The organism is Enterobacter sp. 6722112 (assembly GCF_058661685.1).
This window is the reverse complement of sequence record NZ_JBZWGR010000007.1, coordinates 1,086,370-1,144,040: the sequence shown is the minus strand read 5'-3', so window position 1 is coordinate 1,144,040 and position 57,671 is coordinate 1,086,370. Positions and strand designations below refer to the sequence as shown.

At 55.4% G+C, this 57,671-nt stretch carries 48 protein-coding genes and 7 tRNA genes (2 of these 55 only partly in view); 32 read left to right on the top strand and 23 right to left on the bottom strand.

Annotated features, from left to right (window positions below):
• Positions 1–1,102, bottom strand: the 5' portion of a protein-coding gene (gene mngA / locus AC4OVU_RS06965) for a PTS 2-O-a-mannosyl-D-glycerate transporter subunit IIABC (RefSeq protein ID WP_110292964.1). 815 nt of this gene lie to the left of the window's left edge; 1,102 of the gene's 1,917 nt are visible here — the first part of the coding sequence; the start codon lies at positions 1,100–1,102; the stop codon falls past the left edge of the window.
• A gap of 170 nt (positions 1,103–1,272) precedes the next feature.
• Between mngA and AC4OVU_RS06960 the strand changes: the two genes are divergently transcribed.
• Positions 1,273–1,989, top strand: coding sequence for a GntR family transcriptional regulator (locus tag AC4OVU_RS06960; RefSeq protein WP_017384967.1), 717 nt, complete (start codon positions 1,273–1,275; stop codon positions 1,987–1,989).
• Positions 1,990–2,075: 86 nt separating this feature from the next.
• Here AC4OVU_RS06960 and sucD read toward each other — a convergent pair whose 3' ends face one another.
• The 8 genes from sucD to sdhC form a co-directional block, all read right to left on the bottom strand.
• Positions 2,076–2,945 (bottom strand): succinate--CoA ligase subunit alpha, encoded by an 870-nt coding sequence (sucD, locus tag AC4OVU_RS06955; protein ID WP_003858609.1) that lies wholly within the window; start codon positions 2,943–2,945, stop codon positions 2,076–2,078.
• Positions 2,945–4,111: an ADP-forming succinate--CoA ligase subunit beta gene (gene sucC / locus AC4OVU_RS06950; protein WP_017384968.1), complete on the bottom strand. Its 1,167-nt coding sequence runs from the start codon at positions 4,109–4,111 to the stop codon at positions 2,945–2,947. Before sucC ends, sucD begins: the two co-directional genes overlap by 1 nt.
• 85 nt (positions 4,112–4,196) lie before the next feature.
• On the bottom strand, positions 4,197–5,423 hold the full coding sequence (gene odhB, locus AC4OVU_RS06945) for a 2-oxoglutarate dehydrogenase complex dihydrolipoyllysine-residue succinyltransferase (protein ID WP_003858613.1): 1,227 nt from the start codon (positions 5,421–5,423) through the stop codon (positions 4,197–4,199).
• A 14-nt stretch (positions 5,424–5,437) separates the two neighbouring features.
• Positions 5,438–8,245 carry a 2-oxoglutarate dehydrogenase E1 component gene (sucA, locus tag AC4OVU_RS06940; protein ID WP_006809581.1) on the bottom strand — a complete coding sequence of 936 codons (2,808 nt, stop codon included), beginning with the start codon at positions 8,243–8,245 and terminating at the stop codon, positions 5,438–5,440.
• Between the two features lie 359 nt (positions 8,246–8,604).
• A complete protein-coding gene (locus AC4OVU_RS06935) occupies positions 8,605–9,321 on the bottom strand; it encodes a succinate dehydrogenase iron-sulfur subunit (RefSeq protein WP_023303307.1) in 717 nt (238 codons plus the stop codon).
• A gap of 15 nt (positions 9,322–9,336) precedes the next feature.
• Positions 9,337–11,103 (bottom strand): succinate dehydrogenase flavoprotein subunit, encoded by a 1,767-nt coding sequence (gene sdhA / locus AC4OVU_RS06930; protein WP_003858619.1) that lies wholly within the window; start codon positions 11,101–11,103, stop codon positions 9,337–9,339.
• Entirely contained in the window at positions 11,103–11,450 is a 348-nt protein-coding gene (gene sdhD / locus AC4OVU_RS06925) for a succinate dehydrogenase membrane anchor subunit (RefSeq protein ID WP_003858621.1), read from the bottom strand. Before sdhD ends, sdhA begins: the two co-directional genes overlap by 1 nt.
• On the bottom strand, positions 11,444–11,848 hold the full coding sequence (sdhC, locus tag AC4OVU_RS06920) for a succinate dehydrogenase cytochrome b556 subunit (protein WP_026080740.1): 405 nt from the start codon (positions 11,846–11,848) through the stop codon (positions 11,444–11,446). Before sdhC ends, sdhD begins: the two co-directional genes overlap by 7 nt.
• 639 nt (positions 11,849–12,487) lie before the next feature.
• On the opposite strand from sdhC, the gene AC4OVU_RS06915 reads away from it, so the two are divergent.
• Positions 12,488–13,771, top strand: coding sequence for a citrate synthase (locus AC4OVU_RS06915; RefSeq protein ID WP_006809584.1), 1,284 nt, complete (start codon positions 12,488–12,490; stop codon positions 13,769–13,771).
• Positions 13,772–13,855: 84 nt separating this feature from the next.
• Here the strand turns inward: AC4OVU_RS06915 and nei are convergent, their stop codons facing one another.
• The 7 genes from nei to AC4OVU_RS06880 all read right to left on the bottom strand — a co-directional run bounded on the left by nei (position 13,856) and on the right by AC4OVU_RS06880 (position 19,964).
• Positions 13,856–14,647 (bottom strand): endonuclease VIII, encoded by a 792-nt coding sequence (gene nei, locus AC4OVU_RS06910; RefSeq protein ID WP_023303305.1) that lies wholly within the window; start codon positions 14,645–14,647, stop codon positions 13,856–13,858.
• A gap of 18 nt (positions 14,648–14,665) precedes the next feature.
• Complete coding sequence (pxpA, locus tag AC4OVU_RS06905; RefSeq protein ID WP_023303304.1) at positions 14,666–15,406, bottom strand: 5-oxoprolinase subunit PxpA; 741 nt, start codon at positions 15,404–15,406, stop codon at positions 14,666–14,668.
• On the bottom strand, positions 15,393–16,325 hold the full coding sequence (gene pxpC / locus AC4OVU_RS06900) for a 5-oxoprolinase subunit PxpC (protein WP_017384973.1): 933 nt from the start codon (positions 16,323–16,325) through the stop codon (positions 15,393–15,395). The genes pxpA and pxpC overlap by 14 nt, the downstream gene beginning before the upstream one ends.
• A complete protein-coding gene (pxpB, locus tag AC4OVU_RS06895) occupies positions 16,319–16,975 on the bottom strand; it encodes a 5-oxoprolinase subunit PxpB (RefSeq protein WP_003858633.1) in 657 nt (218 codons plus the stop codon). The genes pxpC and pxpB overlap by 7 nt, the downstream gene beginning before the upstream one ends.
• 14 nt (positions 16,976–16,989) lie before the next feature.
• Positions 16,990–17,733: a type 2 GTP cyclohydrolase I gene (locus AC4OVU_RS06890; protein ID WP_026094364.1), complete on the bottom strand. Its 744-nt coding sequence runs from the start codon at positions 17,731–17,733 to the stop codon at positions 16,990–16,992.
• Between the two features lie 10 nt (positions 17,734–17,743).
• On the bottom strand, positions 17,744–19,156 hold the full coding sequence (phrB, locus tag AC4OVU_RS06885; protein WP_110292665.1) for a deoxyribodipyrimidine photo-lyase: 1,413 nt from the start codon (positions 19,154–19,156) through the stop codon (positions 17,744–17,746).
• A 601-nt stretch (positions 19,157–19,757) separates the two neighbouring features.
• Complete coding sequence (locus AC4OVU_RS06880; protein ID WP_003858637.1) at positions 19,758–19,964, bottom strand: YbfA family protein; 207 nt, start codon at positions 19,962–19,964, stop codon at positions 19,758–19,760.
• A 309-nt stretch (positions 19,965–20,273) separates the two neighbouring features.
• Between AC4OVU_RS06880 and kdpF the strand changes: the two genes are divergently transcribed.
• The 9 genes from kdpF to potE all read left to right on the top strand — a co-directional run bounded on the left by kdpF (position 20,274) and on the right by potE (position 32,206).
• A complete protein-coding gene (kdpF, locus tag AC4OVU_RS06875; RefSeq protein ID WP_003858638.1) occupies positions 20,274–20,363 on the top strand; it encodes a K(+)-transporting ATPase subunit F in 90 nt (29 codons plus the stop codon).
• Positions 20,363–22,042, top strand: coding sequence for a potassium-transporting ATPase subunit KdpA (gene kdpA / locus AC4OVU_RS06870; RefSeq protein WP_110292666.1), 1,680 nt, complete (start codon positions 20,363–20,365; stop codon positions 22,040–22,042). Before kdpF ends, kdpA begins: the two co-directional genes overlap by 1 nt.
• An 18-nt stretch (positions 22,043–22,060) precedes the next feature.
• Positions 22,061–24,109, top strand: coding sequence for a potassium-transporting ATPase subunit KdpB (kdpB, locus tag AC4OVU_RS06865; protein ID WP_023303301.1), 2,049 nt, complete (start codon positions 22,061–22,063; stop codon positions 24,107–24,109).
• 12 nt (positions 24,110–24,121) lie between these two features.
• Positions 24,122–24,697 carry a potassium-transporting ATPase subunit KdpC gene (gene kdpC, locus AC4OVU_RS06860; protein WP_015571119.1) on the top strand — a complete coding sequence of 192 codons (576 nt, stop codon included), beginning with the start codon at positions 24,122–24,124 and terminating at the stop codon, positions 24,695–24,697.
• Positions 24,698–27,385, top strand: coding sequence for a two-component system sensor histidine kinase KdpD (gene kdpD / locus AC4OVU_RS06855; protein ID WP_023303300.1), 2,688 nt, complete (start codon positions 24,698–24,700; stop codon positions 27,383–27,385).
• The gene (kdpE, locus tag AC4OVU_RS06850) at positions 27,382–28,059 is read left to right on the top strand and encodes a two-component system response regulator KdpE (protein ID WP_003858643.1); all 678 of its coding nucleotides are present in this window, start codon (positions 27,382–27,384) and stop codon (positions 28,057–28,059) included. Before kdpD ends, kdpE begins: the two co-directional genes overlap by 4 nt.
• A 278-nt stretch (positions 28,060–28,337) precedes the next feature.
• On the top strand, positions 28,338–28,442 hold the full coding sequence (gene speFL, locus AC4OVU_RS06845; RefSeq protein WP_003858645.1) for a leader peptide SpeFL: 105 nt from the start codon (positions 28,338–28,340) through the stop codon (positions 28,440–28,442).
• Between the two features lie 255 nt (positions 28,443–28,697).
• Positions 28,698–30,896 (top strand): ornithine decarboxylase SpeF, encoded by a 2,199-nt coding sequence (gene speF / locus AC4OVU_RS06840; RefSeq protein WP_015571121.1) that lies wholly within the window; start codon positions 28,698–28,700, stop codon positions 30,894–30,896.
• Positions 30,893–32,206 carry a putrescine-ornithine antiporter gene (gene potE / locus AC4OVU_RS06835; protein WP_003858648.1) on the top strand — a complete coding sequence of 438 codons (1,314 nt, stop codon included), beginning with the start codon at positions 30,893–30,895 and terminating at the stop codon, positions 32,204–32,206. Before speF ends, potE begins: the two co-directional genes overlap by 4 nt.
• Before the next feature lie 145 nt (positions 32,207–32,351).
• On the opposite strand, the gene pgm is transcribed toward potE, so the two are convergent.
• Both pgm and seqA read right to left on the bottom strand, forming a co-directional pair.
• A complete protein-coding gene (gene pgm / locus AC4OVU_RS06830; protein ID WP_017384980.1) occupies positions 32,352–33,992 on the bottom strand; it encodes a phosphoglucomutase (alpha-D-glucose-1,6-bisphosphate-dependent) in 1,641 nt (546 codons plus the stop codon).
• A gap of 24 nt (positions 33,993–34,016) precedes the next feature.
• The gene (seqA, locus tag AC4OVU_RS06825) at positions 34,017–34,562 is read right to left on the bottom strand and encodes a replication initiation negative regulator SeqA (protein ID WP_003858650.1); all 546 of its coding nucleotides are present in this window, start codon (positions 34,560–34,562) and stop codon (positions 34,017–34,019) included.
• A 183-nt stretch (positions 34,563–34,745) separates the two neighbouring features.
• Here seqA and ybfF point away from each other — a divergent pair, with 183 nt between their 5' ends.
• From ybfF to fur, 4 genes are all read left to right on the top strand, one after another.
• Entirely contained in the window at positions 34,746–35,519 is a 774-nt protein-coding gene (ybfF, locus tag AC4OVU_RS06820; RefSeq protein ID WP_015571124.1) for an esterase, read from the top strand.
• 128 nt (positions 35,520–35,647) lie between these two features.
• Positions 35,648–35,935: a LexA regulated protein gene (ybfE, locus tag AC4OVU_RS06815; RefSeq protein ID WP_003858652.1), complete on the top strand. Its 288-nt coding sequence runs from the start codon at positions 35,648–35,650 to the stop codon at positions 35,933–35,935.
• Between the two features lie 155 nt (positions 35,936–36,090).
• The gene (gene fldA / locus AC4OVU_RS06810) at positions 36,091–36,621 is read left to right on the top strand and encodes a flavodoxin FldA (RefSeq protein ID WP_003858653.1); all 531 of its coding nucleotides are present in this window, start codon (positions 36,091–36,093) and stop codon (positions 36,619–36,621) included.
• Positions 36,622–36,912: 291 nt separating this feature from the next.
• Complete coding sequence (gene fur / locus AC4OVU_RS06805) at positions 36,913–37,359, top strand: ferric iron uptake transcriptional regulator (protein ID WP_010428651.1); 447 nt, start codon at positions 36,913–36,915, stop codon at positions 37,357–37,359.
• A gap of 142 nt (positions 37,360–37,501) precedes the next feature.
• Here the strand turns inward: fur and chiQ are convergent, their stop codons facing one another.
• The 4 genes from chiQ to nagE all read right to left on the bottom strand — a co-directional run bounded on the left by chiQ (position 37,502) and on the right by nagE (position 43,506).
• The gene (gene chiQ / locus AC4OVU_RS06800) at positions 37,502–37,828 is read right to left on the bottom strand and encodes a ChiQ/YbfN family lipoprotein (RefSeq protein ID WP_032102682.1); all 327 of its coding nucleotides are present in this window, start codon (positions 37,826–37,828) and stop codon (positions 37,502–37,504) included.
• Positions 37,829–37,875: 47 nt separating this feature from the next.
• A complete protein-coding gene (gene chiP / locus AC4OVU_RS06795) occupies positions 37,876–39,273 on the bottom strand; it encodes a chitoporin ChiP (protein ID WP_017694280.1) in 1,398 nt (465 codons plus the stop codon).
• A gap of 446 nt (positions 39,274–39,719) precedes the next feature.
• Positions 39,720–41,387 carry a glutamine--tRNA ligase gene (gene glnS, locus AC4OVU_RS06790; RefSeq protein ID WP_023303298.1) on the bottom strand — a complete coding sequence of 556 codons (1,668 nt, stop codon included), beginning with the start codon at positions 41,385–41,387 and terminating at the stop codon, positions 39,720–39,722.
• Positions 41,388–41,556: 169 nt separating this feature from the next.
• Positions 41,557–43,506: a PTS N-acetyl glucosamine transporter subunit IIABC gene (nagE, locus tag AC4OVU_RS06785; protein WP_023296120.1), complete on the bottom strand. Its 1,950-nt coding sequence runs from the start codon at positions 43,504–43,506 to the stop codon at positions 41,557–41,559.
• Between the two features lie 325 nt (positions 43,507–43,831).
• Between nagE and nagB the strand changes: the two genes are divergently transcribed.
• The 12 genes from nagB to AC4OVU_RS06725 all read left to right on the top strand — a co-directional run bounded on the left by nagB (position 43,832) and on the right by AC4OVU_RS06725 (position 50,697).
• Positions 43,832–44,632 (top strand): glucosamine-6-phosphate deaminase, encoded by an 801-nt coding sequence (gene nagB / locus AC4OVU_RS06780; protein ID WP_491928648.1) that lies wholly within the window; start codon positions 43,832–43,834, stop codon positions 44,630–44,632.
• 55 nt (positions 44,633–44,687) lie between these two features.
• Positions 44,688–45,836, top strand: a complete 1,149-nt coding sequence (gene nagA, locus AC4OVU_RS06775; protein ID WP_023296119.1) for an N-acetylglucosamine-6-phosphate deacetylase — start codon at positions 44,688–44,690, stop codon at positions 45,834–45,836.
• A gap of 8 nt (positions 45,837–45,844) precedes the next feature.
• Complete coding sequence (gene nagC, locus AC4OVU_RS06770; RefSeq protein ID WP_006809613.1) at positions 45,845–47,065, top strand: DNA-binding transcriptional regulator NagC; 1,221 nt, start codon at positions 45,845–45,847, stop codon at positions 47,063–47,065.
• Between the two features lie 45 nt (positions 47,066–47,110).
• Entirely contained in the window at positions 47,111–47,863 is a 753-nt protein-coding gene (gene nagD, locus AC4OVU_RS06765) for a ribonucleotide monophosphatase NagD (protein ID WP_003858667.1), read from the top strand.
• Positions 47,864–48,113: 250 nt separating this feature from the next.
• Positions 48,114–49,778 (top strand): asparagine synthase B, encoded by a 1,665-nt coding sequence (gene asnB, locus AC4OVU_RS06760; RefSeq protein ID WP_015571128.1) that lies wholly within the window; start codon positions 48,114–48,116, stop codon positions 49,776–49,778.
• 225 nt (positions 49,779–50,003) lie between these two features.
• Positions 50,004–50,080 (top strand) — tRNA-Met (locus AC4OVU_RS06755).
• A gap of 8 nt (positions 50,081–50,088) precedes the next feature.
• Positions 50,089–50,173 (top strand) — tRNA-Leu (locus AC4OVU_RS06750).
• A gap of 23 nt (positions 50,174–50,196) precedes the next feature.
• Positions 50,197–50,271: transfer RNA gene (locus AC4OVU_RS06745), tRNA-Gln, on the top strand.
• Between the two features lie 32 nt (positions 50,272–50,303).
• A tRNA-Gln gene (locus tag AC4OVU_RS06740) sits at positions 50,304–50,378 on the top strand.
• A 17-nt stretch (positions 50,379–50,395) separates the two neighbouring features.
• Positions 50,396–50,472: transfer RNA gene (locus AC4OVU_RS06735), tRNA-Met, on the top strand.
• A gap of 41 nt (positions 50,473–50,513) precedes the next feature.
• Positions 50,514–50,588, top strand: a tRNA-Gln gene (locus AC4OVU_RS06730).
• Positions 50,589–50,622: 34 nt separating this feature from the next.
• Positions 50,623–50,697, top strand: a tRNA-Gln gene (locus AC4OVU_RS06725).
• A gap of 90 nt (positions 50,698–50,787) precedes the next feature.
• Here AC4OVU_RS06725 and ubiF read toward each other — a convergent pair.
• Positions 50,788–51,963 (bottom strand): 3-demethoxyubiquinol 3-hydroxylase, encoded by a 1,176-nt coding sequence (gene ubiF / locus AC4OVU_RS06720; RefSeq protein ID WP_040117374.1) that lies wholly within the window; start codon positions 51,961–51,963, stop codon positions 50,788–50,790.
• Between the two features lie 135 nt (positions 51,964–52,098).
• Here ubiF and miaB point away from each other — a divergent pair, with 135 nt between their 5' ends.
• The 5 genes from miaB to lnt all read left to right on the top strand — a co-directional run.
• The gene (gene miaB / locus AC4OVU_RS06715) at positions 52,099–53,523 is read left to right on the top strand and encodes a tRNA (N6-isopentenyl adenosine(37)-C2)-methylthiotransferase MiaB (protein WP_058686150.1); all 1,425 of its coding nucleotides are present in this window, start codon (positions 52,099–52,101) and stop codon (positions 53,521–53,523) included.
• 163 nt (positions 53,524–53,686) lie between these two features.
• Positions 53,687–54,733, top strand: coding sequence for a PhoH family protein (locus AC4OVU_RS06710; RefSeq protein WP_003858674.1), 1,047 nt, complete (start codon positions 53,687–53,689; stop codon positions 54,731–54,733).
• On the top strand, positions 54,730–55,197 hold the full coding sequence (gene ybeY / locus AC4OVU_RS06705) for an rRNA maturation RNase YbeY (RefSeq protein WP_017694310.1): 468 nt from the start codon (positions 54,730–54,732) through the stop codon (positions 55,195–55,197). Before AC4OVU_RS06710 ends, ybeY begins: the two co-directional genes overlap by 4 nt.
• Positions 55,198–55,281: 84 nt before the next feature.
• Positions 55,282–56,160, top strand: coding sequence for a CNNM family magnesium/cobalt transport protein CorC (gene corC, locus AC4OVU_RS06700; RefSeq protein WP_003858679.1), 879 nt, complete (start codon positions 55,282–55,284; stop codon positions 56,158–56,160).
• Between the two features lie 5 nt (positions 56,161–56,165).
• A protein-coding gene (gene lnt, locus AC4OVU_RS06695; protein ID WP_017382463.1) for an apolipoprotein N-acyltransferase crosses the window boundary here: on the top strand, positions 56,166–57,671 show its 5' portion. It continues 33 nt past the right edge of the window; only the first 1,506 of its 1,539 coding nucleotides appear in the window; the start codon lies at positions 56,166–56,168; the stop codon falls past the right edge of the window.

Below are 57,671 nucleotides of genomic sequence, written 5' to 3'. Positions count from 1 at the left end.
AGCCCGGCGTTAGCGCAGGTTTATCCGCCAGCGAGTAAGCGGTATAGGCCGCCAGAACAGGCACCATCAGAATACCGAGCATCCCGCCGCCCAGTTTGCGGTACATCCACAGCCACGAGTTTTCCTGATCGAACAGATGCTGCAAGCCCAGGATTTGCGCAAGCAGTACCGACACCGCCAGCACCGTACCGCCGGCGACAATCAGCGGTACCGCAAAGGAGATACCGCTGAGCAGCGCCTGCTTGAGTTCGGTTTTAACGCACTTTTTCGCGTCCGTGTCGACGTGCGCAGGACGCGCATCGGATACAGGCTGTAGCGCCAGCGCACGCTCAATGAGCGCTTCCGCATGGCGTAAGGGTTCCGCGACGGGCACGGAAATGGCGGGCATCCCCTGAAAACGCTCACGCTCTTTGATCGCCACTTCCGCCGCGAAGATACACGCTTTTGCCTCCTGCAACTGCTGCGCGGTGATGCGCCCCTCAATACCATTTGCCCCCTGCTTTTCGACCACCACATTGACGCCGAGCTTACGTCCCGCTTTTTCGAGATACTCCGCTGCCATGTAGGTATGGGCGATCCCGGCCGGACAGGCGGTAACGCAGACGATCGTCGGGGCATTCTCCGCAACGGCGGTTTCTTGTGTGTCAGGCGCTGTTTCCAGCGCCGCAAGCACCGCTTCCGCGCTGGTCGCCGTCATCACGCGCGCCCTGAGCTCGTCATCCGCCAGGCGAGACGTCAGTTCCGTCAGGACCTGAATATGCGTTGATCCCGCTTGTGCGGGAGGAATGGCGAGCAGAAAAATCAGCTCGACCTCCTCCGGTCCGTCCACACCTTCCCAGGCCAGCGGCTCACGCAGTGTGGCCACGGCAAAAGCCGCTTCGTTTACCGCCACTGATTTACCATGAGGTACGGCCAGCCCCTCGCCCAGCGCCGTCGGGCCAAGCGATTCCCGATGGAAAACGTCTGCCAGAAACGTATCGGCGTTGGCTATTTTGCCCAACGCCACCAGCCGCGTCGCAAGCTGACGGATTGCCTCATCACGGCTGGTAAACTGCGCCTGCACGCAGACAGCACGGGGGTCGGTCAGAGTCGTCAGGTTCATAAGATCCTCACCTATCCAAAGTTATTGTCTGGGCAGGATTGTGGCAGACCGGATAATACATTTATGTTATCATTTTCACTAACACCGATATTTGTATCTTATTTGTATTATTTACAAATTTACCACTGAAGGCATAATTCCCTGAAAACGTATTAAAAAGGCGCGACACAATGGGCAATAAACCGATGTACCGGCAGATCGCCGATGCGTTCCGCGAGAAAATTAATGCCGGTGAGTTAAAACCTGGCGACGCGCTGCCGACGGAATCCAGCCTTCAGGAGGCGTTTAGCGTCAGCCGGGTCACCGTGCGGCAGGCTTTGAAGCTGCTCGCCGACGAGCAGATCATCGAAAGTATTCAGGGCAGCGGCTCGTATGTAAAAGAGGAGCGGGTGAATTACGATATTTATCAGCTCACCGGTTTTTACGAAAAGTTAGCGGATCGCAACGTCGATACGCACAGCGACGTCAGCGTCTTCGAAGTGGTGAAAGCCGATGAGCGGCTCGCGGCAAAACTTGCGCTCAATCCGGATGATAAGGTCTGGCACGTCAAGCGCGTACGCTTCATCAGGGAAAAGCCGGTGAATCTGGAAGAGACATGGATGCCGCTGGCGATGTTCCCCGACCTCACCTGGGAAGTGATGGAACAGTCGAAATACCATTACATTGAGCAGATCAAAAAGATGGTGATCGATCGCAGCGAGCAGGAGCTGGTGCCAGTCATGCCATCGGATGAGGCGATTGCCGCCCTGGCGCTCGATCCGGCAAAACCGATTCTGGAAAAAGTCTCTCGTGGCTTTCTGAAAGACGGCCGGGTATTTGAATACAGTCGCAACGTGTTTAACACCGACGACTATAAATTCACTCTGGTGGCTAAACGCAGGCAATAAAAAAAGGCCGCTTTACAGCGGCCAACCATGTCGAAACGGACATTTTTTTATACTTCAACGCGCCCCATTCGGGGAGCAGAGAGGACTTACTTAATGATGGATTTCAGTGCTTCACCGATATCCGCCAGGCTGCGAACGGTTTTCACGCCTGCGGCTTCCAGTGCTGCGAATTTCTCATCAGCCGTACCTTTACCGCCTGCGATAATCGCGCCCGCGTGACCCATACGTTTGCCTTTCGGCGCGGTCACACCCGCGATGTAACCCACCACCGGCTTGGTCACATGATCTTTGATGTAAGCAGCCGCTTCTTCTTCCGCGCTACCACCGATCTCACCGATCATCACGATCGCTTCGGTCTGTGGATCTTCCTGGAACAGCTTCAGGATGTCGATGAAGTTAGAGCCCGGGATCGGGTCACCGCCGATGCCCACGCAGGTGGACTGGCCGAAACCGTAGTCGGTGGTCTGCTTAACCGCTTCATAGGTCAGGGTACCGGAACGGGACACGATACCCACTTTGCCTGGGCGATGAATGTGGCCCGGCATGATACCGATTTTGCATTCGCCTGGAGTGATAACGCCTGGGCAGTTCGGGCCGATCATGCGCACGCCTGCTTCGTCCAGCTTCACCTTCACGGTCAGCATATCCAGCGTCGGGATGCCTTCGGTGATGGTGATGATCAGCTTAATGCCTGCGTCGATCGCTTCCAGAATAGAGTCTTTGCAGAACGGCGCCGGTACGTAGATCACGGTCGCGGTTGCGCCCGTCGCTTCTACCGCTTCACGCACGGTGTTGAACACCGGCAGGCCCAGGTGCGTGGTGCCGCCTTTACCTGGCGTTACGCCGCCAACCATCTGCGTACCATAGGCAATCGCCTGTTCGGAGTGGAAAGTCCCCTGGCTACCGGTGAAGCCCTGGCAGATAACCTTGGTATCTTTATTAATTAAAACGGACATTATTTCCCCTCCACTGCGGCAACAACCTGCTGAGCTGCATCCGTCAGACTTTTCGCTGCAATAATATTCAGGCCGCTGTCAGCCAGTTTTTTCGCGCCGAGTTCAGCGTTGTTCCCTTCCAGACGTACAACAACCGGAACGTTAACGCCCACTTCTTCTACCGCGCCGATGATACCGTCGGCGATCAGGTCGCAACGTACGATACCGCCGAAGATGTTCACCAGAACCGCTTTCACGTTGCTGTCAGAGAGGATGATTTTGAACGCTTCGGTTACGCGCTCTTTGGTTGCGCCACCGCCCACGTCGAGGAAGTTCGCTGGCTCACCGCCGTGCAGCTTAACGATGTCCATGGTGCCCATTGCCAGGCCCGCACCGTTAACCATGCAGCCGATGTTGCCATCCAGCGCGACGTAGTTCAGCTCCCACTGTGCAGCCTGTGCTTCACGCGGATCTTCCTGAGACTGATCGCGCATTTCACGCAGATCGGACTGGCGGAACAGCGCGTTGCCGTCAGCGCCCAGCTTGCCGTCGAGGCAGATCAGGTCGCCCTGGGTGGTGATCACCAGCGGGTTGATCTCGATCAGCGCCAAATCGCGCTCCAGGAAAATGGTCGCCAGACCCATGAAGATCTTGGTGAACTGCTGAACCAGCTTGCCTTCCAGACCCAGTTTGAATGCCAGCTCACGACCCTGGTAAGGCATTGGGCCCGCCAGCGGATCGATAGCCACTTTGTGGATCAGGTGCGGGGTTTCTTCCGCCACTTTTTCGATTTCCACGCCGCCTTCGGTAGACGCCATGAACACCACGCGACGGGAGCTACGGTCTACGACTGCGCCGAGGTACAGTTCTTTCGCGATGTCGGTTGCCGCTTCCACCAGGATCTGGTTAACCGGCTGGCCGTTCGCATCTGTCTGGTAGGTTACCAGACGCTTGCCGAGCCAATGTTCAGCAAACGCACGGATCTCTTCTTTGCTCTTAACAACCTTCACACCGCCCGCTTTACCACGGCCACCAGCGTGAACCTGACATTTAACTACCCACGGGCCGGAACCGATTTTAGACGCGGCTTCTTCTGCTTCACGCGGGGTAGTACAGGCATAACCCACCGGAGCCGGTAAGCCATACCGGGCAAACAGCTGTTTGGCCTGATATTCATGTAAGTTCATGTGTTCTATCCATCCTTCAGGTAATCGTTAGGTAGTGCTTTTGTAGGCCCGGCAAGCAACGCGCCGCCGGGCAAGACTGCAAAAACTAGACGTCCAGCAGCAGACGCGTTGGATCTTCCAGCAGCTCTTTAATGGCAACCAGGAAGCCTACGGACTCGCGGCCGTCGATCAGGCGGTGATCGTAAGAGAGCGCCAGGTACATCATCGGCAGGATCTCCACTTTACCGTCTACCGCCATTGGACGATCTTTAATGGCATGCATACCCAGGATCGCGCTCTGCGGCGGGTTGATGATCGGGGTAGACATCAGCGAGCCGAACACACCACCGTTGGTAATGGTGAAGTTACCGCCAGTCAGGTCCTCAACGGTCAGCTTGCCGTCACGGCCTTTCACGGCCAGCTCTTTGATTTTCTTCTCGATGTCAGCCATACCCAGGGTATCCACGTCACGCAGAACCGGGGTAACCAAGCCGCGCGGGGTAGAAACCGCCATGCTGACGTCGAAGTAGTTGTGGTAAACCACGTCATCGCCATCGATAGACGCGTTCACTTCCGGGTAGCGTTTCAGCGCTTCAACTACCGCTTTCACGTAGAAGGACATGAAGCCCAGACGGATACCGTGACGTTTTTCAAACGCGTCACCGTACTGCTTGCGCAGATCCATGATTGGCTTCATGTTGACTTCGTTAAAGGTGGTCAGCATCGCGGTGGAGTTTTTCGCTTCCAGCAGACGCTCGGCCACGCGCTTACGCAGGCGGGTCATCGGCACGCGTTTTTCGCTACGTGCGCCCAGAGCTGGCTGTGCCGCTGGTGCTGCCGCAGGGGCTTTCGCTTCCGCTTTCGCCTCAGAAGGCGCTTTTGCCAGATGCTTGTCGATGTCTTCGCGCGTCAGACGGCCACCCACGCCGGTGCCTTTGATGGCTGCCGGATCGAGGCTGTGCTCAGCCAGCAGGCGACGGATCGCCGGGCTGAGCGCGTCATTGGTCTGATCGGACAGAGACGCCTGCTGGCGCTGGGCCGGAGTAGACGCTTTCTCTTCAGATTTGGCGCTGGACTCTTTGCCCGCGCTATTGCCTTCACGCAGGCGACCCAGGATCTGGCGAGAAGTGACGGTCGTACCTTCATCTTCCAGGACTGCATCCAGAATGCCATCCGCTGAAGCCGGTACTTCCAGTACCACTTTGTCAGTTTCGATTTCTACCAGCACTTCGTCACGGGTTACCGCGTCGCCTGGTTTTTTGTGCCAGGTGGCGACGGTTGCATCTGCTACGGACTCAGGCAGGTCGGGAACAAGAATATCTACGCTACTCATTATGTATCCTTTAATTAATCGACGTTCAGCGCGTCATTGACCAGATCTTGTTGCTGCTTCTGGTGAACGGACATATACCCTACCGCCGGAGAGGCGGAGGCCGGGCGACCTGCATAACGCAGGGCAGACCCAAATGGAATCACTTCACGGAAATGATGCTGGCTGCAATACCATGCGCCCTGGTTGAGCGGCTCTTCCTGGCACCAGACAAAATCATGAACGTGAGCGTACTGTTTCAGCACTTCCTGCATCGCCTGATGCGGGAACGGATAAAGCTGTTCGATACGCACGATGGCGACATCTTTCTGATCGTTCTTACGGCGCTGTTCCAGCAGGTCGTAATAAACCTTACCAGAACACATTACGACACGCTTAACGGCCTGCGGATCCAGCTCGTCAATTTCACCGATGGCCGGCAGGAAGGTGCCGTTTGCCAGCTCTTCCAGGCTGGAGACCGCCAGTGGATGGCGCAGCAGGGATTTTGGTGACATGACTACCAGCGGACGGCGCATACCGCGCAGCGCCTGACGACGCAGCATGTGGTAAACCTGAGCCGGAGTGGACGGCACGCAAACCTGCATATTCTGCTCGGCGCAGAGTTGCAGATAACGCTCCAGACGCGCGGAGGAGTGCTCCGGACCTTGTCCTTCATAGCCGTGCGGCAGCAGCATCACCAGACCGCACATACGGCCCCACTTCTGCTCACCGGAGGAGATGAACTGGTCGATGACGACCTGCGCACCGTTGGCGAAGTCACCGAACTGCGCTTCCCAGATGGTCAGGGTGCGGGGTTCTGCGGTGGCGTAGCCGTATTCGAAGGCCAGAACCGCTTCTTCTGACAGCACGGAGTCCCAGACCTTGAACTGGCCCTGACCGTTATGCACGTGCTGAAGCGGAGTGTACGTTGAACCGTTAGACTGGTTGTGTACAACCGCATGACGGTGGAAGAAGGTGCCACGACCCGCATCTTCACCGGACAGACGAACCGGAATACCTTCGTCAACCAGCGTCGCATAGGCCAGCGTTTCCGCGCCGCCCCAGTCGAACAGCTTCTCACCCGCCGCCATTGCCTGGCGATCGCCATAGATCTTGGCCACGCGGGACTGCATCTCGATCGCTTCCGGCACGGTGCTGATGCGTTTAGCCAGTTCCTGCAAACGCTTCATCTCAACCTTGTTCGGGTAGCTCTCGTCCCACTCGTGGTTGAGGTACGGCGACCAGGTGAAGGAGTGCATGTTCATTGGGCGCAGCTCTTTCACTACGCATTCACCCGCATCCAGCGCGTCGCGATAAAGATTGACCATCTCGGTCGCATCTTCCAGCGTCGCCACTTTTTCGCTTTCCAGCTTGTCAGCGTAGATTTTACGCGGCGTCGGGTGTTTTTTGATTTTCTGGTACATCAGCGGCTGGGTTGCACTTGGCTCATCCGCTTCGTTGTGGCCGTGACGGCGGTAGCAGAAGAGGTCAATGAACACGTCGCGCTTGAAGGTGTTACGGAAGTCCAGCGCCAGACGGGTAACGAAAGCAACGGCTTCAGGGTCATCCGCGTTAACGTGGAAGATGGGTGCCTGAACCATTTTACCGATGTCGGTGCAGTACGGGGTGGAACGCGCATCCAGCGGGTTAGAGGTGGTGAAGCCCACCTGGTTGTTGATTACGATGCGAACGGTACCGCCCACTTCATAACCACGCGCTTTCGACATGTTCAGGGTTTCCTGAACCACGCCCTGCCCTGTGACCGCCGCATCACCGTGAATAGTGATTGGCAGTACTTTATTGCTGCTCGGCTCGTCCAGACGATCCAGACGCGCACGCACGGAACCGATAACCACCGGGCTGACGATTTCCAGGTGCGACGGGTTAAACGCCAGCGCCAGGTGAACCTGACCGCCCTCGGTTTCGATATCCGACGAGAAGCCCATGTGGTACTTCACGTCACCGGTGCCGAGGTGCTCTTTATGTTTACCCGCAAATTCGTCGAACAGATCCTGCGGCTTTTTACCCAGCACGTTAACCAGCACGTTCAGGCGACCACGGTGCGCCATGCCCAGCACCACTTCGCGCGTGCCGCTCTTACCGGCATGACGAATCAGCTCTTTCAGCATCGGGACTAACGCATCGCCGCCTTCCAGTGAGAAGCGTTTTGCGCCAGGGAATTTCGCGCCCAGATAGCGCTCAAGGCCTTCCGCTGCGGTCAGTTCGCTGAGAAAACGTTTTTTCTCATCTGCTGAGAAATTCGCGTGGCCTGCCACGGATTCGATACGCTGCTGGATCCAGCGTTTCTCTTCGGTGGAGGTAATGTGCATATATTCCGCGCCGATGGAGCCGCAGTAGGTTTGCTTGAGCGCGTCAATCAGATCGCCCAGCTTCATCGTGTCTTTGCCGATGGCAAAGGAACCTACGTTAAAGCTTTCCTGGAAATCGGCCTCGGTCAGATCGTGATAAGCCGGATCGAGATCCGCTACACGTTCCTGCTGCCACAGTCCCAGCGGATCGAGATTCGCATGCTGGTGACCACGGAAGCGATAAGCGTTGATAAGTTGCAGGACTTTAACCTGCTTCGCATTGGTGTCAGGGTCGGAAATCGCAGAAGAGTAACGTGAGGCATCCTTCGCCAGACGACGGAAATAATCACGTGTTTTTGAATGGAATTGATCCGGTTTGACCCCTGTACCAGGCAACTGCTGGAACATGGAACGCCAGTTTGCGTCCACTGAGTCAGGATCGGTTAAGAAGTCTTCATAGAGCTGTTCTATCCAGCTCTGGTTTGAACCAGAGAGGTAAGAAGAGTCCAGCCAGGCTTTCATTGCGCCGTTCTGCATCGTGATCCCTTAAGCATTTTTATGCTTACTTTCGCCGTAGAAACTACCACGCACACCACGTGTACGTGCCGGGGTTCACCTGCGAGCTCTTTGTGGCCCGCGAAGGAACCTTTAGAAACTGTCTAAATAATCTTCGTCGTTCCGGCTGCGACTGCGTTGCGGCTTTCACTCACCCCAGTCACATAGTCAACTATGCTCCAGGGGATTCGTTCAACCGCGCCTTGTCTCGCGCTGAACGTCTCGATTATTTACTTATCTGGCAGTTTTTAAAGGTTTCTGCAATTTGCCCGGTGACGCTACGCTTACCGGGCCTACTGTTACGTAGGCCGGATAAGCGCAGCGCCATCCGGCGTTGTTACTTACGCACTGCGCTGCAACAACATCGACTTAATATGGCCGATGGCGCGCGTCGGGTTCAGCCCCTTAGGACACACACTGACGCAGTTCATGATGCTATGGCAGCGGAATACGCTGAAAGCGTCACTTAGCCCTTCCAGACGATTCTCGGTTTCGGTATCGCGGCTGTCGATCAGGAAGCGATAGGCAGCCAGCAGACCCGCAGGGCCGATAAATTTATCCGGGTTCCACCAGAATGACGGGCATGACGTTGAACAGCATGCACAGAGAATACACTCGTACAACCCATCGAGTTTTTCACGCTGCTCAGGAGACTGTAAGTGCTCGCGAGCGGGTGGATTTTGCCCATTATTCAATAAGTAAGGCTTAATCTTCTCATATTGTGCATAGAATTGCCCCATGTCCACCACCAAATCACGCACGACCGGCAGGCCAGGCAGAGGACGGATCACAATTTTCTGGCCAGAACGCTGTAGCGCTGAAATTGGCGTAATACAGGCCAGACCGTTTTTGCCGTTCATGTTTACACCGTCAGAGCCACACACCCCTTCACGGCAGGAGCGGCGGAACGACAGCGTAGGATCTTTCTCTTTCAGCTGGATTAAGGCATCCAGCAGCATCATGTCACGACCTTCTTCCGCTTCGAGGGTGTAATCCTGCATACGCGGAGCATCGTCTACATCCGGGTTATAACGATAAACTGAGAATTCGAGTTTCATTATCCTGTCTCCGCATTAGTAAGTACGAATCTTCGGCGGGAACGCCGGACGCAGTTTCGGTTCCATGTTAACGCTACGACGCGTCATGGTTTCCGACTCTGGCAGATACAGGGAATGGCACAGCCAGTTTTCGTCATCACGATCCGGGAAGTCGAAGCGGCTATGGGCGCCACGGCTTTCGGTACGGAAGTTTGCCGACATCGCAGTGGCGAACGCGGTTTCCATCAGGTTATCCAGCTCCAGGCACTCAACGCGCTGGGTGTTGAACTCGCTGGAGGTATCATCCAGACGGGCATTCTTCAGACGCTCGCGGATCGCTTTCAGCTGCTCAAGCCCTTTGGCCATCGCGTCACCTTCACGGAATACCGAGAAGTTGTGCTGCATACACTCCTGCAACGCCTTACGGATCTCCACCGGATCTTCGCCGTTACGATTACCGTTCCAGCGATTGAGGCGCTCAAGAGAGGCATCTATTTCGTCATCGGTCGCATCACGCAGCGCGCCCTGCTCGGCAATAGATTCCTGGAGATGCAGACCCACCGCACGACCAAATACCACCAGGTCCAGCAGGGAGTTGCCGCCCAGACGGTTTGCGCCGTGCACGGATACGCAGGCAATTTCGCCTACCGCGAACAGGCCAGGGATGACCACGTCTTCGCCCTGCTCGTTCACGGTCAGCGCCTGACCGGTCACTTTGGTCGGAATACCGCCCATCATGTAGTGACAGGTTGGGATAACCGGAATTGGCTCTTTCACCGGGTCGACGTGAGCGAAGGTGCGGGACAGTTCCAGAATGCCCGGCAGGCGGGATTCCAGCACTTCTTTACCCAAATGGTCGAGTTTCAGCTTCGCGTGTGGACCCCAAGGGCCGTCACAGCCGCGGCCTTCACGGATTTCGATCATGATGGAACGCGCCACCACGTCACGGCCCGCAAGGTCTTTTGCGTTTGGCGCATAACGCTCCATGAAGCGCTCGCCATGTTTGTTCAGCAGGTAACCACCTTCACCACGGCAGCCTTCTGTCACCAGTACGCCCGCACCGGCGATACCGGTTGGGTGGAACTGCCACATCTCCATGTCCTGCACCGGCACGCCAGCGCGGATCGCCATCCCAACGCCGTCACCGGTGTTGATATGGGCGTTGGTAGTGGACTGATAGATACGGCCTGCGCCGCCGGTCGCCAGCACGGTTGCGCGGGCTTTGAAGTAGACCACTTCACCGGTTTCGATGCACAGGGCGGTACATCCCACCACGGCGCCATCGGCGTTTTTCACCAGATCCAGCGCATACCACTCGGAGAAGATGGTGGTGTGGTTTTTCAGGTTCTGCTGATACAGCGTGTGCAGCAGCGCGTGGCCGGTACGGTCAGCCGCCGCTGCGGTACGTGCCGCCTGCTCGCCGCCGAAGTTTTTCGACTGGCCGCCAAACGGACGCTGATAGATGGTGCCATTTTCCAGACGAGAGAACGGCAGACCCATGTGGTCCAGCTCCAGAATCGCTTCCGGGCCGGTTTTACACATATATTCGATGGCATCCTGGTCACCGATGTAATCGGAACCTTTTACCGTATCGTACATATGCCATTCCCAGTTATCTTCATGGGAATTACCCAGCGCAACGGTGATACCGCCCTGCGCAGACACAGTGTGGGAACGGGTCGGGAATACTTTAGAGAGCAGCGCACAGGTCTGGCCGCTCTGGGAAATTTGTAGTGCGGCGCGCATACCTGCGCCACCCGCACCAATCACAACAGCATCAAATTCTCTGACTGGCAGTTTCATTACACACCCCACACCACAACAAATCCATAAATGACGTAAACCAGCAGAGCAACAACAATAATCAGTTGCAGCGGAAGGCGAATCGCCAGCGGTTTAACGTAATCGGTCAACACCTGCCACATGCCGATCCAGGCATGAATAAGGATGGAGAACAGAGCCAGCAGGGTGAACACTTTGGTGAAGGCCGATCCGAAGAAACCACTCCAGATTTCCCACGTCAGCGTGCCGCTGGTCGCGAAGAAACCGATCATATAGATGATGTAAAGGGTGAGAACGATGGCGGTAGCACGGACCAGGATGAAGTCATGTACGCCGTTGCGTCCTAATGCGGAGGCGTTGCTTACCATACGAGAACTCCTGCGAGAAGTGAAAGCACGACAGTGATCACAAATGAAATGTTAGCGGTACGTTTACCGGCCTCGAACGTCTCTTCCAGGTAGCCAAAGTCCATCAGCATATGGCGAACGCCGCCAACCACGTGATAGGCCAGCGCGGTCAGAATGCCCCACATGATAAATTTCACGAAGAAGCTGTTCATAATGGCTGAGGCCTGGAGGAATCCTTCAGGGGATGAGAGGCTGGTTCCCAGTAACCACAGCAAGATACCGACCGCCACAAACGTAATCACACCAGAAACACGGTGCAGAATGGACGCTATTGCTGTTACAGGGAATCGGATCGTTTTCAGATCCAGATTGACAGGTCTTTGTTTTTTCACATTTCTTATCATGAATAACGCCCACATGCTGTTCTTATTGTTTCCTTCCTCCGGACTGCGATGCGGGTCAGACAGCGTTCCTTTTCTATAACTGCGCGTCATGCAAAACATTGCTTCCAAATGCTAAAACGACACGTTACAACGCTGGGTGGCTCGGGATTGCAGGGTGTTCCGGAGACCTGGCGGCAGTATAGGCCGTTCACAAAATCATTACAATTAACCTACATACAGTTTGTTGGGTTTTCTCTGGAACAGTGATCGGGGTCACGATAACAACATCTTTTTAATTTTTAATCATCTGATTTGACAAATGTTAAACAATATTGTTACAAACGTCATCAGAAAAGGCATATAATGCGCAAAAGTTATGAGGTCTCTCTTTCACCTGACAAATAGTTATGTAACAGTGTGATGGTATTGACCGAAGTTATCAGGACAGTTATTAGTGATATACAGGTTTGAATAATTCGGACTGCAAAAACGCTGATTTGCTGTTGTTTCACTGATATTTCATTCGTTTACCTGCAAGGCGCCATAGCTCTGTACCCTGGTTTCTCCTCGTGAGCTGAGCGGTAAGCCAAATAACAATCTGGTAACGATGATTAACAGCTGAAAGCAAATCCGGTAAAGCGCAGTCTTAAGCATAAGGCGCTAAGGAGACCGTAAATGGCTGATACAAAGGCAAAACTCACCCTAAATGGTGATGATGCTATTGAACTGGATGTGCTAAAAGGCACGCTCGGTCAGGATGTTATTGATATCCGTACGCTGGGTTCCAAAGGGGTATTCACCTTTGACCCTGGATTCACCTCCACCGCATCTTGCGAATCCAAAATCACCTACATTGACGGTGACGAAGGTATCCTGCTCCATCGCGGCTTCCCCATCGATCAGTTAGCCACCGAATCCAACTATCTGGAAGTGTGCTACATCCTGCTGAACGGCGAAAAACCGACGCAGGCCCAGTACGATGAATTTAAAACCACCGTGACCCGTCACACCATGATCCATGAGCAGATTACCCGTCTGTTCCATGCGTTCCGTCGTGACTCTCATCCGATGGCGGTCATGTGCGGTATTACCGGTGCGCTGGCGGCGTTCTACCACGATTCTCTGGACGTGAATAACCCACGTCACCGTGATATCGCGGCGTTCCGTCTGCTGTCTAAAATGCCTACCATGGCGGCGATGTGTTACAAATACTCTATCGGTCAGCCGTTTGTGTACCCACGCAACGACCTCTCCTACGCGGGTAACTTCCTGCGTATGATGTTCTCCACACCGTGCGAAGAGTACGAAGTGAACCCGGTGCTGGAACGCGCGATGGACCGTATTCTGATCCTGCACGCTGACCACGAACAAAACGCCTCGACCTCTACCGTCCGTACCGCGGGCTCTTCCGGCGCGAACCCGTTCGCCTGTATCGCTGCGGGCATCGCCTCCCTGTGGGGACCGGCGCACGGCGGCGCGAACGAAGCGGCACTGAAGATGCTGGAAGAGATCAGCTCCGTTGAGCACATTCCTGAGTTCGTGCGTCGCGCGAAAGACAAGAATGATTCTTTCCGCCTGATGGGCTTCGGTCACCGCGTTTACAAAAACTACGACCCGCGCGCGACCGTCATGCGTGAAACCTGCCACGAAGTGCTGAAAGAGCTGGGAACGAAAGATGATCTGCTGGAAGTGGCGATGGAGCTGGAACACATCGCGCTGAACGACCCGTACTTCATCGAGAAGAAACTCTACCCGAACGTCGATTTCTACTCTGGCATTATTCTGAAAGCGATGGGTATTCCGTCTTCCATGTTCACCGTAATCTTCGCCATGGCCCGTACCGTGGGCTGGATTGCGCACTGGAACGAAATGCACAGCGAAGGCATGAAGATCGCCCGTCCTCGTCAGCTGTATACCGGCTACGAGCAGCGTGATTTTAAGTCTGACATTAAGCGCTAAAAAACACGCCCGGCGGCGCTTCGCTTGCCGGGCCTACAAGTGCGAGATGTAGGCCGGGTAAGGCGTAGCCACCACCCGGCTTTTTTACATCTGGCACCCAGGACACCAGTAAAACGGCCTGGAAGAGATCGTCGCCTTCTCAATCACCCCGCCGCACCGCTCACACTTTTTACCTGCCCGATGAAACACCCTGAAGCGGAACAGCGCCCCGTGATGCTTGTTCTCATCCACCACGCCGCGCGTGTTGTACGACAGCCGTGGAAGATCCAGTAACGCGTGCGACAGCGCCTCCAGCTGTTCATCGCTCAGCTGCGACGCTTTGCGCTGCGGCGCCAGCCCCACTTCCCAGAGGATCTCCACCCGCAGGTAGTTTCCCAGCCCCGCCAGAAATGCCTGATCGAGCAACAGCCCGGAAAACTGCCGGTTGCGGAATGTGGCGGATAACAACCGGGCTTTCACATCGCTTGCCGTCAGACGCATGTCGAGCACGTCCGGCCCGACCCGCTGTAAGAACGGATGCGTCAGCAGCTGCTCCGGCGTTAACATTTCGATATCAGAGGCGCTGTAAAGCAGGATCGCCTTATCCGCCGTTTGTAGCCGCACGCGCAGCACGCGGGTCGTTTGCGGCTGCTCGTCCGCCTCCACCACCCGCCAGACACCGTAAAGCTGATTATGGCTGTATAACGTCAGGTTATGGGAAAAGTGGGTGAGTAACGCCTTGCCGCGCGTTTCAATGTGGGTCACCGTCTGCCCCACCAGCTGCGATTCAAACGGCTTGAGTTGAGGAAAGGCAAACCAGACGTGTGTCAGAGGTTTGCCCTTTATCGCCGCCTCCAGGCTATCCGCCGCGCGGCGGATCTCCGGACCTTCTGGCATGTTATTGTCCTTTCATGATTATTCTGCGCTGACAACAATGCCCTCTTCCGAGAACGCCGCCCGCAGGCGTCGCGCAAACTGGAGCGCATGCTCGCCGTCACCGTGTAAGCACACCGTATCAGCCTGAACGTTTGCCGTTGTCCCCTCCGTTGAGGTTACTCGCCCGAAGCGCACCATCTCCAGCGTCTGCGCCAGTGCTTTACCTTCGTCGGTGATCAGCGCACCGGCCTGCGTACGCGGAACCAGACTACCGTCCGGCAGGTATCCCCGATCGGCAAACACTTCCTGCCGCGTAGTCAGCCCCAGCCGTTCTCCGGCACGAATAAGCTCGCTGCCCGCCAGGCCTACCAGAATCAGTTGCGGATTACAGTCCCGCACCGCGCGGGCAATGGCGTCTGCCAGCACCGGATCTTTCGCCGCCTGGTTATAGAGCATGCCGTGCGGCTTGACGTGGCGCAACACGCCATTCTCAGCGCGCACTATCGCCTCCAGGGCGCCGATCTGGTAGAGCATTTGCGCGTAAACCGTCTCAGGCGGCAGAACCATCACCGTGCGACCAAAGTTTTCCCGGTCGGGAAAGCTGGGGTGAGCGCCAATCGCCACGCGGTTTTTCATGGCATTGCGCACGCTCGCCAGCATGGTCTGCGCATCGCCGGCATGAAACCCGCAGGCGATGTTCACCGAGGAGACCAGCGTCATCAGCGCCGCATCGGCGCTGCTGCCCTCCCCCAGATCGGCGTTTAAATCAATCTTTACCATCGAGCCTCCACGCCAGCTGATCGAGATAACGCTGCTGATCCTGCCGGGCTTTCAGCGCCTCCTCCAGCGAACACTGCACAAAATGAATGGGCTGACCTAGAGGAATTTGCGCCAGATGGTAGCGATCCGCTTCGATAATGCAGGCAATACGCGGATATCCCCCCGTGGTTTGCGCATCGTTCATCAGTACGATGGGCTGCCCGTTGCCCGGCACCTGAATCACCCCGGGCAACAGACCATGGGAAAGCAGTTCCCGGTCAGTCGTGCGGGTCAGCGGCTGCCCCTGAAGCCGGTAACCCATGCGGTTACTCTGCGGGCTGATCTTCCACGGCGAGCGCCAGAAAGACTCTTTCGCGGCTTCATCAAACTCATGGTATTCCGGTCCTGGTAAGGCGCGGATCACGTTCCCCCACAGCAGCTGTTTCACGCCCTGCGTGGTGGTGAAATGGCGCGTTGAGGTCTTTATCCGCAGACGATCGCCGTCACGCAGCAGCCGTCCTTCATGGCCGCCCATTCCCGCTTTCTGGTCGGTGCTGGATGAGCCCAACACCTCCGGCACGTCGATCCCCCCCGCCACCGCAAGATAGCTGCGCACGCCGTGCAGAGGACGCTTGAGCGTCAGACGCTGCCCGGCCTTCGCCCGCAGGCGCCAGCCGGTCCACACCGCTTTGCCGTCCAGCATCGCGTCACAGCCCGCGCCGGTTAAGGCAAACCAGGTTTCCTGACCAAACTCAATCACGCACTGACCCAGCGTAATTTCTAACGCCGCCGTGCTGCCTGCGTTACCTACCAGCAGGTTGGCAATCTCCAGCGAAGGGCGATCGAGCGCACCGCAGTAGCTTACGCCCGACTGACGCAACCCAAAACGCCCGGCATCCTGTACCGAGGTGTAAAGCCCTGCGCGAATAAGCGTTAACATACCCCCTCCTTCTGCGGGATAAAGCGCAGGGTATCCCCCGGACGCAGGAGTATGGGCGCGTCCTGGCCTGGTTCAAATAACGGCGTGGACGTGTGCCCAATCAGCTGCCAGCCTCCCGGTGAGGCGAGCGGATAAATTCCCGTTTGCTCGCCACCAATCGCCACGCTGCCCGCCGGTACGCTCAGGCGCGGCTCAGCCCGGCGCGGCGTATGCAGCTGGGGCGATAACCCGCCCAGATAGGGGAAACCCGGCTGAAATCCCAAAAACCAGACAACATAGTCGACTGAGCTATGCAGCTCCACAACCTGCTTCTCCGTTAATCCACAGTGTTCGGCCACCACGCCAAGGTCGGGACCTCCCTTGCCGCCATAGACAACCGGGATCTCAATCGTCCGCGATTCCGGCTCCAGCGCCTCGCTCTCCTCCCACCAGCGTTGCAGACGCTCAATGGCATCCAGCGCCCCCGTGTGCGGATCACGCAGCACCACGGTGATATTATTCATACCCGGAATAGCTTCAACCACGCCGGGTAGCTCGGGCAGTCGCTGAGCCAGACGCCAGATACGCTTTTGCGTGGCAAGCGTCACCGGAGGCTCAAGCTCCAGAACTACCGCGGTTTCACCCAGAAGATAACAACGCGCTCGCTGCACTTAACTACCTCTCATCAGGCCGGATTAGGGATATCAATAAACGTCACATCCAGATCGGTATTTTCCGTCAGCCACTCGCTGAGGGCGCGGATGCCGCCACGCTCGGTGGCGTGATGGCCCGCCGCGTAAAAATGCAGGCCTTGTTCACGGGCTGAGTGAATGGTCTGCTCGGAGACTTCGCCGGTAATGAAGGCGTCGACACCAAAACGCGCCGCGCTGTCAATAAAGCCCTGGCCGCCGCCGGTGCACCATGCCACGCGCTTCACGGTATCCGGCCCGGTGTCGCCGCACCACAGCGGACGACGCCCCAGGCGCGCTTCGATCCACGAAGCCAGCTCCAGACCCGGAACCGGCATCGACAGTTCGCCCCACGGCACCAGAGGTTCAATTTCGCCCATCACGGTAATCCCCAGCAGCTGCGCAAGCTGAACGTTATTTCCCAGTTCAGGATGCGCATCGAGCGGCAGGTGATAGCCGTACAGATTGATGTCATTCGCCAGCAGCGTTTTGAGTCGGTTGCGCTTCATGCCGCGAATAATCGGTGATTCGTTTTTCCAGAAATAACCGTGGTGGACAATCACCGCATCGGCTTCCTGACGCACCGCCTCATCCAGCAGCGCCTGGCTTGCCGTCACGCCGGTGATGATTTTTTGCACCGCCTCGCGCCCCTCCACCTGCAAGCCATTCGGGCCGTAGTCGCTAAACGAAGCCGTGTTGAGTTTTTCGTTAATCAGGCGTTCCAGTTCACTGTTTTTCATCATCATTCTCTCAAACTTTTCGGGCGGCTTCGTACGCCGCCAGCGTGGCGACGCGCGCCTGTTTATGGTCGACAATGGGACGGGGATAGTTCAGGGTAACACGCTGTTTATCCGCCCATACCCAGGGCTCATGAATGGCTTTGGCCGGGACATCCTTTAGCTCAGGCAGCCAGCGACGGATAAACTCGCCGTCGGCGTCAAATCGTTGTCCCTGCGTGGTCGGATTGAAGATCCGAAAATAGGGAGCCGCATCCGTTCCGGTGGAGGCCGCCCACTGCCAGCCGCCGTTATTCGCCGCCAGATCGCCATCGATCAGCTGAGAGATAAAATAACGCTCTCCGGTTCGCCAGTCGATAAGCAGATCCTTCACCAGGAAGCTGGCGGTAATCATACGCAGGCGGTTATGCATCCACCCGGTTTCATTGAGCTGCCGCATAGCCGCATCAACAATCGGGAAGCCGGTGAGCCCACGCTGCCATGCTTTAAGCAGCTTCTCATTCGACTGCCACTGTACCTGTTCGGTCCAACGAATAAAGGGCCGATGTTTACACAAATCAGGATGATACGTCATCAGATGGCGATAAAACTCACGCCAGATCAGTTCGTTCAGCCACACTGCGCCCGCCCCCCTGTCTAAGGCCTGAGGCTGTTCCGCCAGCAGGCGATGTAAACACTGGCGCGGAGAGAGCGCGCCCAGCGCTAAACAGGCCGACAAGCGGCTGGTGCCTTCAGTCGCTGGAAAATCCCGACGCGCCTCGTACTCTGCCGCCCCCTGCGTGCAGAACTGACGCAACCGGTCAATAGCTGCTTTCTCACTGGCGGGGAATACTGTTTCATCGAACGACTGCTGGGGATAATTCAGCCTGATCGCCGGCAGATCCGTTATCGTTTCCCCTCTCACGGTCGGGGCGGTAACGCACTCAGGTAGTCCCTCTTTCAGGCGTTTGATAAAGGCATTTTTAAACGGCGTGAAAACTTTATACATTTCGTGGCTACCGGTCATTACGCTGCCCGGCGCGAGCATCACGCTGTCATCAAAGCCTTCACAGACCACGCCCGCAAGGGTTTTCTCCAGCTGACGATCCCGCTGTTGCTCGTTGAATTCATACTGATAGTTGTAATAAAGATGCGTTACTGCGTGCTGCTGGCAGATTGCCTGCACCGTCTGGCGCTGCGCGGCAAAATCATGGGCCTCTTTATAGATCAGCGGAATGCCTTTTTCAGCCAGTGAATGTTGCAGGTCATTCAGATACGCGCTGAGTAGTGCCGCTTGCCGGGGCGCCATGTCGTGCTGCCGCCACTGTTCAGGCGTGGCGATAAACAGGGCCAGCACATTCGCGTCTTTAGCGCGGCAGGCCGCCGCGAGAGCGAAGTTGTCGTGAATGCGTAAATCCGCGCGAAACCAAACCAGATGGGTGGGCATAAAACTCCAGGCAATTGTCCATTATGTCCGTAAGGGCATGCCGTAAAAGGAAAAAGGCATGCATTGAACTACTTTGCCATGAAGTGTAGACGGGATGAAATAAAAAAGGCCGCCCGAGGCGGCCTTAACGCTACTTGTCCTGCGCTATCAGGGTAAAGGCAATAAACACATCCGGTTTATCACTCTTTACAACGAGTGCGCTGGCGACAATGAACGCGATGCATAAATAGCGTTTCACTATGCGGTCCCTGCTGCTAACCGCTCCACCTATCACCACCGGTGATAAATCGGTGGACACAAGCTCTGTGTGGAGCCTGACTCACGGTTGTGGTAACACCTTTCCCGGGACCGGTGCCCATTTGCGAGATGGCGGAAAGGGACGCTGCATAGTAGGCATCACGTGAGCAAAACGTCATCCATTGAACCTGTTTTTAAGAATTTATTTAGGAGTGAAGCGTTTGCTTATTAAACCAGCAGAAGTATGCTTGTAAGCCTCTGTGTGAGAGCTTGAAAACTACCCAACGGACCGCGAATCCCGAGGGACAAAAAAACCGCCACATTGCTGTAGGCGGTTTTTTTATGGCTACGATGTCACACCGTATCAGTAGAAATCGCAGGTCGCTTTCTCGGCCTGATCCATCCACACCGGCTTCTCGCTGGTTTTCGCCCAGACGCGGTGCAGGTAACTGTAGAAACGTGCGCGATCTTTCCAGAACAGCATCACCGGCAGGGCCAGCACGCCAGCCACTACGGCGAAAGTGCGACGCATGAAAATGATATGAGCCGGAAACTCTTTATAAAGATCCATAATTTTCTCCCCTGTAGTTGGCCGGAAACCGTCTCCGGAAAATGTGAAATCTGTGACCTGGTTAAAATAATACCGCTTTGTTTGTAATTTTACTACTCATCCGACCACTTATTTTCATTCATTTCGTGAATATTTACATTCCCGCCTGTAATTAAGTTACAAAAAAGTTAACGATTTACTTACCAATAGTTAAATTGTGGTCTTTCCCTTTTTATACTTTTTTTACACCTGCCCTTCTGATTTTTGCGAAATCTTTGCGCCATAAATCCTACCGTTTGTACAACAACAAAAGTCACCCGGAGGTGGATTGTGAGTGCAGGTCTGATTGCCGGCATCGTGCTGGTGTTCCTGTTATTGGGTTATCTGATTTATGCCCTGATTAATGCGGAGGCATTCTGATGGCTGCTCAGGCGTTTTTGCTTATTGCCAGCTTTTTACTGGTGCTGTTTGTGCTCGCCAGGCCGCTGGGAACAGCGCTGGCGCGTCTGATAAACAACGTGCCATTGCCGGGCACGCGAAATATTGAAAACGTGCTCTGGCGCATTTCAGGTATCAGCGATCGGGAAATGAACTGGCGCCAGTACCTAATGGCGATACTGCTTCTGAATATCCTGGGGCTTATTGCCCTCTTTACGCTGCTGATGCTCCAGGGCAGTCTGCCGTTGAACCCGCAGCAGTTACCGGGTTTATCCTGGCATCTGGCGCTGAACACGGCGGTCAGCTTTGTCACCAACACCAACTGGCAGTCTTACGCTGGTGAAACCACGCTCAGCTACTTCAGCCAGATGGCCGGGTTAACCGTGCAAAACTTTCTTTCTGCGGCCAGCGGTATCGCGGTGATCTTCGCCCTGACGCGCGCGTTTGCCCGTCAGAATGTCAGCACCCTCGGCAACGCCTGGGTTGATGTCACGCGCATCTCCCTTTGGATCCTGGTGCCTGTTGCGCTGATTATTGCCCTGTTCTTTATTCAGCAAGGCACTCTGCAAAACCTGCTGCCTTATACCCCTTACACCTCGCTTGAAGGGGCCAGGGAACTCCTTCCTATGGGGCCGGTGGCGTCGCAGGAAGCGATCAAGATGCTGGGCACCAACGGCGGCGGCTTCTTCAACGCCAACTCATCGCATCCGTTTGAAAACCCAACGGCATTAACCAATTTTGTACAGATGCTGGCGATCTTCCTGATCCCCGCCGCGCTCTGCTTCGCCTTTGGCGATGTGGTTAACGATCGCCGCCAGGGACGTACGCTGCTGTGGGCGATGTCGTTGATCTTCGTGGTCTGCGTAGCACTGGTGATGTGGGCCGAATGGAACGGCAACAGCCACTTCATGCAGCTGGGGGCTAACAGCAATATCAACCTGGAAGGCAAAGAGAGCCGCTTCGGCATTCTTGCCAGCAGCCTCTATGCGGTGGTCACCACGGCGGCCTCCTGCGGGGCAGTGAACGCCATGCACGACTCTTTTACCGCGCTCGGCGGCATGATCCCGATGTGGCTGATGCAGATTGGCGAGGTAGTTTTCGGTGGGGTCGGTTCGGGGCTGTACGGCATGCTGTTGTTCGTTCTGCTCGCCGTGTTTATCGCCGGGCTAATGATCGGTCGCACGCCGGAGTATCTCGGCAAAAAAATCGACGTCCGCGAAATGAAATTAACCGCGCTGGCAATTCTGGTCACCCCCACCCTTGTGCTGCTCGGTACCGCGCTGGCGCTGATGACCGACGCCGGGCGCAACGGCATCTTTAACACGGGCATTCACGGCTTTAGCGAAGTGCTTTACGCCGTTTCGTCTGCCGCCAACAACAACGGCAGCGCCTTTGCAGGATTAAGCGCCAACTCGCCGTTCTGGAACTGTTTGCTGGCGTTCTGCATGTTCATCGGACGTTTCGGCGTGATTATTCCCGTCATGGCGATCGCTGGAACACTGGTGAATAAGAAGATCCAGCCGACCACCACCGGTACGTTACCGACTCACGGCGCGCTGTTCGTCGGCCTGCTGATTGGCACCGTTTTGCTGGTGGGTGCCCTGACCTTTATCCCCGCCCTCGCGTTAGGCCCGGTTGCGGAATATCTCTCTTTACGCTGATTTTGCGGAGAATTTGTCATGAGTCGTAAACAACTGGCCCTGCTCGAACCGACGTTAGTTCGTCAGGCCCTCATGGATGCGGTAAAAAAACTGAGCCCGCGCGTGCAGTGGCACAACCCGGTGATGTTTATTGTCTGGACTGGAAGTTTACTCACCACCGCACTGGCGATTGCCATGGGAACGGGACAGCTTTCAGGGAATGCAACCTTTACCGGCGCCATCAGCCTGTGGCTGTGGTTTACCGTGCTGTTCGCCAACTTTGCCGAAGCGCTGGCGGAAGGCCGCAGTAAGGCGCAGGCCAACAGCCTGAAAGGGGTAAAAAAAACCGCCTTTGCGCGCAAATTACGCGAACCTAAATACGGCGCGCAGATGGACCACGTTCCGGCGGATGAACTGCGCAAAGGTGACGTGGTGCTGGTGGAAGCTGGCGACATCATCCCCTGCGACGGTGAGGTGATCGAGGGCGGCGCGTCGGTAGACGAAAGCGCCATTACCGGGGAATCCGCACCGGTGATCCGTGAGTCGGGCGGAGATTTCGCCTCAGTTACCGGCGGAACGCGCATTCTTTCCGACTGGCTGGTGATCCAGTGCAGCGTTAACCCGGGCGAAACCTTTCTCGACCGGATGATCGCCATGGTGGAAGGCGCACAGCGTCGTAAAACGCCGAACGAGATCGCCCTGACCATTCTGCTGGTGGCGCTCACCATTGTCTTCCTGCTGGCAACGGCGACCCTGTGGCCCTTCTCCGCCTACGGCGGTACAGCGGTTAGCATCACCGTACTGATCGCCCTGCTCGTCTGTCTGATCCCCACCACTATCGGCGGCCTGCTTTCCGCGATTGGCGTGGCGGGGATGAGCCGGATGCTGGGCGCGAACGTCATCGCCACCAGCGGACGCGCCGTTGAAGCGGCGGGTGACGTAGACGTGCTGCTGCTGGATAAAACCGGGACCATCACCCTGGGCAATCGTCAGGCCTCTGACTTTCTACCTGCTCCCGGCGTGGATGAAAAAACGCTGGCTGACGCGGCGCAGCTTTCCTCGCTGGCCGATGAAACGCCGGAAGGCCGCAGTATCGTGATCCTCGCCAAGCAGCGCTTTAACCTGCGCCAGCGCGACGTTCAGAGCCTGCACGCCACGTTCGTGCCCTTCACAGCGCAAACCCGAATGAGCGGAATTAACATTCAGGACCGGATGATCCGTAAAGGGTCCGTTGATGCCATTCGCCGTCATATTGAAGCCAATAATGGACACTTCCCCCCGGAAGTCGACCACCTGGTGGAAAGCGTGGCGCGTCAGGGAGCAACCCCGCTGGTGGTGGCGGAAGGTGCAAGCGTTCTGGGGGTTATCGCCCTGAAGGATATCGTTAAAGGCGGTATTAAAGAGCGTTTCGCCCAGATGCGTAAGATGGGCATTAAAACAGTGATGATCACCGGGGATAACCGTCTGACTGCGGCGGCCATTGCCGCCGAAGCGGGCGTGGATGATTTCCTTTCCGAAGCGACGCCGGAAGCGAAGCTGGCACTCATTCGCCAGTATCAGGCGGAAGGCCGTCTGGTGGCGATGACCGGCGACGGCACCAACGACGCCCCGGCGCTGGCGCAGGCCGACGTGGCGGTGGCGATGAACTCCGGTACCCAGGCGGCAAAAGAGGCGGGCAACATGGTGGATCTCGACTCGAACCCGACCAAGCTGATCGAAGTGGTACATATCGGGAAGCAGATGCTGATGACGCGCGGCTCGCTGACCACGTTCAGTATCGCCAACGACGTGGCGAAGTATTTCGCCATCATTCCGGCGGCTTTTGCGGCAACCTACCCGCAGTTGAATGCCCTGAACGTGATGCACCTGCACTCTCCGGCCTCGGCCATTTTGAGCGCGGTGATCTTCAACGCGCTGATTATTGTCTTTCTTATTCCGCTGGCGCTGAAAGGGGTGAGCTATAAGCCGCTGACGGCCGCCGCCATGCTGCGCCGTAACCTGTGGATTTACGGTCTGGGTGGGCTGGTGGTGCCCTTTATTGGGATCAAGGTTATCGACATGCTGTTAACGCTGTTCGGGCTGGTTTAAAAGGTGGATCCAATGACGATGTTACGTCCCGCTATACTGTTGTTTATTCTGCTGTCTCTGATTACCGGCGGGCTTTACCCGCTGATGACTACCGCGCTGGGCCAGTGGTGGTTTAAAGATCAGGCCAACGGCTCGCTGATTATCCAGAACGGTGAAAACCGCGGCTCGCGTCTGATTGGGCAGAACTTTACGGACCCGCGCTACTTCCAGGGACGCCCTTCCGCCACTGCGGAAAGCCCGTATAATCCAATGGCCTCCGGCGGCAGCAATCTGGCTGGCAGTAATCCTGACCTGGACAAAGCCGTTGCTGAACGCGTTGCCGCCCTGCGCGCCGCGAATCCGCAGGCCAGCCGTGAGGTGCCGGTTGAGCTGATCACCGCTTCCGCGAGCGGGCTGGATTACAGCCTGACGCCGGATGCGGTGGTGTGGCAGATCCCACGCGTGGCAGCCGCCCGTCAGCTGACCGTCGAGCAGGTGAGCCAGCTGGTCGCAGAACATACGCAAAAGCCGCTGGTCAGCTTCATCGGCATGCCGGTAGTGAACATTGTTGAGCTGAATCTGGCGCTGGACGCGCTAAGGAAGAACTAAATGACCGACGAGCCCATGCGCCCGGATCCGGACAGGCTGCTTGAACAGACGGCTGAAGCCCACCGCGGCAAGCTGAAAATTTTCTTCGGCGCCTGCGCGGGCGTCGGGAAAACCTTCGCCATGCTGACGGAAGCCCAGCGGCTTCGGGCGCAGGGGCTTGATATTCTCATCGGCGTGGTGGAAACCCACGGTCGCAAAGAGACGGCTGCGCTGCTGAAGGGGCTGGCGACGCAGCCGCCCCAGCGTATCAGCCATCGCGGGCGGCTGGTCACGGAGTTTGATCTTGATGCCGCCCTCGCCCGCCGCCCTGCCCTGATCCTGATGGACGAACTGGCGCACAGCAATGCGCCAGGCTCCCGCCATCCGAAGCGCTGGCAGGATGTTGAGGAGCTGCTTGAGGCAGGCATTAACGTCTTCACCACGGTGAATGTTCAGCATCTGGAAAGCCTGAACGACGTAGTGAGCGGCGTAACCGGTATCCAGGTGCGGGAAACCGTCCCCGATCCGTTTTTTGATTCTGCCGATGAAGTCGTACTGGTTGACCTGCCGCCGGACGATCTACGCCAGCGCCTGCACGAAGGCAAAGTGTATATTGCCGGCCAGGCCGAACGCGCCATCGAACATTTTTTCCGCAAAGGAAACCTGATTGCCCTGCGCGAGCTGGCCCTGCGCCGCACCGCCGATCGCGTTGATGACCAGATGCGCGCCTGGCGAGACCTACAGGGACAAGAGCGCGTCTGGCACACGCGGGACGCCATTCTGTTATGCATTGGTCACGGCAGCGGCAACGAAAAACTGGTTCGCACCGCCGCCCGGCTGGCAGCGAAATTTGGCAGCGTCTGGCACGCGGTCTACGTCGAAACGCCGCAGCTGCATGGCCTGCCAGAAAATCAGCGTCGCGCCATTTTGAGCGCGCTGCGGCTGGCGCAGGAGCTGGGTGCCGAAACCGCCACCCTTTCCGAACCGCAGGAAGATAAAGCCATTCTGCGCTACGCGCGCGAGCACAACCTGGGCAAGATTGTCATTGGACGTCGACAGCATCGCCGCTGGTTTAGCCGCGAATCTTTTGCCGACAGGCTGGCCCGCCGCGCGCCGGATCTTGATTTAGTCATCGTCGCGCTGGATGACAAGCCCGCCCCTCTGCCCAACCGTACGCCGGATGCTCGCACCTTTGGCGATAAATGGCGCATTCAGATCCGGGGTTGCCTGGTGGCCGTGGTCCTTTGCGCCCTGATTACGGTGATTGCCAGCCAGTGGCTCATCGCCTTCGACGCCGCCAATCTGGTCATGATTTATCTGCTCGGCGTCGTTGTGGTCGCGCTCTTTTATGGCCGCTGGCCGTCGGTGCTGGCAACGGTGATCAACGTCATCAGCTTCGACCTTTTTTTTATCGCTCCGCGCGGGACGCTTGCTGTCTCGGACGTGCAGTACATTCTGACCTTTGCCGTGATGCTTACCGTCGGGCTGGTGATCGGGAATCTGACGGCAGGCGTACGCTACCAGGCACGCATTGCCCGCTATCGCGAGCAGCGCACGCGCCATCTGTATGAAATGTCAAAATCGCTGGCGGTTGGCCGCACGCAGCGGGATATCGTGCAGACCAGCGAGCAGTTTATCCGTTCGACCTTTCATGCCAGTAACCTGATTTTGCTCCCCGACGAACAGGGGCGCCTTCGCCCGCTGACCTCCCCTTCGGGGATGACGCCCTGGGATGAAGCGATTGCCCGCTGGAGTTTCGATAAGGGGTTACCTGCCGGCGCCGGCACCGACACGCTGCCCGGCGTGCCTTACCAGATCCTGCCGCTGCGCAGCGCGGATAAGAATCACGGGCTGGTCATCGTCGAGCCGTCTAACCTGCGTCAGCTGATGATCCCAGAGCAGCAGCGCCTGCTGGAAACCTTCACCCTGCTGGTCGCCAGCGCCCTTGAACGGCTGGCGCTCACCGCCAGCGAAGAGCAGGCGCGGCTGGCAAGCGAGCGCGAAAGTATTCGCAATTCGCTGCTGGCAGCGCTGTCTCACGATTTGCGCACCCCGCTTACCGTGCTGTTTGGCCAGTCCGAAATTCTGACGCTGGATCTGGCAGCGGAAGGATCAAAGCACGCGATGCAGGCCAGCGAAATTCGCCAGCACGTGCTGAATACCACGCGCCTGGTGAACAACCTGCTGGACATGGCGCGCATTCAGTCCGGCGGGTTTAACCTCAAAAAAGAGTGGCTCACCCTTGAGGAGGTTGTCGGCAGTGCGCTGAAGATGCTGGAGCCGGGTCTCGGCGGGCGACATATTGAGCTGGACATGCCGGAACCCCTGACGTTAATCCATGTGGATGGCCCGCTGTTTGAGCGCGTGCTGATTAATCTGCTGGAAAACGCGGCTAAATACGCCGGGACAAAGGCCCGGCTGGGGATTGCTGCCAGGGTGGATAAACGTGTGCTGCGGCTCGACGTCTGGGATAACGGGCCGGGTATTCCGGCCGGTCAGGAGCGCGCCATATTCGAAAAATTTGCGCGCGGTAATAAGGAATCCGCCATTCCGGGCGTTGGGCTGGGTCTGGCGATCTGCCAGGCGATTGTCGACGTGCATGGTGGCACCATTTCCGCAGAGAACCGCCCGGAAGGTGGGGCACGCTTTTGTGTTACACTTCCTCTTGAAACCCCACCAGAACTTGATGAATTACCAGAGGATTTGTGATTAACGTTCTGATTGTTGAAGATGAGCTCGCTATCAGCCGATTTCTGCGTACCGCGCTGGAAGGCGACGGCTTGCGCGTGCATGAAGCCGGTACGCTTCAACGGGGGTTAATTGAAGCCGCCACCCGCAAGCCAGATCTGGTGATCCTGGATCTGGGACTTCCGGATGGCGACGGCATCGATTTTATTCGTGAGGTGCGTCAGTGGAGCCAGATGCCCATTCTGGTGCTCTCTGCCCGCACCGAAGAGACGGATAAAATCGCCGCGCTGGATGCCGGAGCGGATGATTATCTGATCAAACCGTTTGGCATTGGCGAGTTACAGGCCCGGCTTCGTGTGGCGCTGCGTCGACACAGTGCCACGTCCCCTTCCGATCCGGTGTACGCCTTTGGCGATATCCGCGTCGATCTTGCCGCCCGCCGCATCGTGCGTGGGGAAGAAGAGATCCACCTTACGCCTATCGAATTTCGTCTGCTGGCCGTGCTGCTCAATAACCACGGAAAAGTGTTAACGCAGCGACAGCTGTTAAGCCAGGTCTGGGGACCGAATGCTGTCGAGCATAGTCACTATTTACGCATTTATATGGGACACCTTCGCCAGAAACTTGAAGCCGATCCCGCGCGTCCTCGTCATTTATTAACAGAAACCGGTATCGGATATCGGTTTATGATCTGAATAAGTATTCACTTTAATTTTAAATAAAAAACATACCAGCCTTAATATAGCCATGAAAATAACGATGAGTTTATTTTCATAGCTATACCCGCCCTCTTTAAACACAATTAAAACATCAATTTAACACCGAACCAACAAAACAGCATTTTGATCTGCGTTATTCACTCAAAACGACTAATTATTTCTGAAATGATCGGTTATTGGTGATCTGTTTCACAGTTAATCCCTTTCTCCTGGATAAAATGACCATGCTTTCAATTACTGAAAGGAAACTGAACATGGAAAACAATAATCGTTTAATGCCCCATATAAGGCGGACAACACATATCATGATGTTTGCCCACCGTAACTGTTTTGACTTTCATCTCTTTAACGCCCGGTAGTCCTTCGACTTCTGGCGCATCTGCTTACAGGTTATCCTGAAAAACGCTATTTTACAGGCTGTTGCCTGTGAACACCTGCGCTCATTCCTTGTGATTCAGATTCTCCGCAACCGGGCGGACTGAATTCTACTCAGCAAAAAAGCAATTAACTGATTTCGTATCAGCGGACACGCTTTGCTTTTTTTTCCGGAAATAATCGATTTCTTTACCGCAAGAAGTCGAGGGCCCCATATTGCCTGAAATAAAGAGATAAAGATGAAAACGTTAAAAATTGCCGTCAGCCGTGCCTGCCCTGAATGCTTTACCACTTCGCGCGACATCGTGGATATCACCGCATCAGATTATATTGATGTGGCAGCCGTGGTTCTGGCCGTCAGCGATATTTTCAATGGCGCCATAGAAGAAATAGAAGCCACGGGATTCGGCATCCCGGTGTTTATTGCCACGCATAAAGAAGAAAGGGTTCCGGCTGAATTTCTGTCGCGTATTCACGGCGTTTTTGAGTACTCCGACACCAGCAATGCGTACTACGGACGCCAGCTTGAAGCGGCTGCGCAGAAGTACGAAACCCAGCTCCGCCCGCCGTTCTTCCGCGCGCTGGTCGATTACGTCCAGCAGGGGAACAGCGCGTTTGACTGCCCCGGACATCAGGGAGGCCAGTTCTTCCGCCGCCATCCGGCCGGAAACCAGTTTGTCGATTTCTTTGGCGAAACGCTTTTCCGCGCCGATCTGTGCAATGCCGACGTGGCAATGGGCGATCTGCTGATCCACGAAGGCGCGCCATGCATCGCCCAGCAGCATGCGGCAAAAGTCTTTAATGCGGATAAAACCTACTTCGTGCTGAACGGCACCTCCTCTTCCAACAAGGTGGTGCTCAATGCCCTGCTCACGCCAGGCGATCTGGTGCTGTTCGATCGCAATAACCATAAATCTAATCACCACGGGGCGCTGTTACAGGCGGGCGCGACGCCGGTGTATCTGGAAACGGCGCGCAACCCGTACGGATTTATCGGCGGTATCGACGCACACTGTTTCGACGAGAGCTACCTGCGGGAGCTGGTGTCAGAGGTCGCGCCTGGCCGTGCGCGGGATGAACGTCCGTTCCGTCTGGCGGTGATCCAGCTGGGCACCTACGACGGTACCATTTATAACGCCCGTCAGGTGGTGGATAAGATTGGTCACCTGTGCGATTACATTCTGTTTGACTCCGCCTGGGTGGGTTACGAGCAGTTTATCCCGATGATGGCCGACTGCTCGCCGCTGCTGCTGGAGCTGAACGAAAACGATCCGGGCATTCTGGTGACCCAGTCGGTGCATAAGCAGCAGGCGGGCTTCTCGCAAACCTCGCAAATCCATAAGAAGGACAGCCACATAAAAGGCCAGCCGCGCTATGTCCCGCATAAACGCCTCAACAACGCCTTTATGATGCACGCCTCCACCAGCCCGTTTTATCCGCTGTTTGCCGCCCTGGATATCAACGCCCGCATGCACGAGGGGCAAAGTGGGCGCAACATGTGGATGGACTGCGTGGTGACGGGTATTGAAGCGCGGAAACTGATCCTTCAGAACTGTCAGTTTATTCGTCCGTTCGTGCCGGAGACGGTGGATGGCCGTCCATGGGAAAGCTGGGATACGGCAGAGATTGCTACCGATCTGCGCTTCTTCCATTTCGTTCCGGGCGAACGCTGGCACGCCTTTGAGGGATATGCCGAGCATCAGTATTTTATCGATCCCTGCAAACTGCTGCTGACTACGCCGGGCATCAACGCCCGCACCGGTGAGTACGATGATTTCGGCGTGCCCGCCACCATCCTCGCCAACTTCCTGCGTGAAAACGGTATCGTGCCGGAAAAATGCGACCTCAATTCCATTCTGTTCCTGCTCACCCCGGCGGAGGACATGGGCAAATTGCAGCAGCTCGTCGCCCAGCTGGTGCGCTTCGAAAAACTGCTCCAGAGCGATGTGCCGCTGAAAGAGGTTCTGCCCTCTCTTTATAAGCAACATCCGGAACGTTATGCGGATTATACCCTGCGTCAGATTTGTCAGGAGATGCATGACCTCTACGCCCGCCATAACGTGAAGCAACTGCAAAAAGAGATGTTCCGCAAGTCTCACTTCCCACGCGTCATGATGAACCCGCAGGAGGCGAACTATGCCTATCTGCGCGGTGAGGTCGAGCTGGTGTCCCTGCGCGACGCGGAAGGCCGTATCGCCGCGGAAGGCGCGCTGCCTTACCCACCGGGGGTGTTGTGCGTGGTGCCGGGAGAAGTCTGGGGCGGTTCCGTGCTGCGCTATTTCGCCGCGCTGGAAGACGGGATCAATCTGCTGCCGGGTTTTGCGCCGGAGTTACAGGGGGTTTACGTCGAGGAGTGTGACGGTCGCAAACAGGTGCGCTGCTACGTCATCAAACAACCTGCCGCTCAGCCATCGCTGCTGAAAGGAGAAAAATTATGAGTAAGGCCAACAAGATGGGCGTGGTGCAACTCACTATTCTCACCATGGTGAATATGATGGGTTCGGGGATCATCATGCTCCCCACCAAGCTCGCTGAAGTGGGGACGATTTCGATTATCTCCTGGCTTGTTACCGCCGTGGGTTCGATGGCGCTGGCGTGGGCGTTTGCCAAGTGCGGTATGTTCAGCCGCAAGTCCGGCGGCATGGGCGGCTATGCCGAATATGCGTTTGGTAAGTCCGGTAACTTTATGGCGAACTATACCTATGGCGTGTCGCTGCTGATCGCCAATGTGGCGATTGCCATTTCCGCTGTCGGTTACGGCACAGAGCTGTTTGGCGCGACGCTGACCCCGGTGCAAATTGGGCTGGCGACCATCGGCGTGCTCTGGATCTGCACCGTCGCTAACTTTGGCGGCGCGCGCATCACCGGACAGCTCAGCAGCATCACCGTCTGGGGCGTCATCATCCCGGTTGTCGGCCTGTGCATCATCGGCTGGTTCTGGTTCAGCCCGACGCTGTACGCCAATTCCTGGAATCCGCATCACGTACCGTTCTTCACCGCCGTGGGATCGTCCATCGCCATGACGCTGTGGGCCTTCCTCGGGCTGGAGTCGGCCTGTGCGAATGCGGAAGTGGTGGAAAACCCGGAGAAAAATGTGCCGATCGCGGTACTCGGCGGGACGCTGGGGGCGGCGGTGATCTATATCGTCTCAACCAACGTGATTGCGGGAATTGTGCCCAACATGGATCTGGCTAACTCCACGGCGCCGTTCGGACTGGCGTTTGCGCAGATGTTTACGCCGGAGGTAGGGAAAGTGATCATGGGACTGATGGTGATGTCCTGCTGCGGCTCGCTGCTGGGCTGGCAGTTCACCATCGCCCAGGTATTCAAATCTTCCGCTGACGAAGGTTATTTCCCGAAAATCTTCTCCCGCGTCACCAAAGCGGATGCGCCGGTGCAGGGTATGCTGGCGATTGTGATTTTCCAGAGCGGTTTGTCGCTGATGACCATCAGCCCGTCACTGAACAGCCAGTTTAACGTGCTGGTCAACCTGGCGGTGGTGACGAACATCATTCCGTACATTCTGTCGATGGCGGCGCTGGTGATTATTCAGAAGGTGGCGAAGGTGGATCCGCGCAAAGCCCGGGCGGCCAATATCGTGGCGCTGATTGGGGCGATTTACAGCTTCTATGCGCTCTACTCGTCCGGTCAGGAGGCGATGCTGTATGGGGCGATGGTGACATTCATGGGCTGGACGCTGTACGGTCTGGTCTCACCACGGTTTGAACTGAAGAATAAACATAGTTAAAAAAGAAGCCCGGTGGCACTGGCGCTTACCGGGCCTACGAGGTCAATGCAAAACGGCAACCCTGAGGTTGCCGTTTTTTATGTTTTCTCCCTCTCCCAGTGGGAGAGGGCCGGGGTGAGGGCATCAGCCCGCACCAGATCACGACTTACGCGTTTTTCAGCACTTCGCTGACAATCTCTACCGCTTCTTTCTCAATCTGCTGACGGTGCTCAGCGCCGAGGAAACTTTCGCAATAGATTTTGTACGCATCTTCCGTACCGGATGGACGCGCGGCGAACCAGCCGTTTTCGGTCATCACTTTCAGGCCGCCGATGGATGCGCCGTTACCCGGCGCCGCCGTCAGACGCGCGGTGATCGGGTCACCTGCCAGGGTACTGGCACTGACCATCTCCGGAGAGAGTTTTGACAGAGCTGCTTTTTGCGCAGACGTGGCGCTAGCCTGAATACGGTTATAGCTTGGCGCACCAAAACGTTCCGCCAGCTCGTTGTAATGTTCCTGCGGGTTCTTACCGGTGACCGCGGTGATTTCCGCCGCCAGCAGGCACATGATGATGCCGTCTTTATCGGTTGACCATGGGGTGCCGTCGAAGCGCAGGAAGGATGCCCCCGCGCTCTCTTCACCGCCAAAGCCGAAGCTGCCGTCGTGCAGACCATCAACAAACCACTTAAAGCCCACCGGCACTTCCACCAGCTTGCGACCCAGCGCGTCGACCACACGGTCAATCATAGCGGAAGAGACCAGCGTTTTACCCACCGCGACCTCTTTGCCCCACTGCGGACGGTGCTGGAAGAGATAATTGATTGCAACAGCCAGGTAGTGGTTCGGGTTCATCAGCCCTGCCGGGGTGACGATACCGTGGCGGTCGTAGTCCGGGTCGTTGGCAAACGCCAGATCGAACTTGTCGCGCAGCGCCAGCAGGCCAGCCATTGCGCATTCGGAGGAGCAGTCCATACGGATCGCGCCGTCTTTGTCCAGGTGCATAAAGCGGAAGGTCTGATCGACGTGATCGTTCACGATGGTCAGATCCAGCTTGTAGTGCTCGGCAATGCGTTTCCAGTATTCAATACCGGAGCCGCCCAGTGGATCCACGCCCAGCTTCAGACCGGCTTTCTGGATAGCGGCCATATCGACGATATCCGCCAGCCCTTCCACGAACGGCTGCACCAGATCCTGCTCTTTCACGTGGCCGGAGGCCATGGCTTCATCCAGCGAGATGCGTTTCACACCGTTCAGACCGTTAGCCAGTAACGCGTTGGCACGATCTTCCACCACTTTCGTGACGTTGGTATCCGCCGGGCCACCGTTAGGTGGGTTGTACTTGATGCCGCCATCTTCCGGTGGGTTGTGGGACGGGGTGATCACAATGCCGTCAGCCTGCGCGCCACCTTTTTTGTTGTGTACCAGAATAGCGTTAGAAACCGCTGGCGTTGGCGTAAAACCGTTGTTCTCCTGAACAATCACGTCTACGCCGTTCGCCGCCAGCACTTCCAGCACGGAGATAAAAGCAGGTTCAGACAGGGCGTGGGTATCTTTCCCTACATAGCACGGACCGGTGACGCCATTTTTGGCGCGCTCTTCCGCGATGGCCTGAGCAATGGCCAGAATGTGCGGTTCGTTAAAGCTGTGGCGCGCCGCACTACCGCGGTGGCCAGATGTACCAAACTTCACTGCGTGTTCTGCGTTGCCCACCACCGGCTTCAGCACGTAGTACTGCGCGGTCAGTTGAGCGACGTTAATCAAATCGCGTTGTTGTGCAGGTTGTCCTGCACGGCTGTGATTTGCCATTGCCTGGTCCTTCTGATGCAAGGGTTAAATTGTACCGCAAACCTTTTCGATCAATTCCGCCGGGAACTGCATGGACTGCATGATATGTTCGATCATGCTGCACTTACGGCCCGTATTGGTGTTGGTGATCACCCAGTATGGTGTACCGGGAACGTGTTTGGGTTTGGTTTGGTTGCCATTTTGCAGCAGGGTCTGCTCGTCGCCTGCGAAGTAAACGCGCGTGCGACCGTGCAGCGACTCTGTCGCTTCTGCAAATGCGTTGTTATCCAGTGAGTAAAGTGTAGACAGCACCAGCATAAAGCGGTTAACCGCCTTTTTCTGCTCGGCATATTCATCGGACAGCAGCAGCTCGCGCATCGCTCGCACTTTGTCTTTTGCCGGCATGACGGCAGGTTTTACTTGTGCAACAACGCTCGGCTGAGACACGACATCTTTAGTGACAGGAGTGGGCTGTGAGGCGGCGGAAATTTTGAGCATGCGCCGTAAAATGTCGGACGCGCTCTCCCCAATATGCCGCGTCTGGCTGGCAATATACTGATAGAGTTCGTCATCAACTTCGATTGTTTTCATCTTAATCCAGTGCGATATCTTATCTGAATACAAGTCGTTGAGATTATAAGGTCAAATCCCAACAGCGGATAGCGTCAAACCAGGTTGGCGGCAAAAGTCAGATTAAACTGGATCCTTGCCCCCGGGCGGCAGAATGGTCAACATGATACCCTAACCTGACAAACCTAAAAAAAGAACTTTGCCATGAAATTGAATACCCGAGCGCAAACTGCACAATCGCCGAACAATAATTCTCCCATCGTACTGGTTCACGGCCTGTTTGGTAGCCTGGATAATCTGGGTGTGCTTGCGCGCGATTTAGTGGCCGATCACGCGATCCTCCAGGTTGATATGCGCAATCACGGTCTTTCTGGGCGCTCGGAGGAGATGACCTACGCAGCCATGGCGCAGGATCTGCGGGACACCCTCGATGCGAATAATATCCAGAAAGCGACGCTTATCGGGCATTCAATGGGCGGCAAAGCGGTGATGGCGCTCACTGCGCTGGCCCCTGAGCGAATTTCCGGGCTGGTGGTCATCGACGTTGCGCCCGTCAATTACGACGTTCGCCGTCACGATGAGATTTTTGCCGCCATCAATGCGGTCACCGAAGCGGGTGTCGCAACCCGCCAGCAGGCGGCTGCCGTTATGCGTGAGCATCTTGATGAGGAAGGCGTGGTCCAGTTCCTGCTGAAATCGTTTGTTGACGGACAATGGCGCTTTAACGTCCCGGTATTGTGGGATCAGTATTCGCATATTGTGGGCTGGGAAACCGTCCCCGCCTGGCCGCACCCTACCCTTTTTATTCGCGGCGGCAACTCCCCTTACGTCACTGATGCATACCGTGACACGCTGCTGGCGCAATTCCCGCAGGCTCGCGCTCACGTTATTGCGGGTGCCGGGCACTGGGTACACGCGGAAAAACCGGATGCCGTCCTGCGCGCCATTCGCCGCTATCTTACTGATACAGCGAATTGATTAAAAAGCCAGCGACCGGAAGACGACGGGCTTCCAGTCGTTGGCGTGTGGATTTGGGTGATGTATGATGGCGCGCTTATCGCCCGGGCATTAGCAGGGCGGCGTGTTTCCCCCGAAGTCTCAGAATCATGGCCAAAGAACAAACGGACCGTACGACACTAGATCTGTTCGCGAATGAGCGTCGACCGGGACGACCGAAAACGAATCCGCTTTCGCGCGATGAACAGCTGCGTATCAATAAACGCAACCAGCTTAAACGCGATAAAAATCGTGGGCTTAAGCGTGTCGAACTGAAGCTGAATGCCGATGCCGTCGATGCGCTTAACGAGTTAGCTGACGCGCGCAACATCAGCCGCAGCGAACTGATCGAAGAGATGCTGATCGCCCAGCTTGAGACGTTACGCGGCAAGGCGTGAGTCAGAAAATCCCCAATATTACCTTTTTCATGTAGCACAGAGTGCAGTCCTGCGTGATAGCTGTTTCCGCAGGGTTGCCTGTTCTGCTATTATTGCCCTTATCCGTGGACAATTTGCGCCACCATACCATTAAGTTTCAAGAGGTTATTTTACTCATGGCAATCATCGGCATTTTCTTTGGCAGTGATACCGGCAATACTGAAAATATCGCAAAAAACATTCAAAAACAGCTCGGTAAAGACGTTGCTGATGTGCATGACATCGCCAAGAGCAGCAAAGAAGATCTCGAGGGCTATGACATCCTGCTGCTGGGCATCCCGACCTGGTACTACGGTGAAGCACAGTGTGACTGGGACGATTTCTTCCCGACGCTGGAAGAAGTAGACTTCAACGGCAAGCTGGTTGCCCTGTTTGGCTGTGGCGATCAGGAAGACTATGCTGAGTATTTCTGTGATGCGCTGGGCACTATTCGCGACATCATTGAGCCACGCGGTGCGGCGATCGTCGGTCACTGGCCAACGGCGGGTTACCATTTCGAAGCGTCCAAAGGTCTGGCAGATGACGATCACTTCGTTGGCCTGGCCATTGATGAAGACCGTCAGCCAGAGCTGACCGCTGAGCGTGTAGAAAAATGGGTTAAGCAGGTTCGTGAAGAGCTGAACCTGGACGATATCCTTAACGCCTGATATCCCTGCGGCGCAACTCCGGTTGCGCCCGTTTTCCAGGTAAAACCGATTAAATTAATTGCTACAAACTTTTAACTTTTTCGCCCAGACCTGTACAATATCCCCCTGGTAAAAAGTGGGTGCCATCGAACAAGTTTGTTGGTGATACCACGTTTTTATAAGCATACTTTGCTTGAGACTTGCAGTTTTCATTTAGCCATGGCAGTTCTATAATGAGACGCATTATCCCAAGTGCATTTTCTGTCACTTCTTCTTTTGAAGTGAATCGTTTAGCAACAGGACAGATTCCGCATGACTGACAACAATACCGCATTAAAGAAAGCTGGCCTGAAAGTAACGCTTCCTCGGTTAAAAATCCTTGAAGTGCTTCAGGGGCCAGACAATCACCATGTCAGTGCGGAAGACCTTTATAAGCGTCTTATCGATATGGGTGAAGAGATTGGGCTGGCAACCGTCTATCGTGTGCTGAACCAGTTTGATGACGCGGGCATTGTTACTCGTCATAATTTCGAAGGCGGTAAATCCGTGTTCGAGCTGACTCAGCAGCATCACCACGATCACCTGATCTGCCTCGACTGTGGCAAGGTCATTGAATTTAGCGATGATTCCATTGAATCACGCCAGCGTGAAATCGCCGCCCGTCATGGCATCCGCCTGACCAACCACAGCCTGTACCTGTACGGTCACTGCGCTGAAGGCGATTGCCGCGAAGACGACCACGCGCACGACGCGAAATAATATCGTGTTCATACTCTGAGCCAGCCGTAAGGTTGGCTTTTTTTTGCCTGAAAAAAGTCCGGTGGCGCTGCGCTTACCGGGCCTACGGGCTGTGACACCGTTGTAGGCCCGGTAAGCGCAGCGCCACCGGGCATAAAGCAACTTATTTATTGTTATTGCGAATCTCGTCCCAGATCTTATCGCAACGCTTCGCCACTTCCTGATCGTTACCGCTTTTCCGCGCCTGGATACAGGCCTGGTAATCCATCACGCGAACATTTTCCTGCGTCGCAAACTGCTCATGCGCTTTCTCTTTTTTCAGCACATTCAGCACGCTCTGGCAGGCTTCAATCTTCTCTGGCGATCCTTGTGCTGTATTGATGCAGGCGCTATACGCCTCCTTCAGACGGGAGTCTTCTTTCTGCGCCTGATCCTGCGCACACGCCACCAGCCCCGATGCCAGCAGCGCAACGATTACCATTTTTTTCATCATATGCAGTCTCCATGCAGGCGGGATTTCGCCCGCCTGCGTATTCATCAGAAGATTGTGAATGGCGCAATGACCATGAATTTCACGTCACGTTCATCCTGGAAGATGTTGCCGTAACCGCCCGCGTAGCTCGGGATATCGGAGTGGTTGTCATACTGGGTGAAGTGCAGTTTGAACATCGTGCCTTTCGCACGGCCCTCCTGAAGGGTGTAAATCGCATCCAGACTGTATGAAGACTCTTTCAGACGGTAATTCGGATCGTAGTAGGCGTCTGGCGTAGCCATATCTGCTGGCTTCGCGTCCCAGGCGTACGCGTAGGACGCACCCACTGCCCAGCCAGGCAGGTTCCAGTTCTTCAGGTCATACATTGCGCCGAAGAAGACCGCCTTTTCGCCGTCGGCGTTGAAGTCAGAGCGGTTATCCCACCAGATATCCAGACGACCATTGGAAGAGGCGTAGGTTGGCGTCATACGTTGCAGGAAGTAGCCCTGCTGCCCTTCTGCCTTGACCCATGTTCCCTCCAGACGTAAATCAACCTGACCTACCTTGTAGCCGAAGGTCAACGCCTGTAACCACGCGGTGCCGTCATAGATATCATTTACGCTGCCATCACTGACTTTGTCGCGCGTACCGTAGAACTGATAGCTGGTGCTCAGCGGGCTACCCGCGATATCAAATTTGTAGCTGGCTTTAGCAAAGTACTGATCGATATAGCCTTCAGCCTGACCAAAAGCAGCTTCCAGCACCAGATCGTTTTTGAAGTCGTACTTCGCCCCCAGCGAGTGGAGATAATCAACTTTGGTTTTTTTATCATTCTGATAGAACTTGTCCATCTCAATGTGCCACGGCGCTTTGTACTCGTTGGTCCACATATAGGAGAAGCTCAACGCCCCCGCATCGCCGTAGTCAAAATTAGCACCGGCTTCCGCACCCTGATAGGTACCTGGCATAAAGCTCCAGTGCGGTGCTAACAGCGTCTGGCCGGTTGGCTGGATATAACCTCCACGCGCCCAGACCGGACCATATTTGAATTTTGCAGCCGCTTTATACAGGCTGATTCCGCTTTTATCGCCGGACCAGTCTTCGTCGTAGGCTTTATTGCTGGAGGAGAACGCAATTTCGTTCGGATGGCCGCTGTCGCCATTTTCGGCCATTTCAATTGCGGTGAACGCTGCAATATCGATCCCGAACATATCGGCGGCATATCCCGACTGGAAATCAAGGTTAGCGTTCCAGGTCGAGTGAGAAAGGTTGGTTTTGTATTTATCTTCAGTGACGTCTTTACGGTCACGCTCACGCTGCCAGTAATAAATACCGCCCGTGAGGGTGGAATCTTCGATGAAACCTGCTGCTTTTGCCTCTGGCGCAACCACCAGGCCCGACATTGCTGTCACACCGGCGATAGCCAGCGCCAGCGCACTACGTTTGCCACTGAACGTACGCATAGATTATTCCTCTTTGACGAATTAAAACGCCTTAAACGGCGAAAAACAGAAAAGACCAAGTGGTCAGGGGTAGTCAGAAATACCCTCGAATTAACTACCGTCTTTAGGTTATTTTTCGCGACGCGAATTATCAATGCTTTTAATCAGGCAAAAGTCAGGATTATGACGAAGAGCACATATTTCGTAGTGCTTTGTAACATTTACCGGGAAGCAAGTACTGGCGGGGGAATACGCTAATTTTCAGTAAGTAACATTGATATTGTGAATATATTTTTCAGCGTTTCTGTTTTTGGAAAACAACAAACTTTTTTAAATAAAATAAGTAGCACCACATTGACCTGGAATGTTGGCTTTAATTCATCATCCCGATGCTTAACGACATGATCGTTAAATAAAAAAACGCCGCATTATGCGGCGTTTGTTTCTCATTGACCATGCCAGCGTGATTATTCGCCGATCTTAGTCCAGGTATCACGCAGACCGACGGTACGGTTAAATACCGGTTTTTCCGCCGTGCTGTAACGGCTGTCCAGGCAGAAGTAACCCTCACGTTCAAACTGGAACGCTTTACCGGCTTCAGCGGCTTTCAGAGACGGCTCGGCATACCCCTGCTTGATAATCAGCGACTCAGGGTTGATAACCGCCAGGAAGTCCTCCGCAGCGCCTGGGTTAGGTACGCTGAACAGACGATCGTAGAGACGGATCTCAACCGGCAGCGCATGCTGCGCGCTCACCCAGTGGATCACACCTTTCACTTTACGGCCATCCGCCGGATCTTTACTCAGCGTCTCTGCGTCGTACGTACAGAAGATGGTCGTGATGTTACCTTCCGCATCTTTCTCTACGCGCTCGGCTTTGATCACATAGGCGTTACGCAGACGCACTTCTTTGCCCAGCACCAGACGCTTGTACTGCTTGTTCGCTTCTTCGCGGAAGTCGGCGCGATCGATCCAGATTTCACCGCTGAACGGCACGTCGCGGGTGCCCATTTCCGGTTTGTTCGGATGGTTAGGCATCGAGACCAGTTCGCTTCCACCCTGCGGATAGTTTTCGATGACCAGTTTCACTGGATCGATCACTGCCATCGCGCGCGGCGCGTTTTCGTTCAGGTCTTCGCGAATGCAGGATTCCAGAGACGCCATTTCGATGGTGTTGTCCTGCTTGGTAACGCCAATACGTTTGCAGAACTCACGAATGGACGCCGAGGTGTAGCCACGACGACGCAGGCCAGAGATGGTCGGCATACGCGGGTCGTCCCAGCCTTCAACGTGCTTGTCGGTGACCAGCAGGTTCAGCTTACGCTTGGACATCACGGTGTATTCCAGGTTCAGACGAGAGAATTCATACTGACGCGGATGCACAGGAATGGTGATGTTATCCAGCACCCAGTCGTACAGACGACGGTTGTCCTGGAATTCCAGCGTGCACAGAGAGTGCGTAATGCCTTCCAGCGCATCGCTGATGCAGTGGGTGAAGTCGTACATCGGGTAGATGCACCACTTGTTACCGGTCTGGTGGTGTTCAGCGAACTTAATGCGGTACAGCACCGGATCGCGCATCACGATGAACGGAGACGCCATATCGATTTTGGCACGCAGACACGCTTTACCTTCTTCGAAGCCACCGGCACGCATTTTTTCAAACAGCGCCAGGTTCTCTTCCACGCTACGATCGCGGAACGGGCTGTTTTTACCAGGCTGAGTCAGCGTACCGCGGTATTCACGGATTTCGTCACCAGACAATTCGTCGACGTATGCCAGACCTTTGTTAATCAGTTCAACCGCATAGGCATACAGCTGATCGAAATAGTCTGAGGAGTAGCAGATATCGCCAGACCAGTTGAAGCCCAGCCATTGCACGTCGTTTTTAATCGACTCAACGTATTCGATGTCTTCTTTTACTGGGTTGGTGTCATCGAAACGCAGGTTGCACTGCCCCTGGTAATCTTGCGCAATACCAAAGTTCAGGCAGATCGATTTGGCGTGACCAATGTGCAGGTAGCCATTTGGCTCCGGCGGGAAACGCGTGTGGACTGTGGTGTGCTTACCACTGGCCAGATCTTCATCGATGATCTGACGAATAAAGTTACTCGGGCGGGCTTCTGCCTCACTCATCGTGGATTCCTCAAAGCGTAAACAACGTATAACGGCATATGATCTTATAAGCCGGACGTAGTGACAACCCTTAAAACGTCCCGGAAGAAAATAATGGGGGCAATTGCTGCAAAAAAAAGCGGCGGAGGATATCCCCCGCCGCTAAAGGCATAACTCTACTCAGGAGCGATTACTTGCCTTTAATCTCATACAGTGGCGTCTGGCCTGCAACCACCTGCCCCTGCGCCTGGATCACCAGACCGCTGAAGTCGTCGATGTTGCTGCACACGACCGGGCTTATCATGGAGCGCGCGTTGGCGTTCAGGAAGTCCAGATCCATTTCCAGAATCGGCTGACCTGCCGCCACTTCAGCACCCTCTTCCACCAGACGAGTAAAGCCCTGACCGTTCAGCGCAACGGTATCGATACCCATATGGACAACGATCTCCGCGCCTTTTTCCGTTTCCAGGCAGAACGCGTGGTTGGTGTTGAAGATTTTCACGATAGTACCGGCAGCCGGAGAGACCACGGTTTTGTCCGTTGGTTTCACCGCCACGCCGTCACCGACCGCTTTGCTGGCGAACGCTTCGTCAGGCACCTGCTCAAGCGCAACAACGTCACCTGTCACCGGAGAAACCAGCGCAGCGATGGTCACCGCGTTTGGCACAGCCTGCGGTTTTGCAACCGGCGCGTCAGCCACTGGCGCGTTATCCGTTGAGGCGGCAGCGACCGGCCCACGGGCAACCACTTTTTTCATTTCATCGCCGATAGATTCGGCTTTCGCACCCACGATAACCTGGATGGTTTGTTTGTTCAGTTTCACCACACCAGACGCACCCAGGCGTTTGCACATTGCATCGCTCACGCGCGCGGAGTCACCTACGGTCAGACGCAGACGGGTAATACAGGCATCGATCGCTTTCAGGTTGTCGGTGCCACCCACAGCGGCAATGTAGTTGGTTGCCAGCTGGGTTAAACCCTCTTCGGTATTGCTGTTGGCTTCACTGGTCACAACATCATCTTTCGTATCTTCGCGGCCCGGCGTCTTCAGGTTAAACATACGAATAACCGCGCTGAACAGAACGAAGTAGATAACGAAGAAGATCAGGCCCATCACCATCAGGATCCAGACGTTGCTGCTTGCCGCCGGCAGGTTGTACATCAACACATAGTCGATGGCGCCTGCGGAGAAGGAGAAGCCAGCATGGATACCCAGAAGGGTGGCGACGAACAGGCTGATACCGGTCAGGATCGCGTGCATCAGATACAGCAGCGGTGCCAGGAACATGAACAGGAATTCCAGTGGCTCGGTCACGCCGGTCAGGAAGGCGGTGATCGCAACGGACAGCAGCATCCCGCCAACCATTGAGCGACGCGCTTTCGGCGCAGCCAGGTACATTGCCAGCGCCGCGCCAGGCAGACCAAACATCATGATTGGGAAGAAGCCAGACATGAACATGCCCGCGGTGCCGTCGCCTGCGTAGAAGCGGTTGATATCACCGTGGAATACCGCGCCGGCCGCGTTGGTGAACTCACCAATCTGGAACCAGGCGATGGTGTTCAGTACCTGATGCAGACCGGTTGGGATCAGCAGACGGTTAATGAAACCGAAGATGCCCGCGCCCATTGCGCCCGCAGACACGATCCACTCGCCACCCGCATGGATAGCATGCTGCACCGGTGGCCAAACGTAGCCAAAGATGGCGGCGAGGATCAGACAGAAAAAGCCCGTCGCAATCGGCACAAAACGTTTACCGCCGAAGAAGCTCAGGAAGTCAGGAAGTTTGATACCTGCCCAACGGTTGTACACGGCGCCACCCACCAGGCCGGTAATGATACCTGCCAGCACACCCATATTGATTTCAGGGTTGATGGTTACCATCGCTTTCGTGAGGATGAAGTAACCGACAGCCCCTGCCAGTGCCGCGGCACCAGCGCTGTCTTTTGACCAGCTTGACGCCACACCGATGGCGAAAATCAGCGCCAGGTTGTCAAAAATTGCGCCGCCTGCCTGGGCGATAAACGGCACGTTAAGAAGATCGGGTTGCCCGAATCGCAGCAGCAACGCTGCAACCGGTAGCACGGCGATAGGGAGCTGCAAAGCCCTACCGAGGCGCTGGAAAAAACCTAAAATATTCATCCTATTCCCCCTACGAGACCCTTTGTTAAGACTCGCGCATAAACTATGTTTTTATTGTGTCACGAACGATAGATACAGTTGATGATTCACTGGCAGTGTGAGTGTGTGAAAAATTAATTCGTATCGCAAATTAAACACCTATTTTTTGTGATTATTGTCACCAAATATCGTATTAAACCCTCCCTTTCACTGGCTAACGACGAAAACTTATTTTATCATTCAAAAAATCAAGACGGATTGATCCGGCCTGAAAGGTTCCAGGTTACGCTTAGTTCAGGTTGCACTAATCATCCGCCCACTTTTACTTAAACTTTAGAGGTGAATAATGAGACTGATTCCCCTGGCAACAGCTGAACAAGTCGGAAAATGGGCTGCTCGTCATATCGTTAACCGCATCAACGCGTTCAAACCAACAGCCGATCGTCCTTTCGTTCTCGGTCTTCCAACCGGTGGCACGCCCCTGACCGCGTATAAAGCTCTGGTTGAAATGCACAAAGCGGGCCAGGTTAGCTTTAAACACGTTGTGACCTTCAACATGGACGAATATGTCGGCCTGCCGAAGGAACATCCGGAAAGTTACCACAGCTTTATGCACCGTAATTTCTTCGATCACGTTGATATTCCGGCTGAAAACATTAACCTGCTGAATGGAAACGCGCCTGATATTGACGCAGAATGCCGTCAGTATGAAGAAAAAATCCGTTCCTACGGTAAAATCCACCTGTTTATGGGCGGCGTAGGCAAAGATGGTCATATCGCGTTCAACGAACCGGCATCTTCACTGGCTTCCCGTACCCGTATTAAAACGCTGACCCATGATACGCGCGTGGCTAACTCCCGCTTCTTTGACGGCGACGTCAATCAGGTGCCTAAATACGCGCTGACCGTAGGCGTGGGCACGCTGCTGGATGCCGAAGAAGTGATGATTCTGGTGCTGGGCGCGGTGAAAGCGCAAGCGCTTCAGGCTGCCGTTGAAGGCAACGTGAACCATATGTGGACGATCAGCTGCTTACAGCTGCATCCAAAAGCGGTTGTCGTGTGTGACGAACCGTCCACCATGGAGCTGAAAGTGAAAACGCTGAAATACTTCAACGAGCTGGAAGCTGAGAACATCAAAGGTCTGTAATTGAATAACCGCCTCTTTTATCCGAGGCGGTCGCTTTTTTTAACCGGGGGTCGATATGTACGCTTTAACCCACGGTCGGATTTATACCGGCCATGAAATTCTGGATGACCATGCGATTGTAATCGCCAATGGCCTGATTGAACGTGTTTGCCCGCTGGCGGAACTGCCGCCGGAGATCGAACAGCGTTCCCTCAATGGAGCAGTAATCTCCCCCGGTTTCATCGACGTACAGCTTAACGGCTGCGGCGGTGTCCAGTTTAACGATACCGCAGAGGCGGTATCGGTTGAAACGCTGGAAATCATGCAAAAAGCCAACGAGAAATCGGGCTGCACCAGCTATCTGCCAACGCTGATCACCAGCAGCGATGACCTGATGAAACAGGGTATCCGCGTCATGCGCGAATACCTGGCAAAACATCCGAATCAGGCGCTGGGCCTGCACCTGGAAGGACCATGGCTGAATATGGTCAAGAAAGGCACCCATAACCCAAACTACGTGCGCAAACCGGATGCCGAGCTGGTGGATTACATGTGCGCCAATGCCGATGTGATCACCAAAGTAACGCTGGCCCCGGAAATGACCGGCACGGACGTTATCAGCAAACTGGCCGCCGCCGGGATTGTGGTGTCTGCGGGCCATTCGAACGCGACGCTGAAAGAGGCGAAGGCCGGTTTCCGCGCAGGCATTACGTTTGCCACACACCTTTATAACGCGATGCCCTATATTACTGGCCGCGAACCGGGACTGGTTGGCGCCATTCTGGATGAACCAGACGTCTACTGCGGCATTATCGCCGACGGCTTGCATGTCGATTACACCAACATCCGCAACGCCAAACGCCTGAAAGGCGACAAGCTCTGCCTTGTGACGGATGCTACCGCTCCGGCAGGGGCGAATATTGACCAGTTCATTTTTGCTGGTAAAACAATATACTACCGGAATGGACTGTGTGTGGATGAGAACGGCACGCTGAGCGGTTCTTCTCTGACGATGATCGAAGGGGTACGTAACCTCGTTGAACATTGCGGCATCGCGCTTGAGGAAGTGCTGCGCATGGCCACGCTTTATCCGGCGCGCGCCATTGGCGTCGATAAACAGCTCGGCGGTATTGCGCCAGGTATGGTTGCAAACCTGACGGCGTTCACACACGATTATAAAATTATTAAGACCATCGTTAATGGTAACGAGGTCGTCACTGAGTAAGTAAAAGTATGACACCAGGCGGACAAGCTCAAATCGGTAATGTCGATCTCGTTAAACAACTTAACAGCGCGGCGGTTTATCGCCTGATTGACCAGCACGGGCCAATCTCACGCATTCAGATAGCCGAACAAAGCCAGCTTGCTCCCGCCAGCGTGACAAAAATTACACGTCAGCTCATTGAGCGCGGCCTGATCAAAGAAGTCGATCAGCAGGCCTCCACCGGGGGCCGCCGCGCGATTTCCATCGTCACGGAAACCCGCAATTTTCAGGCCATTGGCGTTCGCTTAGGACGTCATGACACCACGCTTACGCTCTACGATCTGAGCAGCAAGGCCATTGCCGAAGAACACTACCCCCTTCCTGAGCGCACGCAGGAGACGCTTGAACACGCGTTGCTGAATACCATTGCGCATTTCATCGAAAGCTGTCAGCGCAAGATCCGTGAACTCATCGCCATCTCGGTGATTTTGCCCGGCCTGGTTGACCCGGAAAGCGGCGTTATTCGCTACATGCCGCATATTAAGGTAGAGAACTGGGGGCTGGTTGAGGCGCTGGAAAAGCGCTTCAAGCTGACCTGCTTTGTTGGTCACGATATTCGCTCGCTGGCGCTGGCGGAGCACTACTTTGGTGCGAGCCAGGACTGCGAAGACTCTATTCTGGTGCGCGTTCACCGTGGTACAGGTGCGGGCATCATCTCGAATGGCCGCATTTTTATTGGCCGTAACGGTAACGTAGGCGAGATTGGTCATATCCAGGTGGAACCGCTTGGCGAGCGCTGCCACTGCGGTAACTTTGGCTGTCTTGAAACCGTTGCCGCCAATGCCGCCATTGAACATCGCGTTCGCCATCTGCTGGAGCAGGGTTACCAGAGCCGCGTCACGCTGGACGATTGTAAGATCGGCGCCATCTGCAAAGCGGCAAACAAAGGCGATGCGCTGGCCTGCGAAGTGATCGAACAGGTAGGACGCCACCTGGGTAAGACCATCGCCATTGCCATCAACCTGTTTAATCCGCAGAAAGTGGTGATTGCCGGCGAGATCGTTGAAGCCGAAAAAGTGTTACTGCCCGCCATTGAAGGCTGCATCAATACCCAGGCGCTGAAGGCATTTCGCCAGAATTTGCCGGTGGTGCGATCTACGCTCGATCACCGCTCGGCAATTGGCGCATTCGCCCTGGTAAAACGTGCCATGCTCAACGGGATCCTGCTGCAACATTTGCTGGAATCCTGATCGGACCTTATAGTAACGCCTTCTTTTTTTGATGTCGGATTGTCCATGACCATTAAGAATGTAATTTGTGATATCGACGGCGTGCTGATGCACGACAACGTTGCCGTGCCGGGTGCTGCGGAGTTTCTTCACCGCATCATCGACAAAGGAATGCCACTGGTTCTTCTCACGAACTACCCTTCACAGACTGGTCAGGATCTGGCAAACCGCTTTGCTACCGCAGGCGTCAACGTCCCGGACAGCGTGTTCTATACCTCTGCGATGGCGACCGCGGATTTCCTGAAGCGTCAGGAAGGCAAAAAAGCCTATGTGGTTGGTGAAGGTGCGCTGATCCACGAGCTGTATAAAGCGGGCTTCACCATCACCGACGTGAACCCGGACTTTGTCATCGTGGGCGAAACGCGCTCCTTTAACTGGGAGATGATGCATAAGGCAGCCTACTTTGTCGCCAACGGTGCGCGTTTTATCGCCACCAACCCGGACACGCACGGTCGTGGTTTTTATCCCGCCTGCGGTGCGCTGTGCGCCGGTATCGAAAAAATCTCGGGTCGTAAGCCGTTTGTTGTCGGTAAACCGAGCCCGTGGATCATCCGCGCCGCACTGAATACGATGCAGGCACACTCAGAAGAAACCGTCATCGTGGGCGACAACCTGCGTACCGATATTCTGGCTGGCTTCCAGGCGGGGCTTGAAACCATCCTGGTGCTTTCTGGCGTTTCACAGCTTGATGACATTGATACGATGCCGTTCCGGCCAAGCTGGATTTACCCTTCTGTCGACGAAATCGACGTTATTTGATTCAGAACCACGCCTAAAGGCGTGGTTTTTCATTTCTGCCGTCTGAAAACATCACTTCATCTAACGAAACCAGCCCTTCATTGAGAAATCATCAATAGAATTGCTTAAGACATACTCTTTTTTTAAGATTCGGCAATCGCCATTGCACTTTTTACGTTTTCATCGGTAAAACGCTTGCGCCCCCTCCCCCTTTTGCGGCATTTTCATAAGCAAGCAACATCACAACGCAACAGGGTTAACGGAGAAGGTTATGTGTTCTATTTTTGGCGTACTGGATATTAAAACTGACGCGGGCGAACTGCGTAAAAAAGCACTCGAATTGTCCCGCCTGATGCGCCATCGCGGTCCGGACTGGTCAGGCGTATACGCCAGCGATAAAGCGATTCTGGCTCACGAACGTCTCTCCATTGTTGATGTCAACGCTGGCGCACAGCCGCTGTATAACGAGAAAAAAACGCACGCGCTGGCTGTTAACGGTGAAATTTACAACCATCAGGCGCTGCGCGCCGAGTACGGCGATCGCTACGCGTTTCAGACCGGCTCAGACTGCGAAGTGATCCTGGCGCTGTATCAGGAGAAAGGCCCGGAGTTCCTCGACGATCTGCAAGGTATGTTCGCCTTCGCGCTGTACGACAGCGAAAAAGACGCTTACCTGATTGGCCGCGACCATATCGGTATTATCCCGCTGTACATGGGACACGATGAGCACGGCAACTTCTACGTTGCCTCAGAGATGAAAGCCCTGGTGCCGGTGTGCCGCACCATCAAAGAGTTCCCGGCAGGTAGCTACCTGTGGAGTAAAGACGGCGAGATCCGCCCGTACTACCAGCGCGACTGGTTTGATTATGAGGCGGTGAAAGACAACGTGACGGACAAAGCCGAACTGCGTCAGGCCCTGGAAGAGTCAGTGAAAAGCCACCTGATGTCAGACGTACCTTACGGCGTACTGCTCTCCGGCGGTCTGGACTCCTCCGTGATCTCCGCGATCACCAAGAAATTCGCCGCACGTCGCGTGGAAGATCAGGAGCGCTCTGAAGCCTGGTGGCCGCAGCTGCACTCCTTTGCCGTGGGTCTGGAAGGGGCACCTGACCTGAAAGCCGCCCAGGAAGTGGCAAATCATCTCGGCACGGTGCACCATGAAATTCACTTCACCGTACAGGAAGGTCTGGATGCGATCCGCGATGTGATCTATCACATTGAAACCTATGATGTGACCACCATTCGCGCCTCCACGCCGATGTATTTGATGTCGCGGAAGATCAAAGCGATGGGCATCAAGATGGTGCTCTCCGGCGAGGGTTCTGACGAAGTATTTGGCGGTTACCTCTATTTCCACAAAGCGCCAAACGCCAAAGAGCTGCATGAAGAAACGGTGCGTAAGCTACAGGCGCTGCACATGTTTGACTGCGCGCGCGCCAACAAAGCGATGTCCGCCTGGGGTGTGGAAGCCCGCGTGCCGTTCCTCGATAAGAAATTCCTTGATGTGGCGATGCGCATCAACCCGCAGGACAAAATGTGCGGCAACGGCAAAATGGAGAAACATATCCTGCGAGAATGTTTTGAATCCTACCTGCCGGCGAGCGTGGCGTGGCGTCAGAAAGAGCAGTTCTCGGATGGCGTGGGTTACAGCTGGATCGACACCCTGAAAGAGGTGGCGGCGAAACAGGTTTCTGATCAACAACTGGAAACTGCGAGCTTCCGTTTCCCGTACAACACGCCAGCCTCGAAAGAAGCGTATTTGTACCGTGAGATCTTTGAGGAGCTGTTCCCGGTTCCAAGCGCAGCAGAGTGCGTACCGGGTGGCCCATCGGTCGCCTGCTCTTCTGCCAAAGCCATTGAATGGGATGAATCATTCAAAGCGATGAACGATCCGTCAGGACGCGCGGTGGGCGTTCACCAGTCTGCCTATAAATAATGTTCAGAGTATCATCAGGCCCTCCGGGGCCTGATTTTTTTGTCTCTCTTTTCTCCGCATAAAATCGATTAATAACCAATAATTGTCGAATATTCGGCCTCGCTGTTCGCAACCTAACCAAACAGTCACATTCCGGCTATTTTCATTGAAAAAGGTGTTGACGCTGCAAGGGTCTATACGCATAATGCGCCCCGCAACGCCGATAAGGTAACGCGAAAAAAAGATGGCTACGTAGCTCAGTTGGTTAGAGCACATCACTCATAATGATGGGGTCACAGGTTCGAATCCCGTCGTAGCCACCATCTTTTTTGCGGGAGTGGCGAAATTGGTAGACGCACCAGATTTAGGTTCTGGCGCCGCAAGGTGTGCGAGTTCAAGTCTCGCCTCCCGCACCATTCCCAGGTAAGCGTTGCACGGATGGGGTATCGCCAAGCGGTAAGGCACCGGTTTTTGATACCGGCATTCCCTGGTTCGAATCCAGGTACCCCAGCCATATTTCTTCGATTATGCGGTTCTCCGCGGTATTGGGGTATCGCCAAGCGGTAAGGCACCGGTTTTTGATACCGGCATTCCCTGGTTCGAATCCAGGTACCCCAGCCATCGAAGATTGCAGTACTGGCTACGTAGCTCAGTTGGTTAGAGCACATCACTCATAATGATGGGGTCACAGGTTCGAATCCCGTCGTAGCCACCATATTTATGTTATCGAATACGATTCGGTAAACTGAACATTGTTGGGGTATCGCCAAGCGGTAAGGCACCGGATTCTGATTCCGGCATTCCGAGGTTCGAATCCTCGTACCCCAGCCACTTTAAAGTCGTTAAGCAGTTTGTTTAACGCAATTGGGGTGTCGCCAAGCGGTAAGGCTCTGGTTTCTGATACCAGCATTCCGGGGTTCGAATCCCTGCACCCCAGCCACTTAAAACAAACAAGCCCGCTCTGCGGGCTTTTTTGTTGTTCAGAATAGTGCGGCCTGATGCCCTCTCCCACGGGGAGAGGGAATAAAGATCAGAGTCCGAGGGCGTATTTCAGGGCCTGACGCTTCAGCCCACCGGCACGCTCCGCCGCCATCAATCCAATATTGCGCACTATACGCACAGGACCAACATCATTGCTGAACCCGGCATAGAACAGATCCATCCCCGACTGCATAATGAAGTTATCCGCCATACGGCGCGTCTGGTAGCGCTTCAGTACCTGATGGCTGGCCCAGGCTTCCGCGTGGGCGCGAGCGTTACCCAGCACATCCAGTAACGCATCGACGTCACGGTATCCCAGATTCACCCCCTGCCCCGCCAGCGGATGAATGGTGTGCGCCGCATCTCCCACCAGCACCAGTCCTTCACGGGCATACTGTAACGCATGGCGTCGCATCAGCGGGAATGCGCCGGCGGCAACCGGGGTCACGTTACCCAGACGACTCGGGAAGTGCTGGCGAATTTCGCGCTGCAACTGATCCATGGACAGCCCCTGCAACTGTCGAATGCGCGCCGGTTTGTCGTACCACACCAGCGAAGCCCAGTTATCAAACAGCGGTAAGAATGCATGCGGGCCGTTCGGCGTAAAATGCTGCCAGGTGCTTTCGCCCGGCGCGTTTTCTGACTGCACGGTGATCAGCATGCAGGACTGCTGGTACTGCCAGGCATGGATCCCAATGCCTGCCATCTGCCTGACCTGCGAGTTCGCGCCATCCGCCCCCACCACCAGCTTCACGGCCAGCTCATCGTCGTTATCCAGCGTCAGGAGATACCCGCCATCATGACGATGCAGGGCTTTCAGCGAGTCCGGAACGCGCAGCGTCACCTTCGGGTGCGCCTCCAGCGCCTGCCAGAGTGCCTGCTGGAGCACGTTGTTTTCCACCATATAGCCCAGGCGCGGCAGTTTCAGCTCGGCGGCATCAAACGACACGTGAGCATTTTCCCACTCCCAGGTTTCAAGACGGCTGTATGGGTGCGCGCGCATCGCCAGCACCGCCTCCCAGACGCCCAGCCCGCGAAGCAGATCAACAGAGGCCGCGCTGATGGCGGAAATACGCACGTCCGGTTGGCTGGCAGGATCGAATGCCGGCGGAGCCGCCTGTTCAATAACGGTTACGTCAAATCCCTGCTGCGCCAGCCCCAGCGCCAGCGCGCCGCCGACCATACCGCCGCCAACAACGGCAACTTCGGTTTTCAGGAGTGTCATGGTCACTATTCCTTATTGGAGAATACCTTAAGTTTACCGGATTTTTGCGGCCCTGAGGTTGACAACCTTCATACTGGTCACAACCGCACCAAAGCATTACAATACGCGGCTTGCAATCCTGAGCTGAGCAAGTCGATGACTAAAAAACTCCATATAAAAACCTGGGGCTGTCAGATGAACGAATACGATTCATCGAAGATGGCCGATCTGCTGGATACCACCCACGGATACCAGCTGACTGAAAATGCGAAAGAAGCCGATGTGCTGCTGCTGAACACCTGTTCAATTCGTGAAAAAGCACAGGAAAAAGTTTTTCATGTGTTAGGCCGCTGGAAGCTTCTCAAACGGAAAAATCCGGACCTGATTATTGGCGTGGGTGGCTGCGTCGCATCGCAGGAAGGTAAGCTGATCCGCCAGAGAGCCCCCTATGTGGATATCGTTTTTGGCCCTCAGACCCTGCACCGCCTGCCAGAGATGATTAATCAGGTTCGCGGCAGCCGTAGCCCGGTGGTTGACGTGAGCTTCCCGGAGATCGAGAAATTTGACCGTCTGCCTGAGCCGCGCGCTGATGGCCCGACCGCCTTCGTCTCCATCATGGAAGGCTGCAACAAATACTGTACTTACTGCGTGGTGCCTTACACCCGCGGTGAAGAAGTGAGCCGCCCGGCAGACGATATTCTGTTTGAAATCGCGCAGCTTGCCGCGCAGGGCGTTCGTGAAGTGAACCTGCTGGGTCAGAACGTGAACGCCTGGCGCGGGGAAAACTACGACGGCACCATCGGCAGCTTTGCTGAACTGCTGCGTCTGGTGGCGGCGATTGACGGCATCGACCGCATTCGCTTTACCACCAGCCATCCGATGGAATTTACCGACGACATTATTGACGTCTATCGCGATACGCCAGAGCTGGTGAGCTTCCTGCATCTGCCGATCCAGTGCGGTTCTGACCGCGTGCTGAACCTGATGGGTCGTCCACATACGGTGCTCGAGTATAAGTCCACCATCCGCAAGCTGCGTGAAGCGCGCCCGGATATCCAGATTAGCTCCGACTTTATCGTCGGCTTCCCTGGCGAAACCGCTGATGACTTTGAGCGCACCATGAAGCTCATCGGCGAGGTGAATTTCGACGTCAGCTACAGCTTTATCTTCTCTGCGCGCCCGGGCACCCCTGCGGCCGATATGGTTGACGATGTGCCGGAAGAAGAGAAAAAGCAGCGTCTGTATATTCTACAGGAGCGTATCAACCAGCAGGCCAACGCCTGGAGTCGTCGTATGCTCGGCACTGTCCAGCGTATTCTGGTGGAAGGCACCTCCCGTAAGAGCGTCATGGAACTGTCTGGTCGAACCGAAAATAACCGCGTGGTGAATTTTGAAGGCACCCCGGACATGATCGGTAAGTTTGTGGACGTCGAGATTGTCGAAGTACTCACGAACTCGCTGCGCGGGAAGGTGGTACGCACTGAGGACGAAATGGGTCTGCGTATTGCCGAGACGCCGGAATCCGTTATCTCTCGCACCCGCAAAGTCAACGACTCTGGCGTAGGTATTTACCAGCCTTGATCCTTCTGGCCTGCCTGTCCGGCAGGCCTTGTATTTCCTCTCATCACCCCCAATATCTACCGCAACGCTTGCGCCTTTATTCTGTGGCGTGAATAATTTCGGTAATGACCGTTTTATTACGCCGTGTGGCCACAGGTCAGTTAACCAATTAAAGAGGAACAGTTTGAACATAGATACGCGTGAAATTAGCCTTGAGCCCGCAGACAACGCTCGCCTGCTGAGCCTGTGCGGGCCGTTTGATGACAATATCAAACAACTGGAGCGACGTCTGGGTATCGAAATCAATCGTCGCGATAACCATTTCAAACTCACCGGACGCCCAATCTGCGTCAACGCCGCGGCAGATATTCTCCGCAGCCTGTATGTTGATACCGCCCCGATGCGCGGTGAGATCCAGGATATTGAACCTGAACAGATCCACCTGGCCATTAAAGAGGCGCGCGTGCTTGAGCAGAGCGCGGAAAGCGTGCCGGACTATGGCAAAGCCATCAACATCAAAACTAAACGCGGCGTGATTAAGCCTCGTACCCCGAACCAGGCGCAGTACATCGCCAACATTCTCGACCACGACATCACCTTCGGCGTAGGCCCGGCGGGTACGGGTAAAACCTATCTGGCCGTTGCCGCTGCGGTCGATGCGCTCGAGCGTCAGGAGATCCGCCGTATCCTGCTGACCCGCCCTGCTGTTGAAGCCGGTGAAAAACTGGGCTTCCTGCCGGGCGATTTGAGTCAGAAAGTAGATCCCTACCTGCGCCCGCTGTATGACGCGCTGTTCGAAATGCTCGGCTTCGAGAAAGTTGAAAAGCTCATCGAGCGTAACGTGATTGAAGTTGCTCCGCTGGCCTACATGCGTGGCCGTACGCTTAACGACGCGTTCATCATTCTGGATGAGAGCCAGAACACCACCATCGAACAGATGAAGATGTTCCTGACGCGTATTGGCTTTAACTCGAAAGCGGTTATCACCGGTGACGTCACCCAGATTGACCTGCCGCGTAACACCAAATCGGGTCTGCGTCACGCCATCGAAGTCCTGGCCGAGGTAGAGGAAATCAGCTTTAACTTCTTCCACAGTGAAGACGTGGTACGCCATCCGGTCGTCGCGCGTATCGTTAACGCTTATGAGGCCTGGGAAGAGGCAGATCAGAAGCGCAGGGCCGAACTGGCCGCAGAACGTAAGCGCGAAGCGCAGGAGCATGAACAGAAATGAGTCAGGTGATCCTCGATTTACAGCTGGCCTGTGATGATAATTCCGGCATGCCAGAAGAGGCACAGTTTCAGAAATGGCTGGATGCCGTTATCCCCCAGTTTCAGGAAGAATCAGAGGTCACGATTCGCCTGGTGGATGAAGCAGAAAGCCATGAGCTCAACCTGACCTACCGCGGGAAAGATAAGCCGACCAACGTGCTCTCTTTCCCGTTCGAAGCCCCTCCGGGCATTGAGATGCCGCTGCTGGGCGATCTGATCATCTGCCGTCAGGTGGTTGAGCAGGAAGCCAAAGAGCAGCAAAAGCCGCTGGAAGCGCACTGGGCACACATGGTGGTGCACGGTAGCCTGCATCTTCTGGGTTACGACCATATTGAAGATGACGAAGCGGAAGAGATGGAATCCCTCGAGACAGAGATAATGCTTGCTCTGGGCTATGAGGATCCGTACATTGCCGAGAAAGAATAGTCAGTCACTGACTACCATGCCGCCGCGCAGGGACATAGCGCGGCGGTTAACATTGAACTAACAAGAGAACCCTTAACAAACGCCATGAGCGACGACAATTCACACAGTAGCGACACGACAACCACTAAAAAGGGATTTTTCTCCCTCATTCTGAACCAGCTTTTCCACGGCGAACCGAAAAACCGTGATGAACTGCTGGAGCTGATTCGTGATTCCGGGCAGAACGACCTTATCGACGAAGATACGCGCGAAATGCTCGAAGGGGTGATGGACATCGCCGACCAGCGCGTCCGCGACATCATGATCCCCCGCTCGCAGATGATTACCCTGAAACGCAACCAGACGCTGGACGAGTGCCTCGATGTGATTATCGAATCGGCTCACTCACGTTTCCCGGTCATCAGCGAAGACAAAGATCACATTGAAGGGATTTTGATGGCGAAAGATCTGCTGCCGTTTATGCGCAGCGATGCCGAAGCCTTCAGTATGGAAAAGGTGTTACGCCCGGCCGTGGTTGTGCCGGAAAGTAAACGTGTGGATCGGATGCTGAAGGAGTTTCGCTCCCAGCGCTATCACATGGCGATTGTTATTGATGAATTTGGTGGCGTTTCCGGTCTGGTCACAATCGAAGACATCCTTGAGCTGATCGTGGGCGAAATCGAAGATGAGTATGACGAAGAAGAGGATATCGACTTCCGTCAGCTGAGCCGCCACACCTGGACCGTGCGCGCGCTGGCCTCCATTGAAGACTTCAACGATACCTTTGGCACCAGCTTCAGCGATGAAGAAGTGGACACCATTGGTGGTCTGGTGATGCAGGCCTTCGGCCATCTTCCGGCCCGCGGTGAAACCGTTGACATCGATGGTTACCAGTTCAAGGTCGCAATGGCTGACAGCCGACGTATTATTCAGGTTCACGTCAGAATGCCGGACGACTCACCGGTGCCAAAACTGGAAGATTAATGTAAATGGCATTTGCCCCACTCTTTGAACGCCAGCGCGTCCGTTTGCTGCTGGCGCTGTTACTCGGAGCCAGCGGTACGCTGGCTTTTTCTCCTTACGATATCTGGCCGGCCGCTATTCTCTCCCTGATGGGGCTACAGGGTCTTACCCTGAACCGTCGTCCGGTACAGGCCGCGGCCATTGGCTACTTCTGGGGGCTGGGGCTGTTCGGCTCTGGTATCAACTGGGTCTACGTCAGTATCGCGCAATTTGGCGGAATGCCGGGGCCGGTTAACGTCTTCCTGGTTGTGCTGCTCGCCGCCTATCTCTCACTCTACACCGGCCTGTTCGCGGGCATCCTGTCTCGCCTGTGGCCAAAAACGACCTGGCTGCGCGTGGCGATAGCGGCACCCGTTGTCTGGCAAATCACCGAATTTCTGCGCGGCTGGGTACTGACCGGCTTCCCGTGGTTGCAGTTCGGCTATAGCCAGGTAGACGGCCCGCTGAAAGGCCTGGCCCCGGTCATGGGCGTGGAGGCGATCAACTTCCTGCTCATGGCGGTCAGCGGCCTGCTGGTGCTGGCTCTGGTGACACGTAACTGGAAGCCGCTGGTTGCCGCGTTGATCCTGTTTGCCCTGCCCTTCCCGCTGCGTTATATCCAGTGGTTTACGCTGGAGCCCGCGCGCGCCACGCAGGTTTCTCTGGTCCAGGGCGATATCCCACAGTCCCTGAAATGGGATGAGAATCAGCTGCTGAACACGCTGAAAATCTACGCCAACGCCACTGAAAAGGTGATGGGCAAATCGCAGCTCATCATCTGGCCTGAGTCTGCGATCCCGGACCTGGAGATCAATCAGCAGCCCTTCCTGAAGATGATGGATGATCTGCTGCGCGCGCGCGGCAGTACGCTGATCACCGGAATTGTGGATGCGCGTCTCAATCAGCAGAACCGCTATGACACGTACAACACGATCATTACGCTCGGTAAGGACAGCGAATACAGCTATACCTCCACCAATCGCTACAACAAAAACCACCTTGTACCGTTTGGCGAATTTGTTCCGCTGGAGTCTATTCTGCGCCCACTGGCACCGTTCTTTGATTTGCCGATGTCCTCATTCAGCCGGGGCCCTTACGTTCAGCCGCAGCTGCATGCGCACGGTTTTGCCCTGACGGCCGCCATTTGCTACGAGATTATCCTCGGCGAGCAGGTGCGCGATAATTTCCGCCCGGACACCGACTATCTGCTGACCATCTCAAACGATGCGTGGTTCGGTAAATCGATTGGCCCGTGGCAGCACTTCCAGATGGCGCGAATGCGTTCTCTGGAGCTGGCGCGTCCGTTGCTGCGCAGCACCAATAACGGCATTACCGCCGTGATTGGTCCGCAGGGTGAAATCCAGGCCATGATCCCGCAATTTACCCGTGAGGTGCTGACTACTAACGTCACGCCAACTACCGGGCTTACGCCTTACGCGCGCACCGGGAACTGGCCGCTGTGGATTTTGACCTTGCTCTTCGGCTTTGGCGCA

Bases quoted from the DNA above. Each gene is read 5' to 3' on its own strand.
- corC (WP_003858679.1), top strand. From the start codon at position 55,282: ATGAGCGACGACAATTCACACAGTAGCGACACGACAACCACTAAAAAG.
- seqA (WP_003858650.1), bottom strand. From the start codon at position 34,562: ATGAAAACAATCGAAGTTGATGACGAACTCTATCAGTATATTGCCAGC.
- sucA (WP_006809581.1), bottom strand. From the start codon at position 8,245: ATGCAGAACGGCGCAATGAAAGCCTGGCTGGACTCTTCTTACCTCTCT.
- potE (WP_003858648.1), top strand. From the start codon at position 30,893: ATGAGTAAGGCCAACAAGATGGGCGTGGTGCAACTCACTATTCTCACC.
- sdhA (WP_003858619.1), bottom strand. From the start codon at position 11,103: ATGAAACTGCCAGTCAGAGAATTTGATGCTGTTGTGATTGGTGCGGGT.
- nei (WP_023303305.1), bottom strand. From the start codon at position 14,647: ATGCCAGAAGGTCCGGAGATCCGCCGCGCGGCGGATAGCCTGGAGGCG.
- odhB (WP_003858613.1), bottom strand. From the start codon at position 5,423: ATGAGTAGCGTAGATATTCTTGTTCCCGACCTGCCTGAGTCCGTAGCA.
- AC4OVU_RS06935 (WP_023303307.1), bottom strand. From the start codon at position 9,321: ATGAAACTCGAATTCTCAGTTTATCGTTATAACCCGGATGTAGACGAT.
- kdpB (WP_023303301.1), top strand. From the start codon at position 22,061: ATGAGTCGTAAACAACTGGCCCTGCTCGAACCGACGTTAGTTCGTCAG.
- AC4OVU_RS06915 (WP_006809584.1), top strand. From the start codon at position 12,488: ATGGCTGATACAAAGGCAAAACTCACCCTAAATGGTGATGATGCTATT.
- fldA (WP_003858653.1), top strand. From the start codon at position 36,091: ATGGCAATCATCGGCATTTTCTTTGGCAGTGATACCGGCAATACTGAA.
- pgm (WP_017384980.1), bottom strand. From the start codon at position 33,992: ATGGCAAATCACAGCCGTGCAGGACAACCTGCACAACAACGCGATTTG.
- AC4OVU_RS06960 (WP_017384967.1), top strand. From the start codon at position 1,273: ATGGGCAATAAACCGATGTACCGGCAGATCGCCGATGCGTTCCGCGAG.
- kdpC (WP_015571119.1), top strand. From the start codon at position 24,122: ATGACGATGTTACGTCCCGCTATACTGTTGTTTATTCTGCTGTCTCTG.
- nagE (WP_023296120.1), bottom strand. From the start codon at position 43,506: ATGAATATTTTAGGTTTTTTCCAGCGCCTCGGTAGGGCTTTGCAGCTC.
- chiP (WP_017694280.1), bottom strand. From the start codon at position 39,273: ATGCGTACGTTCAGTGGCAAACGTAGTGCGCTGGCGCTGGCTATCGCC.
- asnB (WP_015571128.1), top strand. From the start codon at position 48,114: ATGTGTTCTATTTTTGGCGTACTGGATATTAAAACTGACGCGGGCGAA.
- sdhC (WP_026080740.1), bottom strand. From the start codon at position 11,848: ATGTGGGCGTTATTCATGATAAGAAATGTGAAAAAACAAAGACCTGTC.
- nagD (WP_003858667.1), top strand. From the start codon at position 47,111: ATGACCATTAAGAATGTAATTTGTGATATCGACGGCGTGCTGATGCAC.
- fur (WP_010428651.1), top strand. From the start codon at position 36,913: ATGACTGACAACAATACCGCATTAAAGAAAGCTGGCCTGAAAGTAACG.
- speF (WP_015571121.1), top strand. From the start codon at position 28,698: ATGAAAACGTTAAAAATTGCCGTCAGCCGTGCCTGCCCTGAATGCTTT.
- nagB (WP_491928648.1), top strand. From the start codon at position 43,832: ATGAGACTGATTCCCCTGGCAACAGCTGAACAAGTCGGAAAATGGGCT.
- glnS (WP_023303298.1), bottom strand. From the start codon at position 41,387: ATGAGTGAGGCAGAAGCCCGCCCGAGTAACTTTATTCGTCAGATCATC.
- miaB (WP_058686150.1), top strand. From the start codon at position 52,099: ATGACTAAAAAACTCCATATAAAAACCTGGGGCTGTCAGATGAACGAA.
- AC4OVU_RS06890 (WP_026094364.1), bottom strand. From the start codon at position 17,733: ATGAAAAACAGTGAACTGGAACGCCTGATTAACGAAAAACTCAACACG.
- nagA (WP_023296119.1), top strand. From the start codon at position 44,688: ATGTACGCTTTAACCCACGGTCGGATTTATACCGGCCATGAAATTCTG.
- AC4OVU_RS06880 (WP_003858637.1), bottom strand. From the start codon at position 19,964: ATGGATCTTTATAAAGAGTTTCCGGCTCATATCATTTTCATGCGTCGC.
- pxpC (WP_017384973.1), bottom strand. From the start codon at position 16,325: ATGTTAACGCTTATTCGCGCAGGGCTTTACACCTCGGTACAGGATGCC.
- ubiF (WP_040117374.1), bottom strand. From the start codon at position 51,963: ATGACACTCCTGAAAACCGAAGTTGCCGTTGTTGGCGGCGGTATGGTC.
- sucC (WP_017384968.1), bottom strand. From the start codon at position 4,111: ATGAACTTACATGAATATCAGGCCAAACAGCTGTTTGCCCGGTATGGC.
- sdhD (WP_003858621.1), bottom strand. From the start codon at position 11,450: ATGGTAAGCAACGCCTCCGCATTAGGACGCAACGGCGTACATGACTTC.
- chiQ (WP_032102682.1), bottom strand. From the start codon at position 37,828: ATGAAAAAAATGGTAATCGTTGCGCTGCTGGCATCGGGGCTGGTGGCG.
- nagC (WP_006809613.1), top strand. From the start codon at position 45,845: ATGACACCAGGCGGACAAGCTCAAATCGGTAATGTCGATCTCGTTAAA.
- phrB (WP_110292665.1), bottom strand. From the start codon at position 19,156: ATGCCCACCCATCTGGTTTGGTTTCGCGCGGATTTACGCATTCACGAC.
- pxpA (WP_023303304.1), bottom strand. From the start codon at position 15,406: ATGGTAAAGATTGATTTAAACGCCGATCTGGGGGAGGGCAGCAGCGCC.
- ybfF (WP_015571124.1), top strand. From the start codon at position 34,746: ATGAAATTGAATACCCGAGCGCAAACTGCACAATCGCCGAACAATAAT.
- kdpD (WP_023303300.1), top strand. From the start codon at position 24,698: ATGACCGACGAGCCCATGCGCCCGGATCCGGACAGGCTGCTTGAACAG.
- kdpA (WP_110292666.1), top strand. From the start codon at position 20,363: ATGGCTGCTCAGGCGTTTTTGCTTATTGCCAGCTTTTTACTGGTGCTG.
- ybeY (WP_017694310.1), top strand. From the start codon at position 54,730: ATGAGTCAGGTGATCCTCGATTTACAGCTGGCCTGTGATGATAATTCC.
- sucD (WP_003858609.1), bottom strand. From the start codon at position 2,945: ATGTCCGTTTTAATTAATAAAGATACCAAGGTTATCTGCCAGGGCTTC.
- ybfE (WP_003858652.1), top strand. From the start codon at position 35,648: ATGGCCAAAGAACAAACGGACCGTACGACACTAGATCTGTTCGCGAAT.
- speFL (WP_003858645.1), top strand. From the start codon at position 28,338: ATGGAAAACAATAATCGTTTAATGCCCCATATAAGGCGGACAACACAT.